Source organism: Halorientalis pallida, from assembly GCF_004118325.1.
GTDB lineage: Archaea > Halobacteriota > Halobacteria > Halobacteriales > Haloarculaceae > Halorientalis > Halorientalis pallida.
In genome coordinates, this window is record NZ_RDFA01000007.1 from 57672 (window position 1) to 115342 (window position 57671).

Below are 57671 nucleotides of genomic sequence, written 5' to 3' on the forward strand. Positions count from 1 at the left end.
TCTCGGGTGTCACGTACGACCGCCTCGAAGCCGAGCGCGCGGTTCGCTGGCCCGCACCCGACGAGACGACCGAGGGCGGGTACCGGTACCACGACGACGGGTCGTGGTCGTTCCCGACCGACTCCGGGCTCGCACACTTCCTGCCGGCCAGCTACCGCGGCGTCCCCGAACCGACCGATCCCACCTATCCGTTGCTCCTGATCACTGGCCGGCGCGCCGGGGCGTACAACACGGGGGTCCGGAACGACGACGACACGGTGCCGAACGCCCGCATCCATCCGGAGACGGCCGGCCAGTACATCGACGTGGTGGACCGGGGACAGACCGTCGTCGAATCCCGCCGGGGGTCGGTCACCGTCACGCTCACGCCCGACGACAGCATCCCGACCGGCGCTATCTGGCTGGACATCCACAACCCCGTCGTGAACGAACTGACGCTCCCGGCGGTCGACCCCGACTCCAACGAACCAAACTTCAAGCAGTGTGCGGTCCGACTGTCGCTTCCGGACCAGTCCTCGCCCGTAACTCGTGACGGAGTCGTCCGCTCCGACACCATCGGCGACGACTGACCTGCAGCGGGGCACAACCGCTTTCCAGCCCCGGGGCCAAGGGCGGCTATGACCGACCTCGCCGACCGGGAGTGGCGGTTGATCCGCGAGGAGGCCCGAGACGGGCCGATGAACATGGCTCTCGACGAGATCGCGGCCGAGACCGCCGCTCGGGGCGGCCCGCGCACGCTCAGAGTCTACCAGTGGAAACCCAGCACGCTCTCGCTGGGGTACAACCAGGACGCCGATACTGTGGACTGGGACTACTGCGATCGCGAGGGGATCACCGTCACCCGTCGGCCGACCGGCGGCGGGGGGATCTACCACGACACCCACGGCGACGTCTCCTACTCGATCGTCGCGCCGGCCGCGGAACTCCCGGGGGATCTGATGGATTGTTACGAGCTCCTCTGTACGCCGATCATGGACGCGTTCGCGGACGTGGGTGTACCGGTGACGTTCGCCGACGAAAAACGACCCGCCGTCTACCAGCCGGCGTGTTACCTCCGAAAACTCCACCCGGCTCACGACGTGGTGTCGGCGACCGACGGGCGCAAACTCAGCGGCAACGCCCAGTACCGACGGCGAGACAGCGTCATCCAGCACGGGTCGCTGACCTACGCCGGACGAGCGGATCGGCACCTCGCGGTCTTTTCGGGCCACGACGTGCCCGTCGACGAATTCGAGGAGCGAGTCGGGGCCATCGAGGACTACACCGACCGTTCCCGAACCGAGGCCGTGGAATCGCTGACGGATGCGCTCGCGGCGTGGGCCGACGCCGACGACGGCGAGTGGACCGAGGCCGAACTCGCGAGTGCGCGCGACCGTGCAGAGAAGAAGTACGCCGCCGACTCGTGGACGCGTGACCGCGAGGATCCGACCTAGCTCATCCCGAAGCTCTGGGGTTCGTCCTGTAACTCCTCGACGATCGCGTCGTGGATCTCCCCGACCGGCGGGGTGTCACGGGTCGGGTCGAGCCAGTGGTTCGAGAGCCACTTGTACCGGATCCGACGGTCGGTATCGACGAGAAAGCAGGACCGGCGGGCGCGACTGGTGAGCTTGAACGCCCGGTAGCGGACGCCGAAGGCCTCGGCGATGTCGAGGTCCGGGTCGGCAAAGAGCGGGAACCCGAGGTCGAGATAGTCGATGAATCGCTTGTGGAGGGCGGCCCCGGATTTGCTGACGCCGACGACCTGTACCTGATCGCCAGTGGCGAACCAGTCGAAATCGCGGAACTCACACCACTCGTCGATGCAGTCCGGACTGAAATCGGCCGTGTAGAAGTTGACCAGGACCGGCTTGTCCCCGAGCAGGTCCGACAGTGTCGTCGTCCGCTCGGTCCCGTCTGGATCGACCAACTGGCCCGAAAAATCCGAAACGCGCTCGCCGACGGTGAGTCCCGTCGAATCTGTCATTCACGCCAGTACGGTCGACGTCGATAATATCCTTCGCCCGGTTTCGAGACGTGTAGTACCGGTCGTAGGATAGGGGGCCGTGAACTGGAAGCGACCACATCAGTCACTCGCGACTCTCGCCCGCAGACGAAATATACTGTGATTGTTATCATTCTCCGTTCCAATATTATCGAATGATAATCTACTCCATACGCTTTTGAGTGTACCTTCTACAATTTAGGATAATGATATTGGAATTGCCGGTCTACAATCAAACCGCGAGGAAGACGGGACTGCACCGTGATGTTACCACGGGGGCGACTGACCCATGAGCGGTGAACAACCGTCGGGGGAAGACGAGCAGTCCGCAAACGTGGACGGGTCCCAGACGGACAGTGACGAGTCGGCGGCCACCTCCGAGACCACGGTCGATCGGCGAACGGCACTCAAGGCCGGCGCGCTGACGGCTGTGGCTGGTCTTGGGGCTAGCGGATTCCTACTCAGCGGTGACGACTCCGGCGGTGACGTCCAGTACGGCTACGGTGGAACTCCCGTGGAAACGACGCAGACGACCGTCAGACAGACGCGGACGTCACGGAGTGCGCCGACTGGTCCGACACCGACGGCGACGCCGAGGACGAGGACCGACGAGGAGACCACGGCTGCGACACGTCGCACCACGACGACCTCACAGACCACCACGACCGAGCAGACGGAAACGTCCTCCACGACCGACACTCCCGCGACGACGACCGAACCCACCGAGACCGAGACGGAAAGCAGCGGTGGGTTTGTCGGTGGCGGCGGTGGTGGCGGCGGCGGTGGTGGCGGCGGTAACTCCGGAGGCGGTGGAAATTCGGGCGGTGGATCGACCACGACCACGCCAACTACGACGACCACGGATACTGCGACCACGACGACCGACGGAACGACGACGGTTACGACCACGACGGAATTGAGTACGGACGAGTACGGCGTCCAAGGATACGGCGAATACGGTTACGGTGGCGTCGCGCCCAACTGATCGAGTCGGTCGATCAGCTATTCTGGTGTAGCCGAGACGTCGATGGGCGAGTCGCTCGTCCCGATAGAGTTGTCGAAATAGCCAATACTATCGACACAACAATCTCTCGTGTGAACGTCGCGTTCGTCTCGAATGTCGTCTATCCCTTCGTCAAGGGTGGGGCAGAAAAGCGAATCTACGAGATTGGCCGTCGGCTCGCCACCGATGGCCACGAGATAACGGTGTACGGCCGCCACTTCTGGGACGGACCGGCGACGATGGAGTACGAGGGCATGACACTCCGGGCGGTCGCGCCGAGCGCGGACCTCTACGAAGGTGAACGCCGTTCGATCACGGAAGCGATCGATTTCTCCGTCCGTCTCCTCCCGGAACTGCAGCCGGCACTCTCCGAGCGCGAACACGACCTCGTCGTCGCGTCGGTGTTCCCGTACTTTCCCGTGCTCTCGTCGAAACTCGCCGGCCTGGGGAAGGGGGTACCGCTGGTGACGACCTGGCACGAAGTCTGGCGGTCGTACTGGTCCGAGTACCTCGGACGCCTGGCTCCGTTCGGCCGGGGCGTCGAGTTCGCGACTGCCCGTACGCCACAGCATCCGATCGCGATCTCGGAAGTGACCGCGTCGCGACTCGCGGAGCTCGGCCCACCTCGCGAGGAAATCGAGATCGTCCCCAACGGGATCGACGTCGATCGGATTAGATCCGCTCCAGTGCCGGACGACGGGTACGACGTTCTGTTTGCCGGTCGGTTGATCGAGCACAAGAACGTGGACGTGTTGCTCGACGCGTTCGACGCGGTCGGACCGGATCACGACGCGACGCTCGGTATTGTTGGAGACGGGCCGGAGTCTGACGCACTCCGGACTCACGCCCGGTCGCTGGACTGCTCGGACCGAATCGACTTTCTCGGCTTTCTCGACGACTACGACGATGTCCTCGGACAGATGCTGGCAGCGGACGTGTTCGTCTCTCCATCGACGCGGGAAGGGTTCGGTATCACGTTCGTCGAGGCGATGGCGGCCGACTGTACCGTCATCGCGGCCGAGCACCCGGATTCGGCCGCGACCGACGTGATCGGCGACGGTGGATTCCTCGTCTCGCCGACGGTCGACTCGGTCGCGGACGCCCTCGACGACGCACTGGGTGGTGAGCGACCGCCCGCCGACCCCGTCGACCGAGCGCTGCGATTCGATTGGGATCAGGTCACGACACGGGCTCTGGAGGCGTACGAACGCGCCGCGTTCGGCGGGTGGTGACCCCCCTTTCGGTCGGCGACGAAAGCACGAACTTTTAGATGCCACTCCTATAACGTAAGTTACAGACCCTCCGAGAGCAACCACCCGCCACCACACATGGATCGCCGACCGTATCGCGCCCGCGGCCGTTCCCAGTCGTCCCAGCAGCCAGCCGAACGTGTCGAGGTAACCGATGGGTGAGGACGAACACCCCGACGATCCGGTCGATCCCCACGGCCCGGGAGACGAGGACGAATCCGAGGCTTCATCGGACGACCAAACCGACGTTCCTGACCCTGCGGAGCGAGCCGGTCCCGATCCGATCTCTGTCGACGACGAGACGGGTAGCGAAGCGATGGATACCGACGACACCGACTCGGGCGATGAGGACGGCGAGGCGGTACTCGGTGGTCGAATCTCGGCGGCACAGCGGCAACGGGCGGAGCGAGCACTGACCTGGATCCTAGCTATCGCCCTCGCGCTCTCGCTGGCCGGCGTCGTCTACGTCGCGCTCGTCCCGCCCCAGTCCGGGAGCACCTTCTCCGAGTTCTACCTGCTCGGTCCGGACGGCAACGCGAGCGAGTACCCGACGACCCTCGCTCCCAATCAGACCGGGACCGTCGTCGTCGGGATCTCGAATCACGAACGGAAGTCCGTCGAGTACCGGATGCGCGTGAGCTTGAACGGGACGCAGACGGCCGAACGGACCGTTAGCGTCGCCGACGGCGACACGCGGGAGTTCCGGGTGAATCTGACAGCGCCGGCCGACCCCGGACGGTATCGGGTGCGGTTCCTGCTGTACAACGAGACGAGTGCAGATCCCTCCCTCCGCACTCGCCTGTGGATCCAGGTCCGAAACGAGAGCGTGGTTGGCAACGAGACGACACCCGGCAACGCGACTGCGCCGAACGGGTCGACAGACAACGCTACGACGCCGACCGACCGGTCCGACACCTCGCCGACACCTTCGACACTGACACCGGACGGCACGACGGGGACGGTGACGCCGGGGGACTCCTCTGGAACGCAGACAGCGGGTCCGAGTCAGGCCCCGACAGCGACGCGGACTGCCACGTCGACGCCACCGCCGGTTGACACGTCGACGCCGGACGGTTCCGCCAGTGTGACGACCGCTTCCAGCGGGTAGCTCGGTCTCGTGTCGTCGAGCGGAAGGTACCCCCGGTGACTCAGTCGTCGATCGCAGCCCGGTAGACGGCTTCCGTCTCTTTCGCAGATTGCTCCCAGGTGAACGTCTGGGCGCGCTCGCGGGCTTCCGTCGCCAGCGTCCGGCGTGCCGGTTCGTCGTCGAGGAGCCGCTCGATTTCGGTCACGTGCGTATCGAGATCCGTCGGATCACAGAGCACTGCCGCGTCGCCGGCGACTTCGGGGACGGAGTAGACGTCCGACGTGACGATGGCGGTGCCGGCGGCCATGGCCTCCAGAACTGGGAGGCCGAACCCCTCGTGCCGCGTCGGGAAGTAGAACACGTCGGCGGCGTGATAGAGGTCGACGAGGTCCGACTCGGGGACGAACCCCGGCGTTTCGACGTTCGTTGCGGTCGCCGGGATGCGCTCGTTCCAGCCACCGCCGGCGACGACCATCCGAGCGTCGAGGCGCTGGGCTACTTCGATCACGGCCTCGGGGTTCTTTCGCGGTGCCGCAAGGCTGACGTGGAGCACGAAGGGGTCGTCCGATTCGGTGTAGGGGCTCCGGTAGGTGTCGTCGACACCGTGGTGGACGACCGGGATCGGCGTCGCGTCGACGTGGCGTTCGAGGCGACTCCGGACGCTCTCGGAGATAGCGATGAGTGCATCGGCGCGCTCGAACAGCCACCGCTGGAGATAGTGATTGAGTTGGTACAACCGCGGGCGGACGGTGAGCGACGGATCGCCGGAGAAGTACAGGTCGTCCGTCGAGATGACCAGCGGCGTCTCCGAGCGGATGATCCGGATGAGTTTCGGGAACTCGAACTGGCGAATCGTCTCGCCCGTCAGGAAGTTGACCTCGAACAGGTGGACCACGTCGGCGTCGCGCCAGTCGTCGACGGCGATCACGTCCCGCTCGCCGAGGGCCGGTGCCAGTTCGCCCATGTACATGTGTTCGGATCCCCCAGCAGCGGTGAGGGTGAAAAAGTGGACGCGGATCGGATCGGTCACCGCCGGGCCACCTCCTCGTAGATGTCGTTGAAACGGGTTGCAATTCCACGCCAGGAGTACTCCGCAGCGCGGTCACGTGCTGCGTCGGCCATCGCTTCGCTGTCCGATGCCGACAACAGTTCGTCGATCCCGTCGACCAGACCCGACGGGTCGTTCGGTCGGACGACGTACCCCTGTTTCCCCTCGTCGACCAACCGTGATATACCGCCCACGTCGGTCGCGACGACGGGCGTACCGGCGGCCATCGCTTCGGTGACGGTCATCCCGAACCCTTCCTCTCGGGAGGGCAGGACGAACGCGTCGGCGGCGGCGTACAGTGCCGGGAGGTCCTCGCCGGGGACGAATCCGGGGAGCGACACGGCCTCGGCGACGCCGTTCTCCCGTGCAAGCTCTCGGATATCCGTAGTGTACTCCCCGTCGAGGTCGTCCTCGCCGGCGACGATCACTCGGAGGTCGTCGTAGCCCGCCTCGATCAACTGACTCGCCGCCCGGATGAGATCGTCGACGCCCTTTCGGGGCATGACGGTCCCGACGAACAACAGGGTCGGGCCGTCGCCGATACCGTAGCTGTCGCGGATGGCCCGCGTTCGTGCGTCGTCGACGTCGCCGAACCGCTCGACGTCGACGCCGTTGGGGACGACCGACAGCCGGTCGCGAGACACGCCGCGATCAGCGAACACGTCGGCGATGTCGGGATTGAGGACCGTCGTGTGTGCGACCCTGTTCGCCAGGTAGGTGTCGGGCGAGACGAAATCGAGCACGGCTGGAGCGCCCAGCCCGCCGTCTTCCCCCTCGACCTCGCCACCGTCGGCGGCCGGGGCGGCCTGGCCCTGCTGGTCGTCGGCCAGTGCGTTCATCCGCAACTCGCCGAGGTGGGCCGTGTAGACAGTCTTCTCGCGCAAAGAGGGGGCGACGGTCACCAGCACGTTCGCCGCGAACGGGAGGTGGACGTGCACGATGTCCGGATCGAGTTCGCGGACGCGCGAGAGTGCGACGCGGGCGAAGTTGGTCCGGTCACAGACGAGTCTGCCGAGTTTCATCGGTGACTCGACGGCTTCGTAGGGGACACGCTCCCAGGGTTCGTCGGCTCCGGTCCGGAGGTCGAACCGCTCGAACACGACGCCGTCGTGTTCGGCGCGTGCGTCGAGACCGCGCCACTTTCGCTCCAGTACTGTCACGTCGTGATTTCGTGCCGTCTCACGGGCGACGTTCCAGATGACGTTCGGCACCGAGCCACGGCCGTCGTAGACCTTCTCGTGGCCGTCGTAGACGTGGACGACGTTCATGCGTTCCCCCCGCCGGAAGCGCCTGTCCGTCGGTCACGCAGGCCCCAGTAGACGGTCACGAACGCGAGGAAACTCACCACGCCCGCCCCCTTGATGAAGCCGTAGGTGTTGTGTCCCGGTCGCGGGGCAGTCGTTCGCAGTGTGACGATCGGTCCCTCCCACCAGACCCCGAGCGGTCCCGCACCGAAGACGGTCCGGACGGGATACTGGAGTCCGATACCGGTCTCCACGAACGGGAACAACAGCGGGACCGGACCCCCGTCGACGAAGTCGAGGACGAGGTGGCTGGCGATCAACGCGACGACGACTGGACTGATCGCCAGTCGACCGCGGTACCAGTACTCGGCTCCCAGCACGGCGAGTGAGATCGGGACGATCGTCACGAGCGAGTGGGTGAGTCCGGGTACTCCGAGGAACTTGTCGAAGTCACCGAGCAGGCCGAAGCCCCCGAGTGCGACCGCGGCCGGCGACTCGAACACTTCGGGCCACCAGACGGCCGCGACCGTGATCGGCAGGAACAGATGGGTCAGAAAGTCCATACTGGTCCCCCCGGCGTCTCGACCCCTTCCTGCATGTCCACGATTACTCGTCGTTCAGGTAGCCGAGTGACTTCAGACGGTCTTTGACCTCGTCCTCGTCGACCTCCTCGAAGTCGTCGTCCTCGGTCTCCTGTTCGACCCGATAGAGCACTTCCTCCATCACGAACGATACGTACTCTTCGGGCGAGTCGAACTCGGTCCGAGGCAACCGATCCTCCACCCGTTCGACGATCCGGGCGGGGAGGTCGAGTTGCTGGGTCTGCTCCTGACTCATTGCTCTGAGTTCTCGTCGGAAATGAACTTTCAGCGCATATAATGATTTCTTTCCCGACAGTCTTTCCGAACCGAGTGCCGAGACTAACGGGTGCGAATCGCCGCCATCACTCCGTTCGACCGGACTGTACTGTCTGGTCGCTCTCACGGATTGCCGCATACTTGATGACCGGTTGTCGGACGGTCTGTCATTGTCGTTCCTGTGGTAATTATCAGTCGGATCATAACTTACTTTAGCAACTATTGTGTTATAATTGAATGACGAGGGTGACAACGGTGGGCCGATATCCGAAAGCGGTTAGAGCAGCTAGTATCAAATGTATCGACTGTAACGCGCCGGTAGTCGAAACCATCGAGCAGGCATACGTCTGTGCCGAATGCGGGGAATCGCCGATCCGTGCGCGTGTCGGGACCGACGGCGGCGAGGCTTCGGAGTAATGGCGACGGACTCGGACAGCGGGATCGACGGGTCCGGTCCCGCATCTGGGGTGGGCGAGTCTGTCAGTGGGTCACTCGACAACGGAACCCGTGTGGACCACTCCGGTGACGAGCTGTTGGTCCAGCGCGACAGCGACCAGGAGCCGAGCCTGACGATCGTCATGCCGACCCTCAACGAGGAAGAGGGGATCACGGAGTGTATGGAACGGGCGAAGACGGCCATCGCCGAACTCGGCGTGGTCGCGGAGATCATCGTCAGCGACAGTTCGACCGATCGCACGCCGGAGATCGCCCGCGACCTGGGTGCGATCGTGGTCGAACCGGACGAGGGCGGCTACGGCAACGCGTACAAGTACGCGTTCGAGCGCGCCCGCGGCGAGTACGTCGCCATCGGCGACGCCGACACGACCTACGACTTCGAGGAGTTGCCCAAACTGGTCAAGCTCGCGAACCAGGACGACGTCGACATCGCCATGGGGAGCCGCCTCGACGGCGAGATCAAGTCCGGCGCGATGCCGCCGCTCCACCAGTACGTCGGCAACCCGCTCCTGACGGCGTTCCTGAACACGTTCTACGACGCCGGTGTCAGCGACGCACACAGCGGTCTCCGCGTGCTGGACGCCGACGCGCTGGATCGGCTGGATCTGGAGACGACCGGCATGGAGTTCGCCAGCGAGATGATCATGGACGCGGCCGCTAAGGACATGACCATCGCCGAGGAGCCGATCACCTACCACGAGCGCGAGGGCGAGGCGACCCTCGACAGCTTCCAGGACGGGTGGCGCCACGTCAAGTTCATGCTCGTGAACGCGCCGGGCTACCTGTTCTCGCTGCCGGCCGCGTCGCTCACAGTGTTGGGACTCTCGATCATGAGCCTGTCGCTGTTCGGCGCCCAACTCGGGAGCGTGAACTTCGGCACCCAGACGATGATCGGCGGGAGCCTGATCACGATCGTCGGCTATCAGGTGGGTAGTCTGGCGATGTTCAGCTCGATTGCGACGAACCCGATCCGCGAGCCGGCCGATCCGATCACCCACTGGATCCGAAACCGGTTCAAACTCGAACACGGGGCCTCGCTAGGGGTCGTGCTGTTCGCCGTGGGTACGCTCGGATTGAGCTACGCTGCTGTCGCCTGGAGCATAGACGGGTACGCGTTCGTCCCGTCAGCCTCGGTGAACCTGCTGGCCTCGACCGTGACGCTGCTCGGGGTCCAGACCGTCTTCTGTTCCTTCTTCCTGAGCATGCTCGCGACCGCCGAGGGACGCTAACATCCCGATTCGACGGCCGCGTTCGTTCTCACGGCAACCCGTTTCCTGAGCGCCAGTTCGACCTGTCGGTTTTGACTTACGGTTCGCGCAGCCGATGGCGCACGAACCGGGCGGTGTCTGACAGACCGACCATCCCATCGAGGACCCACAGCACTGCTGCGAAGACGACGATCGCGAGGAAGATGGTCGCTTTCGGCACCGGTAGCGTCGGGCGAGCGAGGCCGATCGGCCGTTTGACGACGACCGGCCAGAACAGGAAGGCCGTGTCGACGTAGGGCAGCCCCCCGAACACCTCGCCGAACATATCGACGAGGAGGTGCGAGAGATAGCCGACTGCAAACGCACCACTCAGGTCGGTCCTGTCGACGCGACGTGCGAGCACGAACCCGGCGGTGAGGATCACCGCCGTGGTGAACAGTGAGTGGGCGAAGGTGCGACCGTATCCCAGCACACCGACCAAGGTCAAGGGCTTGTCTATCAGGTCCGGCCCGAGGCTCCCGACGAGAGCCGCGACGACTGTCGCCACCGTGAGCCGACGCCCGCGAACGCGTTGGAGGATTGAATAGAGAAGGTAGCCGGTCGCCAGGTGTTTGACCAGTGCCCAGGCCACGTTCTCGAACGTATAGGTGAAGAGGATGGCTCCGCTCGCCGACTGGGACAGCACCCACGACAGCTGATCGAGCGGTGGCATCTCGACTAAGATTACTCTGCCACGGATACAAAAACGACCTGTGTCCCGAGAATCTCGCCCCCGGAACCGCGGAACAGATTCACTCGCGGACGACGACGAACACGACGAGCAGACCGAGCGCGACGACGCCGTAGGCCGCCACGCTCAGGTCTGCGAGCCCGGGCCCTGCTGGGTCAGCAGATGTTGCAACCAACGACCGGTCATCACTTGATGCCGCTGGCGTTAGTTCGCTCGGGTCGGCAGGTATTAAAGACTCGGGAGCTGTTGCTGTGGGCTCACTTATGTTCGCCGCTACGGTTCTGTTTGCTTGGTGACCACCGGTCCCATTCTCCAGTGTGTCTGCACCCTGACTTGGTTTCGTAATCGTCGCTGTATCCGAGACAGCCGAGCCGTCCTGTCGGTACACGATGTCCGATTGTCGGACGTTGGTCGGCTTGGCTTCCGATATGTTGTAGTACGGGACTGCAACTAGAGTCTTCGACCCGTTCCACTCCTTTCTTACAGGAACCCTTATGTCATCATGCCTGCCAGGTGTGAGTTTTCCGCTTATCCCGACGACGGCACCGGACGAACTGCCGTTTCTGAGTGCGAGGTAACCACCGTGTGAGAGTCTTACTGAAGAGATGCTGATAGCGTCGGTTTGGATCTGTTGTTTGTCAAACGAAACTGACGCACGCAGGGCATCGCCGACAATGCCGACGGTGTCCTCATTTGGGATGTCCGTCATGTTAAGCCGAAACGTTATATTCTGGCTCACATCATTAAAATCGAACGTCGATTCAAATGTCTGCTCAGGGGTGACTTCGGCAGTTGTCCGCTTCAGAAACGGATCAGCCCCCTTACTTTTTGCCTGAATCTCGAGCTCAGTCCCGGGAGCTACGGAGGTACTCCCTTTGATTGACTGATCAAACTCACTCTGAACGGTGATCATGTTGCTTTTGTACTGGAAGTCAACAACTCTTTTAACTGCCTCAAATGTCGTCTCAGATGTCTTATCAGCTTCAACCAGTGATCCGCTTTTTAATAGCGTCAGTTCTGCGCTGAACTGGTCACCCGCCACCAAGGTATTTTTATTTTTGGCCTGTCCGTCATGGAAAATCAGTTTATTAGTCCGCCCTAGCAGATACACTACCTCGTTTTTTTCGTCACTGAACAATTCAAGTCTGTCTCTGCGAATCGTCTCGCGGAGGTCCAAAATCTTGGCTGTCTGGTTGTTTTTTGGATTTTGCTGTCTAATTGTGAGTGAAAATGCTGACGCGTTGTGTGCGAGCAGTTGCTGAAGTGGATCGTCTCCTGTTGACAAAACACCTGAGAGTCCGCTCTTATAAATACCTATGACGAGTACATCTCCCACTGCAATAGCTTCGCGATCATACTCATCCATGACTGCACTCCTGACATCTGATGCGGTGTAATATTCGTCAAACTCTTGTTGAGGAGCGGTCTGAGTCCAAACTCTCGTGTTGGACAATGGTTTGATTTCGAGGGAAGATTTATCAGTTTGCTTTCCATCAACGCTTATTCTCAGCGTGTAGGTTCCCGGATCAACCGAATTGAGGAGTGGAGTCGACTGGTTCAACTGCCCTGACAGAATCTTATCGTCGGAACTGACCGTCGAAGCGGCACTGACAGCAGTTCCTCTGATTCCCGCTTCGTACTGATTCCCGTAGCGGCCCAGCGTGAACGTGTTCAGTCTGAGCCTAATAATATCATCCTCTCTACCATTCCGAATCGTGAACGACCCGCTGTAGCCGCCACTGTTGGAAGCGATGTGTACTTTCATTCGAGTCGACACCCTTGTTCGGATCGGAATCTTGGCCACGCCACCGCGAGTGACCTTGATTTTCCCGCCCACGAAAGTTGGCGACGCACTAGTGACTGACTCTGGCGAACTATTGTTTGGCGATATTACGCGTACCGTTGCTGTTGCCGCCTCCCTAGTACCCTTGACTGTAAACTCAAACTCGTAAGTCCCCGCCTGGATACTTGAGAAGTCGACATTGATACTCGGCGTTTTCTCAATTACCCGGAACTCTACCCTGCCGCCCTCGTTTATAAAAGCATCTTTCTGTTCAGCAAGCAGTTCCCGGATCGTTTCGGCGTCCAATCCATCTGCCGTAACAGTGACGTTATGCCTGCCCTCGCTCCGGCTAAGCTCCAACACCGTTGTGTTCTGTGCGGCGACTCCGGGACTGAATGTTGCCTTCAGTGGTGCCGGTCCGTCAGGTGTTGGGCTGGATGTTGGTTCGTCAGGTGTTGGGCTGGATGTTGGTTCGTCAGGTGTTGGGCTGGATGTTGGTTCGTCAGGTGTTGGGCTGGATGTTGGTTCGTCAGGTGTTGGGCTGGATGTTGGTTCGTCAGGTGTTGGGCTGGATGTTGGTTCGTCAGGTGTTGCGGTGGCGGTCACCTCGTCGTTGGCTGCCGTCGTCGATCCGACGGTTCCTGCCGTCCCTGCGACGGTGGCTATCACTAAGAGTGCCAGCAAACAGAGCCCGCGTAGTTTGTCACTTCTGACCCCCATTGCCGTGTCTCGGCACCGAACTTGCGTCCCCACCCAAGCCGTGCCAGATTCGTGTTTACTGTAATTCGTGTAACTCCTTAGTATATTCGGTCCGTGTATACTCCGACATCCCTGACGCGATCACAAGTCGAATTTGGGGCTCCAGGTGGATTCCGACACGTATGTGGCGACAGGTTCTCTCCGGATCAGTACGTCAACCGCTTTCGTAGCAGTTCACCGTCCAGTTGAACCCCGGCTAACCGGTCGGCGATCAACTCCCCTGCACCCCCGTAGTCGTAGGGATTCTCGCAGTCGGCTACCCGGTCTCGAACCTTCTCGTCGGTGAGACAGCGCTCGATAGCCGTCTCGATGGCGTCGGCGTCGTGTTCGACCGAGAGCGTGTTGGCTGCCCGTTCTCGGCCCGCCTGTCGCGGGCCTACGTCGACGACAGGGAGTTTAAACAGGGGTGCTTCGATGATCCCGCTGGAGGAGTTGCCGACCATCGCGTCTGCGATATTCATGCAACCCAGAAAGTCCGCTCGCGGCATCGAGCGAAACGTGCGGAACCCGTCGGTCGCGTCGTGGGACTCGATGGCCCCGACGATTCGCTGTCCGCCAGCGTCCGAGTTAGGGTAGACGAGGACGATCTGTGCATCCACCGCGTCGAGTGCGTCCAGCGTCGCGCGCATCTGTTGGCCGGCCGCCCCGGGTTCGGTCGTGATCGGATGCTGGACGGCGAGCACTACCGGTTCGTCGGGTTCGAGGTCGTACCGATCCATGATCGTATCCGGGTCGGTATAACGTTCCTCGCGGATCGCGTCGAGTCCGGGCGCGCCGACGGTCGTGATCCGCCAGGGTTCCTCGCCGAGCTTTTCGATTCGCTCGGCGCTTCGCTCCGAGACCGGGAAGTGGAGGTGAGCGAACTTCGTCAGCGCGTGGCGAATGCTGTCGTCGATGATCGCTCCCCGCATGGCGTCGCCGCCGTGAATATGGGCGACAGGGATATTCATGTGTGCGGCGGCGACGCCGCCGGCGAAAGCTTCGTCGCGATCTCCGAGGACGAGGACTACATCGGGATCGAGATCGTCGAGCGCGCCCGCGATCCCCGTAAGGCCGACGCCGAGCGACTGGGCCATCGCGGTCCCGGAGTCCCCGGACAACTGCATGTGGACGCGCCGATCCACGTCGAACCCGTCGGCCGTGATCTCCTCGACGGTGTACCCGTGTTCCGGCGAGAGGTGCATCCCCGTGGCGATCAGCGAAAGCGAGAGGTCCTCGCGATCCCGGATCGCTTCCATGGCTGGCTTGAGGAGGCCGTACTCTGCGCGCGTGCCCGTGACGACGGTGATGGTACGAGCCGTCATCTCAAACCTCGCTCGCGTATTCACGCAGGAGCGCGAAGGCTTCGGCAGCCTCGAACCCTGCTTCTGTCCCGCGTGTCCTCGCTCGTGCGCGGACGGCCCGCTCGGAGCGTGGATGCGGGTAAGGCCGCCGTTCCATATCGTAGGCGTCGAAGGCCCCGACTTTCGTGTCGAGGTGGTCGGTCACGTCGACGTACACCGTCGGCGCGAACCGGTCGCCGGCGGCCCACTCGGTGCCGGAGGGAGTCTCGTAGGCGAGGATGCGCTCGACGCCGGCGCCCGGTCTGACCGCCACCATCGTCGACTCGGCGACGGCGACGTGATCCTGGTTGACATCGTCTTGTGTGTGCGTGTAAACCACGTCAGGCCCGATCGACTCGACGCAGTCCTCGATCACGGCGTTGACCTCGACGTGTGGCGTCGAATCGAGGCGCATGTCCGGCAGTTCGCCGAAGTGGAGCGTCTCGACCCCGAGCCGCTCGCCGCACTCTTCGGCGGCGTCGACTTTCTCCTCGACGAGTTCGAGATCGTCGTACTGGGCCGTCACACCCTCGGTGACTATCAGGACGTGGACCTCGTGGCCGGCCGCGGCGTGCTTGGCGAGGGTTCCGCCCGCACCGAGGACTTCGTCGTCGGGGTGTGCTGCGACGCACAGGACAGTCCGGCCGGTCATTCGAGATCGGCCTCCGTGATTGGATCGTCTCGGTCGAGCGCTGTCGTGGTTCGCCGTCCGAGTACGTCGTCGACTTCGCTCGGCTGAATGCCGGCCTCGGGACGTTTGACGGCCAGATCCTCCCGGGTCAGTACCCTTCCAGCGTCTATCGACCGTGCAGCGTGGAGGCTTTTGCGTATGGGGAAGACGTTCTCTCTCTCGCTCTCTGTGGGTCGTTTCTCGGGGTTCCCGCGAGCGAGTGCGGCCTGTCGCGCCAGCGTGACTGCACGGTCGAACTCGTCGGGTTCGAGCGAGGCGTGATGATCTGGGCCGGGCAGTGATCGATCGAGCGTGAGGTGCTTCTCGACGATTAGTGCTCCCGCCGCCGTCGCGAACGCGGGCATCCCGACCAGCGTCGTGTGGTCGGAGTAGCCAACCGGTACATCGAACGCATCGGCCATCTGCTCCATCGCCCGAAGGTTGACTTCGTCTACGTCTGCGGGGTATGCAGTGGTGCAGTGGAGCAACGCCACGTCCGCGTCCGGATCCGCTTCTCGAACCACGTCGAGTGCAGCCCGAATCTCGTCTATCCGTCCCATGCCCGTGCTGACGATCATCGGTCGCCCCAATTCGGCGACGTGGCGGAGGAGTGGGTGGTTGGTCAACTCACCAGAACCGAGTTTGATCGCCGGCACGGACAGCGAATCGAGCAAGTCGGCACTCTCCGGGTCGAAGGGCGTCGACAGGAAGGTGATTCCCTGCTCGCGGCAGTATTCTTGGAGTTCGAGGTGATCTTCGCGAGTGAGTTCGTACCGTTCGAGCAGATCGGACTGGGATTCTACGTCTGTGGTGTCGTCCTGGTACGCCGCTGTCGGTGCCGATTGGGCGACGAGTCGGTCGGCCGTGAACGTCTGGAACTTCACTGCATCTGCACCGCTATCGGCCGCCGCGTCGATCAACTTCCTCGCGCGGGCGATGTCCCCGTTGTGGTTGACTCCCCCCTCCGCGATGAGGTATACGGAGCCGGCGTCGATCGACCCCGGTCCGATGGTGAAGCTCGTCTCTGATGCCCCCATTCTCTTTGTTTACCTGCAACGTGCCAGCACAGTAGTCGTTTCGTTGTCGAAAAAAGCCGTGACCGGTCTTTCCCTCGCTACGTCACGATCGCTCCGACAACTGAGCGGCTCGTAGCCGGATCCTCTCAGACAGCTTATTTATGTTGGGGGATATAATATTCAGAAGTGTGATCCTGCGTCCTCTCTCTGCTGATTCGCCGTCTGCGTCGATCGTCATTCCGACACTCCCGTCTCGGGACCATAGCTCGGTCGTCGAGTCGCTTCGGAGGCAAACCGTCGAGAACTTCGAGGTCATCCTGGTGAATTCGGACGAGTTGGACGTGTGTGAAGCACGTAATGCGGGGATTGTAGAGGCCGACTCTGACATCATTCTGTTTACCGATGACGATTGTTACGCACCGGCAACCTGGGTCGAGACTGCACTCTCCAGATTCGAAAACGACGATATCGTCCTCCTGGAGGGGACCGTCGACGTTCATTCGCCGGGCCCACGTCATTACATCGGAGCGAATCTGGGGGTCGATCGTGATGCAGCCAGACGGATCGGTGGATTCGACTCCCGGTTCGCCGGGTGGCGAGACGACACCGAATTCGGGTATCGGATGGAATCGGCGCTCGGATTGGACGCCATCCAGTACGACCCTGACTGGGAGATGCTCCATCCGGGCGAGTTCGGTTCACGACGGAAACTCCTGAACGAGATGCGATTCAAACTCCTCTATCCGCGGCGAATGCACGATCTCATCACGACGCCTGACGAACCGCTGAGAGAACTGTACGTTTCGACACGGCGGGAGTGGTATCGGATCTGTGGACGTCTGTACGAAACCCTCCTGTACTCGAGACCTGAACCCTTGTAACACACTCAAGATGCGGCCGGCTCAATCTAAGGCTGACTGCAAAAACGGTTGCATTCCTGTTTCGTATGTTTCGTCGATCGTCTTCCGGATAGCTGTCAACATCGGCCACCCGTTCGATCGTTGATTTTGAATCATCGATATGGTTTCTTCAACTGCTTCCGGTCGTGCGTTCCCCTTCAGTGAACTATATTCTGCGAGCACGTTGGTGAGTCCAACCTTGTTGGCCAGTGCGTGTGCCATGTGAATCGGAGTTGAATCCGCGAACCGGCGAGGAAGTCCCCTGTATGCAGTCGAGTACTCCGATTCGAAGGCCCGTATGCCTCCTCCACCGAACGTTTCAGTCAGTCCTCGTCCACGGGAATCTTCCTCGAGTAGTATCGATGGCCGCCTGTATCGAAGGTGGGCAAGATGGCCGTGATATCGGTACCCGACGTGGAGATCTGTCCTCTTGTACAGCGATAGATTGTCGGTCTCGTGGCTCGCATAGTGGATTTCCCATCCTGCTTTCTTTGCGGCAGCACATATCTCTCGATCTCGCTCCAACGGCGCGGCGTGCAGAGAAACGATCCGTCTTGCGTCGGGAAACTCGTTGGTGAGTTCGCGCAGAAGGCTCTTTGCCTGCTCGACGTACTGCCACGAATGGGGAGTGGTAAACACTACCTGTTCGACACTCTGTGGGCGGTGAAATTCGTCTCCTAACCGCTCGAGGGCATACCATGCCGGATCGCCCGTGAGGACGGTATCGTACCCGTTTTGCTCGAGTACCTCACCGACCCACGCATCACGGACGGGGATCGTCTCGTCGGGGCACGCCGGGACGACACGGTCGATAAACGACCGTGTCTCCGAACCGAACACCTGTCTCCGGAGTTCGACCCGGTCTCCCGGAAAAAACGAATAGCAAGAGGCGATCGGGATAATCGGGGGCTCTACTGTTGTGAGATCTTCGGCGATCCGATACTGAGACGGTCTTATCTGGCGTTGCTCTATCTCGAAACCGAACAGCAGAATTGCATCGGCTTCGTTTATATCGTCGAGCCTCGATGTGAAGTCTTCCCGTTTGAAATAAACCTCGAACTCACGGAGGCCGTGAATGTCTTCGATCAACTCTATCGTGACCTCCACAAGTAACTGATCGCCAACGTTGCCGCTCGCATGCCGGGGACAGGGAGAGAGGCCGACCAACATGTTCCCTTTCTATCTGGTGGAAAAAGTGCAACCGTCAAATAGGTTCGCTACCCACGCTCGGATCCGATGCATATGGTGACGTCTCTACCACGAATACCAGGGTCTCCCCTATTTCCCGTCCGACAGCGTGATATCCAAATCGAGGTCGTGTGCTGTCTGGATGTCTCTGACTGCTTCGACGAAATTCCGGTGTGGATTGGGAGCGAAGAACGCCGCAGAATCGACTCGTGGCTGCTGTCGTTCGGTAAGTGTGGTAGCCAGTTCTTCCGGGCTGCTGACTAGCTGCGCGTATCCTGTCGTAACAAGGTCTTCGAGCTCTTCGACACCGGGGAGGTCGTACAGATACGTCGTGAGTCCAAACCCGAGCCCCTCGTATACCGCCGTCGAATAGACGCCGACCTGGGCGTACGCGTCGGCGAAGAGTTCGTATAGGTCCGGGCCCGATTTGCCGACGACTCGGAGGTCGGACTCTCTCAACCAAGGGTAGTCCGCTTGCCACCGACCATACTCGCCCGGATGGAGCTTGTAGACGATATTTGAGTCGTCGATGGATGGGTGGCGGCTCAGTTCCAGTGCCGCTTTCGAGAGTTTCTCGCCGACGTTTCCCTGTGAGATAAACACGACATCGTCCCCAGTAGTCGTATTCGAGAATCGTTCCCGTTGCCGGTCGAAGTGACCGTACCCGATTGCCCGAATCTTGTCGTCTTGGATCGGCAAATCGACCCTGTCGTTCCAGTACTCTCCGAAAGAAAAGAAATAATCTGGAAACGTCTCTTTCGTCCTGAAGCCGGGAAACCCATACTCGTACTGCGCAAGGATACCGTGCTGGAGTTCGACGACCGGGATGTCGAGTTCGTTACACACTTCGACGAACGTCTCTTTCTGGAAGCTGACGACGACGAAGACCATCGCCGGATCGATCCGTTCGAGGAGTTTTCGATACGACGACCGTGTCGATGCCCGGAGTGCGAGACGAAACGATGCACGTTCGGAAATGTCGACCGACACGTCGAATTCCTCGTTGAACCGCTCACTGAGGGCTTCGAGTGCTGTCCGTTGAGGTTTCGGAATGTCACCACTCGCGATCCCGAGTGAACGCTTGATCGTGCTCATATATTCGATTCGGTCGAGATATCGGAATCTTTCGGTTTGGACGGGACGCAGGTGTCCGTTCAAATGAGGCTCTTCGAGGTGGAGATAGTCGAAATCGAGTCGCTCGTACAGTGGATCACAGAACAGGTCCCAGTAGTGACCCTCTTCGAGTTGTTTGCGTCGCTCGAACCCCCAGAACAGGAAGTCGTGTGAGTCAGCGCGGTAGGGATTACGATAGACGGCGTTTCTCGCGAGCAGATATCCACCCTTCAGCAAATTCGAAATAGATTTTTCGACTTTCTGGACCTCCTGACCCCACTCGCCAGTCTGTTGGAGTATCTCGCGAAAGACCGGTAACCGAACTCGCTCCCAGACTGGAACGCCATCCACCGTTATCGAGAATGGGTCCAGCTCCGATTCGATCCGGAGAAAGCGATCGTACAACTCCGAGTAGCCCATTCTGTTTGCCGATATCTTGTAGGTCCCTTTCTAATAAATTCATAGATACTATCGAATTCGTTCAATAGCGGCGCCTACCACCTTACCTGGACTCGCTACGTCTTGGCGAACAGTCGTATTTCTACACGGAAAACAGAGAGTGGCAGATTCAAGAAATTTATGCCACGTGCTAATGTACGGGTTTCTGATGGACGAAACGGGTCGGGAGTGGACATCACGCCGTCGGCTTCTCCAACTCGGCGGTGTGGGGATGGCAGCGATCGGAGGCTGTCTCGCACGATTCGGTGGGTTCAATGACGGCGACTATCGTTTCGAGACCTCGGATATCTTCGTCTCCGGCGAGGACGGATACACGCGATATCGGATCCCAGCACTGCAGGTGACGGAGCGCGGGACGCTCCTTGCATTCTGTGAAGGACGACGCGGCGAAGGAAATGATCGCTCACCGACCGACCTGCTACTCAAACGGTCAGAGGACGGTGGAGCGACCTGGACCGATCAGCTGGTGGTGTACTCCGAAGGAGACAAGACAATCAGCAACCCTACACCGGTCGTCGACCAGTCATCGGGAAGGATCTATCTTCCGCTGTGCCGTGAGTACCGCGACGTGCTGATGACTCGGAGTGCCGACGACGGTAGGACGTGGGATGAGCCACGAGAAATCACGTCTTCGGTAAAACGAGATGGTTGGAAGTACTACGCCACCGGCCCAGGTGTAGGCATCCAACTACGGAGAGAGCCATACAGTGGCCGGCTCGTTATACCAGCGACCCACTGGAACCACTTCTGGGAAGGCGAGATCCCCGACGACAACGTCATGTACGACCACATTATCTACAGCGACGACGGCGGGACGACGTGGGAACTCGGCGGAACAGTTGGGGAACACGTCGATGAGCCCCAAGCTGTCGAATTGACCGACGGCCGGATCATGATGAATATGCGATCGACACCTGGCTCCGATGTGGCGGCCTCGCCGGACGGGAATTATAGGGCGGTGGCGACGAGCGCGGACGGTGGGGGTTCCTGGTCAGATATCAGCTACGACGAGACGCTCGTAACACCGACCTGCCAGGGTAGTTTCGTCAGGTATTCCTGGCCCGACGAGGGCAGAAGCCGAATCCTGTTCGCAAACCCTGGACACGAAGACAGTCGTGTCGACTTGACGATTCGACTCAGTTACGACGCGGGTGAATCCTGGGAATACTCAAAAGTTCTCTATGGGAGTCGAGCCGCATATTCTTCCCTCGCAGTCCTCCCTGACGGATCCGTCGGCTGTCTGTTCGAGCGGGGCACGGCGTTCAGTTCCACCTACGAGCATCTGACGTTCTGCCGGTTCACCATCGAGTGGTTGACTGACGGGGCTGATACGCCACGGGCGAATTGATCCTCATTTCAGGTACCCGAGTCGCGTGAGTTTCTGACCCACTTCCTCGTCAATCTCTTTCGTCTTGAGGTTCGCCGGATCCGGTTCGTGTGTTCGTTCGTCGATCGCCGTCGTCTCTGCCCACGGGACTTCTCGAAGACACCTCAGTGGCATGTGCATCGGATGACCATATATGCCCCACTCGCCGAGCGCGTTCCCGTGGTCCGACGTGATCACCGCTCGCTCTGCGTCGTAGTTTTTCAGAAGGACCGCAACGTCGTCGAGAACCCGGTGGAGATTCTCCCTGTACGCTCGCCACGCACCGTCTCTATCGATCTCCCCGAGACGTAGTCGTTCCCACACGTCATCCGGGTTGTTGTCCCACGCTCGGTAGTCCGAGTCGCCGTTATCAGCAAAACCTGAGATATCCCAGCCACGACCATCGCTCAGTTCCAGTGCGTCGAGAAAGGGCCAGTGGGGCTGCATGTAGTGGACGATGACTCGCTCCGTCTTCTGGTCCTCCGAGCGCCCATGATCGATTGCGCGATCGGTGAGTGGCCGTGGTAGCAGCGTCCCGTGCTCGCTGTCCCACTGATGCCGCCAGACTTCGTCGAGTGCGGCTAATCGACCCTCGTCGACCGCTTCTGAAGAGAATGGATTCCCACAGACATATCTGGTTTGGCTCTGTTCGCCTGCGAAGTCCTCGACGAACGTTTTGCTCATCCACTCACGCGTCATCGAGTCTACGGACCACCGAGAACCGACAGCTGGTTCTATCGGTCTCCTATCGATGGCCTCCCGAAACAGGTCGAGCCGACACGCGTCGATCACGATCAGGAGATCCCACTCTTCTTCGAATATGTTCCGTCCGTCACGACCGAACCGAGATAGTTGATGGAGTCCCTTGCGATAGGCTGCCTTCGCAAAATCCCGAACTATCGCAGCATTCATCTATCATTGCTTAGAACTTATCGATACAAAGGTATTACGTGGTCGTGAATCTGTCAGCCGTAGGAAAAACGCGATCTGTTTCGAAGCGTGAACGACGATGTGAACCGCCGCTCGCAGTGTGATCAATCAAACGCCGAACATTTTTTATGAGAGAGAAAGTAGTATCGTGGAATAAAAAGCCTTCGTTTCGGCGAACAGTATCTCTTTCTATCGTCTTTGTCATCGTCTCGGGACCGTTTCAGTGGCTGCTATCGTTCACGCCGTTCGTCGGTGGCGACCCGAGTGGCGCAGTACTCGTGATTGGTAGTTTACTCTGGGGGCCTGCGGCGGTTCTCGGTGTAATGGTGGGAGCAGTAGTTACGGATCTCGTAATCGGGGCCCTATCGATCGAAACGCTTTGTCGAGTCCCCGCTCTCGGATTGGCGTCGATTACGGCGTACACGGTCTGGGGTCGGACTCGTCCCGAAACGAAACGTGGCGATTCAACGATCCGTAGCATCGTTCGTAACTTCGCCGCCTATGCGGCCGTCGCAGTCGTTTCGCTGTCTCTCTTTGCTGCGGTACTGGGCTGGGCCCTGGAGTTGCTCTCGCTGTCCGCGTTTTCGATCGCCGCACCGACGCAGTTAGCGACCGTCCTCCCGCTTGCAGTCGTTGCATTCCCACTCTGGGCCTATCTGGAGCAACGAGTCGCTGGCAGGGATACGGTCATCGAACGGATTGCTCACCGCTCCGAACACGAATGGGGACGATACCGGTGGGGACTGTTCGTCGTGACACCCGTCGCCTGGGTCGTCGTTGGGACAGTGGTCAGCTTCGTGTTTCGTGCGACCGGACTCGTCCCGGCCGAGCGAATCGGGCGTCGGCTCACACCACTGGCCACGGTGGTTCTGGAGTTGGCCGGTCCACGTGGAACACGGATCCAACTACTCGGTGGTGGAGTCGCACTGTTGATATTCCTGTGGGTGTTCTGGGGGAAAAACGAGGCAGCCGTGTGCCAAGATGAATAAAAATCGGACACTGTGCGGGGATACGAGTCGCGTCAAGAGAGTGGTTGAATCAATAGCTTGGATTCACTCTCTGCTGACTAACTGTGCGGTGTCTTTGCGACAATGTGGAAGTTCCCGGGTTTCCGCCGACTAAGCTCACCGACTTCATACCCGTGTTGTTCGAATATATTGTACACCTCTTCGGGATCGATCCCACGTTCAACTCCTTGAAGTCCGGGCTCATGTATCTCTACGATCCACAGGGGGCCGGAGCGGAGCAACTCAGGACTACGTTGTAGTACCTCCACCTCCCATCCTTCGACATCTAACAAGACAACATCCGGGCAGGAAAACTCGTCAAGTGAAATCTCTGTTCCGACGGTTCCCTGTACAACTTCGACGTTCTCGTACTGGTTCCGGTGAGCTGATTCCCTAATTTGCACCGCCCGTTGCTTTTCGGCTTCAAAAGCAACCACATTATCGACCACTGGCGCAAGCGCAAGTGAATGGTATCCCCATCCACCTCCAACCTCCCAAAATTCCATACTGGGATCGACATATGTGACGAGTTTTTTGATTACTTCGGGCTCATACTGGCCCCGTATCTGTGCCCGATCGGTCGGTCCTTTCCCCTCCAACCAGATTATAAACGGAGGACTGGTCGTGTTCTCTATTTCGACATTGTAATATCCGCTGGGCCAAGGCGACCCTGCCACGTATCTATCGAGCATCCACTCATATGTACGGAAAGCCGCCGATTCCATTGGTGTATTTTTGAGTAATTTCTTCCCTGCCTCCCTGACGATATTCAATTGTTCCACCCATTAGGTAGAATTTCCCATTTCATATTAGTATTTACCCCGATACGAAAACGATTGACTGGTCGCTGGTCCATATTGCAGTGAAACAGTGATCCGATGAACCACATAACTTGTAACTTCCCTCTTGCCTACGCTAACAGAGTGACGCGGAAATTATTAGTTTATTAGTTTGCATGTGTACTTGTGGAACTCACACGGCGGGACGCGCTGCTCGCTTTGAGTGCGATGGGGATTGCGGCCGGGGGTGTCGCCCAACAACTGGGCGATCGCGGTACCGTCTCGGCGGAAGTCACCGACGGAACGGTTGCAGTTGCAGAGGTGGTTTTCCCGTCCAGCGTCTCCGGAAATCGGGAGTTCGTCGAGACGTACCTCGACGGCCGGACCGAAGGTGACGGGTATTCCCTCGAGGAGATTGCATCGCTGCTAGACACGATCGACAGGGAAGCCAAGCGTTCGACTGGGCGCTCGTTCACCGATCTGACGCCCTCGAAACGCGACGACGTGCTCAGGGAGATCGGCGCAGCGAAAGCCTATCCCGACCCGGACGGAACCGTCCCCCAGCGAATCCGGTACTATCTCGTCAACGACCTCCTGTACGCGCTGTACAGTTCACCCACCGGTGGGGAACTCGTCGGCAACGAGAATCCCGTCGGCCATCCGGGTGGACGCGAGGCGTATCAAGAGGGGCCGGACGATGAGTGACGCGGCGAATGTCGTCGACCGGACGCCGTCCGAACGCGTCGACGTCTGTATCGTCGGTGCCGGGCCCGCTGGGGCGCTAATGGCCGACAAACTTGCGGCAGGCGGACACGACGTGGTCGTACTCGAAGCCGGCAAGCGCTTCGACTTCGAGAGTCGGCTACGTCGCATGAAACGTTCGATTCGACCGGCGTACGACGACCTCGATGTCTGGGACATGGGCGGTCCTCGTGACGACTTCAACTCCTCCGGTGAGATCTTCTACCCGCTGAATCACAAGCGGGTGAAGGGTATCGGTGGGTCGACCCTGCATTGGGGTGGGCGGGTCGCCCGCTTGCCGGAGAAAGACTTCGAGATGCAGTCTCGCTACGGCCTCGCCAGCGACTGGCCGATCAACTACGACGACCTCCAGCCGTACTACGCCAGGGCGGAGCGGGAGTTGGGCGTCGCCGGAGTCGACGACAATCCGTTCGCGCCACCTCGGGAGCAACCTTTCCCGATGGAGGCGTTTCCCCGGAGCTACTCCGATTCGCTGTTCGAACAGGCCTGCGAGAAACTGGATATCACGACACACTCGGTTCCGCAGGCTCGAAACAGCGAACCCTACCAGGACAGGAGCGCGTGTGTCGGCTACGGGACCTGTCAGCCAGTGTGCCCGTCCGGTGCGAAATACAGTGCCGATGTCCATGTTCGGAAGGCGGAAAGCGAGGGGGCACGCGTCATCGATCAGGCAGCGGTCCAGCGACTCGAACACGACGACTCGGGTGAGACCGTTACGGCCGCTGTCTACAGGACGCCTGACGGGGAGACCCATCGGCAAACCGCCCGTCAGTTCGTGCTCGCAGCTGGTGGCATCGAAATTCCGCGGCTCCTGCTGCTCTCGGAGTCTCCGAGTCACCCGGACGGACTCGCGAACTCAAGTGGGACAGTCGGGAAGTTCTTCATGGAATCGCCGTACATCCATCTCATCGGACAACTTGACCGCCGGACGCGTCAGAATCTGATTGGTCTCGGGACGATGGAGTCCCACCAGTTCTACACCCCCGAAGAGGCCGAACCCGGAAGTTTCAAGATCGAATTCGGCCTCGGCGCTGGACCGACACCCGCACAGCTCGCACTGGAACAGCGAACTCCGCTCGAAGGCATGCTGGATACGATGCGTAATCCGACATCCGTTGGACAGTGGTCAGAAAACGCACGGAACCTCGGCGGGATCGAGTGGGGTGACGATCTGCTGGCGAATATTCGAGAGCAGTACGGGAACTACTTCTCGATCTCTGCCGAAATCGAGGTGTTACCACGGGTCGAAAATCGCGTCACACTCGATCGGTCGACGACAGACGCATACGGGAAGCCCATCCCGGACGTTTCGTGGAACCGCGACCCCCACGCCGAACGAACGATCGAACGTGCCTTCGAGGTCCTGGAGTCGATCGTGGACAATCTCGATGCCGACGTCAGGGAGAAACACCGATCGGTCCTCTGGAACGGCGTCGGCCACCACTCCGGGACGACGCGGATGGGGACCGATCCAGGGAACAGTGTCGTCGACCCGCAACTCCGGACACACGATTTGACAAACCTGTATCTCGTCTCGAGCAGTGTGTTCGTGACCAGCGGTGCGATGCAACCGACGCTTACCATCGCCGCACTGGCGTTGCGCGCAGCCGACCATCTCGCCTCGAAACTCTAAGATAATCGACTGTAATAAGTGAGTCCCACATAAAGAGCGAAACGAACTCGATGGGTACCGATGGGACGGGAGCACGAGTCGCGATTCTGTTCAAAAACGAGTTACATCCGGTCCACGCCGGGTTCGCGGATGCCATCGGAGCGGATCGCGTGCAGTTACCGGTCACTGACCACGACCTGCTGACCGGTTCCGTCGTCGAAGACGTGCTGGGCGTCGCACGACGGATTCCATCGATGTCCACAGAGTACGACGTGTACCTCAGCGAAGACGTGGCGGGACTGTACGCTGCCTCGTATCTCACGGCGCGGACGGACGGATTGAACATCCATCTGGCGGCGGACCATCGGACGTTCGGACTCGACGGGTACGATATCGGGCCGTGGAGCCCGCATTCGGTGGCGAAATGGATCGACCGCACCGTCGACATTACGATCATTCATAGGTTGCTTCGACACAGTGTGGACGGTGCCATCGCCGTCTCGGGTCTCGTCGCTCAGAACGTCTCGCGTATCGCACCCGACGTTCCGGTTCGTGTCGTCCATCCGTACGTCAAACCGGACCTCTTCGATCGACTCGGGGAGATGGAGCCCTCCTTGGACGGCAAGGACGCGGTGTTCGTCGGCAAGAACCGAACTCACAAAGGGGTGGATCTGCTCTGCCGTGCGTGGCCGAGGATCCGTGCGGAACATCCCGACGCGACGCTGGAACTCGTCGGGAGTGAACACGTCGAACGCAACGTGCCGGGCGTCACCGTTACCGGCTACGTGGACGACATCGGTGAGGCCTATCGGGACGCGTCGCTGTACGTCCACCCGGCTCGGTTCGAAGCGTTCGGCGTCGCGGTTCTCGAGGCGATGCGTGCGGGTGTTCCGGCGATCGGGACGACTAACTGCGGTGTGACGCCGCACCTGTCCGCGGTCGATTCCTCACTTCGGTGTGAACCGTCTCCCGACGCGATCGCCGAATCGGTCGCCGAGTACTTCGATCGAGATCTCGACGAACGTCGTTCCATCTCCGAAGTGGCCCGTGAGACGACGACCAAGTTCGACTGTCAGCGAAGCAAACGTACTTTCGAAGAACAGTTCACTCGTCTGCTCGCCGAAATCGATGGTCTGTGAGAGCGCGCGTGCAGAACCACTCACCGGATATCGTCAGTGGAGGCTTCCGAAGCGGCTCTTGGCTCCCGTTAGCAAACGTTACTCACGTCGAAGAGTATATGTTACTCTCATATGAAAGTATGTAGTAAGGAAGTAGTCGGTTTCCAGAACTCGGAACGTGACCTCTGGATGACTACGATACCGCGCAGTACACAGGGATGAACATGGGTTCGATACGGAACTGGCTCGGGGGGACCGTCACCGAGGTTAGAGAGCACGGGGTCGGCGGACTGGATTCACTCTGGCGACAACCGTACTACAAGTTCCTCCACCAGGTCGACCGGGTTCGCGACCCAGGCGTCTCTATCTACGACCTCGACTGGGATCTGTTGATCGTTCTCGACGCGTGTCGGTACGATCTGTTCTGTGAAGTCGCGGACGACTACGATTTCGTGCCCAGTACGGATAGTATTCGCTCGCTCGATTCGATGACGCCGGCCTGGATGGAACGGACGTTCGTCGAAGAACGATATCGCGATATGGCCGAAACGTACTATCTCTGTGGCAACCCGTTCTCTCAAAAGAAGCTCGATGCAGAGGACTTCGAGGAACTCGACGAGATCTGGAAGTACGCCTGGAACGACGAGCACGATACGGTGACACCCGATACACTCACTGACAGATGTATCAATATCGGGCGCGAGCAAGACACCGATCGCTTGTTGGTCCATTACATGCAGCCACACTGGCCGTTCGTTCCCGCTATGAATCTCACGAACCAGGGCGGGATGGAACTCGACGAGTTCGGGACATACAACAAAGACGAGGTCTGGGAACGATTACGTCGTGGTGAGGTTTCGGCGGAAGACGTCTGGGAAGGATACCGGGACAACCTGACGTACGCGCTGGACAGCGTCGAGGTACTGTTGGAGAACATCGACGCAGAGAAGGTGATAATCACGTCCGACCACGGCAACGCCTTCGGCGAATACGGGGTGTACGGCCATCCGATGCACATGCCGTTGTCGAGTCTTCGGTCCGTTCCGTACGTGGAGACGACGGCGACGGACGAAGGGACTCGAGAGCCCGAAAAAATGCAGGTTTCTCGACGATCGAGTGATGTCGAGGGGCAATTGAGAGCTCTGGGGTACCAATGATGACAGATCGGAGTGAGGGTCGATCGAACACTCAGTCAGGACAGCAACATCCACTGATTCCAACCGTGCCTGTAGCCGTCGAACTGCCTTGGTCAATTTAGATGAGGGCTATACAATGAGTGATGATGTTGCGTGGGTTTTCCCGGCCTTTGGCCACTCGGTAAACGACGAAGGTGGCGATTTTGGTCACCCGTCCCACCGTGGGTTCCAGCGAGCAATCGAGGCCGAACCGGTGTTGTTTCCCGATGCCGACTTTTCACCGGTCGCCGGGACTTTCCTCGAACCGTATCTTGCTGCCCGGAAACTCGACATTCTGCAGTACGATACGTTCGTGCTGGAAAACGCCGACGCAGTGTATGCCACACCGTTTATCAGGGACCAATATCCCGACGCCACGATACTCCTCCTGGCTGCACACCGGATGTTTGGGCTCGAAAGCTACGACTTCAGTGACGACGACTTTCCGACCAGTATTCTCCGGCCGGCAGAACGGTACCTCGACTCGAAAATCGTTCGCCGACTCATTAGGAAACACGTAGATGGCGTTCTCACGATCTCGGAGTTCGTCTCGGAGTACGTTTCCGAGTTCGTCGGCGACACCCCTCGAAGAACGGTGTATCCGTACGTGCAACCGGAGTTCGCTTCGGAACTCGACGCTCTGGAGACGGACGTGGATGGCTGTCACGCCGTCACAGTCTGTGAAGCGAGAGATCACAAGGGCGTGGATATGCTCGTCCGTGCGTGGCCGTCGGTCCGTGACCGTTTCCCCGATGCGACGCTGGACGTGATCGGCGACGGCCATCCCGACCGCTATGGTGACGTGCCGGGGATTTCGGTTCGTGGATTCGTCGAAGACCTCGCCGACGAGTACCGACGGGCCGACCTCTACGTGCATCCGGCCAGAGCCGATGCGTTCGGTGTGACGGTTATCGAAGCGATGCGTGCGGGAACGCCTGCGATCGTGACTGATACTACGGGATCAAGAGATGTCGTTTCCGAGATCGCCGACGAATTATCTGTCGAACCGTCCGAGAACAGTCTCTCTCAGGGCATCTGTTGGTACTTCGAACGTTCAGTCGGGAATCGGCGTGAGCTAGCTGAGCGAGCGAAACGAGCTTCAACATCGTTTACCGAAGGTGAGCAACTGGATTGTTTCGGAGAAAAATATGATAATCTCACAACGGTTATATGAACCATAACTGTAACTGGAGGTAAGACTGTATGATCAAAGACCTGAAAGAGAAGTGGTCCCGGTTACAGCTGCCACTTGAGAACTGGGGCTGGCGGGGGTATCCGATGGTCGCTTCGATGTGGTTCCACAGGTGGTACAACCAGGATATCTCGGAGACAAGTATCTGGGACCGCGACTGGGACCTGCTGGTGGTGCTTGACGCCTGTCGCGTCGACTGGATGAACGCCGTTGAATCTGAATATTCGTTCGTCGACGGTGTCGACTCGGTCTGGTCTGTCGGTAGTCACTCCGAGGAGTGGCTAAAGGACACGTTCGCCGATGGTCCGGATCACGAACTAGAGCGAACCGCCTACGTTTCCGCGAACCATTTCGTTGACAAACATATTAGCCCGGAACGTCTGGCCGCTTTCGACAACGTAAATAACTATCTCGGAGCCGACTCCGACCACGTCGTGGCACCGGCCCATATGGTAACGGATCGTGCTGTCGACGTTGCACGATCGAGTTCCTTCGACCGACTTGTGGTCCACTACATGCAACCGCACAAGCCGTTTTTCGAGCAGGTGGGTGACAGACGCGACGTAGAACCAGTGGAGTGGTCCATCGGGCGAGAGTTGTATCACAACTACTTCAGAGGGGATATCACCAGTGACCAACTCAGTGATGGATTCGTCGACAATCTCCGGTACGCGCTGGACGAGGTGTACACACTATTGGAAAATGTCGACGCTGAAAAGGCAGTTATCACTGCCGACCACGGACAGGCGCTCGGTGAGCGGTTCCTCTGGGATCACAGTCCGGGAGTCAGGCATCCCGTGGTTCGTCGAGTCCCGTGGGTTGAGACAACTGCGGTCGACCGTGAGACTCTTAAACCCACGAGTTACGAGCAGTCGACTGATGACGAAAATACCGTAGAAGAGCGGCTTGAACATCTCGGTTATCGTTGACAATGCATCTTATTTATTGACAACTTTTTGCATCCGATATGTCGAATTGCCTATCGACGTAATCGAAGTCGGGTGAGTTTGATAGCGAATAACTTCAACTGCTGCTTTACACCCCCGAATTCAAGCTGACTATAGGCATCAATGTCATACAGTTTACGATAGACAGTCGGGTTGATAACATACTTAAGTTCGTTTATTCGGTGGTAGTGAAGAACACGTGTATCAGATGGGGTCCAAAGACGCTGCGGGAGCAAGAAATTATAAGATTCAGGGAGTGAAAGCGTGTTGAAATCAGTCGAGAGGATAGATAACGCCATCTGGTCCAAGAAAAATTCATCAGGAAAGTCCTTGTGGAGGCTCTCTGACAAATTAGCATACTTTTCAAAAAAACGAGTCTGTTCTTGAGAATACTGCACCACCGTTCCAGTAGGGGATTATCGGTTCCTTGTCGACCGTCGACCGCATCGTTTCCTCTGGATAAGTCGTATTGGTGGATTCGTATGCTTGTCGGAGTGTTTCCTCGTCGAGGCCGACACGTTGGTAGTGAAAGTCAGCAGGCTTGACCGCGAGTTCCGCGTCAGTCTCTGTGAACCTGTCTAACTCTTTCAGAACCACTGTGTCCGTGTCAAGAAGGGCAACCCATTCATTGGGACCTGCTTGGTCAACCGCGACCAGTCCAGTCGCATGAGCTGCACTTAGCGGGTAGTCCGGTATAGTTGGGGGCTCGTGGTAGAGCGTTGATAGAGATTCAATTTCACGCTGTTTGCAGTCGGAGAGTTCGACCCACTCATCAAGTGGACAGTTTACAACGATTTCGTCACGGGTTGCCGATGTATATTTGTGGAGAGAGCGGAGTTGGCAGATCGCCATATCGGCGAGATCCCCATCGCCCGCTGTAATCCCGTAAATCACGTCTTGAAAGTAAATATAGTTGGCATTTTATTCTTTACTATGGGGCGCTCGGAACATTCGTTGAAGTCACGTCGGTTGAGCCATTGACCGGCCACGCACTCTCATCGTCGGGCACGCGGTTTGCGACGCATTAGTTGTTGCCTCCGTTGTGTCCTTCGCCCAATGACACGTCCGTGTTCCGGGATGAGACCTTGGTGCGTGTAACGGTTACGCCAGTCGTCTTTGATTCTGAGATGGGGGTGCCGTGCGCGACCATTCTCACCTGCTGTTTCAGCGTAGATAGTGTCTGATCACTAGGATTTCAACAGAGCCATATCTCCTAATTCACGTGCCACCGGTTTCAAAGCAGGATTTTCATAGATCACTCTATAGCACTCTATAACGCTTGTCCGACTATTTGTAGTGCTGTTTTAACGAGATCAAGTAACGCCACTCACCGCCCTTTCAACCTCATTTCCTCAAACTTTCACGGAGAAATCCTGTCGCTGTCTTCCATATTCAATAAAACGGATTCAACAAGCTTCTAATATAATTGTCGCAAATTTGACCATATATTTAACAAACCGGAGTGCGATTACACGAAGAAGATGGTTGAAAAAACGCCGAACCACGGACTTAATATTTACAGCGAGGGAGACACTGATTGGACTCACTCGCCGGATATGCGGGCTATTGAGAAACGTCTTGTTATCCGCGATCAAGAATCGAACCTCAGTAATTATACGGCACACGAAGGGGCAATCTTTATAGCAGAAGATACCGGGGCAGTCTACGATGCTAAGCAATCATCGTGGACACGTGCATCACGGGAATTCGAATCTATCGAAGTGAGTGATGCAACTATAACAAAGTCGTTGACCTATCCTGATGGATCAACGACGACAGATAGCCCTCGGGGAACCGGGACAGAGTCATTCAAAGAAACAGTCGCAGGAATCGTCTATATTGATCAAAGTGGGGATTACGTTGCGGAGTCGTTCGTTACAAATAATGGCCCTTTTAGTGGTACCGATGCAGGCGCTGTGATTCAGTCTCTCCATGATGATATTCTCAACAACGGGGCGACTACAATCACAGGCACCGATGTAATCGGAAAGATCATCTTCGGCACTGGCACCTACACGTTCGACACGCAGGCAACGATTACTGCCGATGGGGTCAAACTTCACGGACAGGCGGACTACGAATGGAATAAGGAAGGCACAACAATGTTCCAGCCTTCCTCTGATTTCCCGACGAATCCAGTCCAGGGAATGATACGGGTCGAAGGAAACGCATGTTCAATTGAAAATATCACGTTTGGATTTGCGGACCGGGACGTATACGGAATCCATATCTGGGATTCCGATCGACATACACTCAGAGGGATAACCAACGAAAGTATTGGGCCAAACGGTGAGGGTCTTCGCGTGTCAGGAAGTTATCAGTCAACGATGCGAGACTGTCAGTTTCGACAGGCCCACTTCAGGATCAACCAAGTCACCAATAAGAACCCGAACAACACGATTATCGACAATTGCATGTTCCAGCACTCGAACTCTGGAGTAGCACCGCTCAAATATGCAGGGAACGGAAATGAGGTCCGCGGGTGCCGAATTAATCAGGGAGACGAATTTCCTGCCGACCCAGGAGTAGCTGGAATCGCTTCGTCTCCCTCTGGGCCGTCGAAAAATTGGGTATTTACCGACTGCAAAATCTTCGGCAGTAACAGTGGCGGGAATATGATTGAGGGGCGAAGTTTGTTCTTTAATGGCTGCACCTTTGGTGGGGGCGGAGACGCGATATTCGATAATCTACAAGGAACAAACGTAGTTGGCTGTATATTTAACATTAACCACGAAGTACTCAAGTTTGACGGTAGTGACAATCAATTCAACAGAGCAGTATTTACGGGGAATAACGTGAATGCATGTAATAGCAGTGGTAATGCTGCCTTCGATACGGTAAGTGGAAATGGTAATAACGATCAGGTGGTTATTTCTGGCAACGTATTCCGTGGTGGTGGCAACTACGATCTTGATCTTGACCCTAAGGCATTACGGAGTGGCCAAATTACCGGAAACTACTGTATGAATGGGATCAATGAAAATTGGGGCGGGAACTACAACGTGAAAGTTACAGAAAACTGGGGCCATAATCCGGTTGGATATCAGGGTCGGAGTCAACCATCTCTGCCCTCTGGAACAAATGATGGTACAGGTAACTTCTACGGCCAACCCGCAACGGTGACTCATGATGGCGGGAAGGGAATCAAGATTACAGATGGGGACGGGAACGACTACACTTTGGATTCTACTCCGTCAACATTCGCTGTACCTCGGTTTGGGACGATAACGTTCACACAGAGTGTGCCCTCTGCGTGGGATTGGTGGTGGCACTAAATTTCCTGTTGATAGACTTTTAAATAGCGGATTTGTCTCTGCCTCCAATCTTTTTGAAGGCCTTTTCGTCCATAGGCTATAATTCAAAACTAAACTAGTATTATTTAAATCAGACTTGTCTAACTTTCTTATGAGTCACTCTACACACCGTCAACTTGTAGTAGGATGGTTGAGAGATATTACTTGCCCATGACGATAGATCAAGATTCTCATCCCAATATTGTAATGGTGACTATTGACAGTCTGCGTGCAGACCACTGTGGTTTCATGGGTTATGAAAAAAACACGACCCCAATGTTAGACCGCATGGCGAATGAGGGGATGGTATTTTCAAATGCATATGCCCCAGGTTCTCGGACACCTCACTCATTACCCAGTATGTTCACAGGAGAGTACCCAGATTCTGTATTGGGTCATGTCAACGGAATGGATGACACTCAGGAAGACATATCTGGTCACATTGACAGACACGTGACGATTCAAGACCAACTCTCGGATCTCGGTTACGAAACTGCTGGATTCACGCCCAACCCTTGGACATCGGAATATTTCGGTTTCGGACGAGGTTTTGATCATTACCAGGACTTTATGGACGAGGATAGGTCAGAAAAGATCTGGGAACGGATGATTGCCGGTAGGGGATCAAAGACGATCGCTGGGGTCCGTCTTTTGATGAGCTGGCTACAGCGGGCTAATACATTCAAAGCGTGGGAGCACTTTTATGATAATATTACGCAATGGATAAGTGAGGCAAACGAGCCGTATTTTGTCTGGGTATTCCTCCTTGATGTCCATTTCCCGTACCTTCCAGACCAGAAAGCGACTTCGCAGTCCCGGTGGCGGACGTATGAGGCAAACCTCAGACTATATCTTGAAAGTCAGCAAACGCCATACAGTAATCGGGTTCACGATCAACTTGTGACTGCTTACGATGATTCAATCCGGTATACTGATCGGTTCTTAGAACGGATTGCATCAGATGTACAGGACGCTGTTATTGTAACGACCGCCGATCACGGTGAGGCATTTGGGGAGCACGGCACCTACGGGCACCATGATCAACTATATAAACAAAACGTACATGTCCCTCTTGTGATATGGGGTAACGGCCCAGGAGAGACCGTTTCGGCACCGTTTTCATTGCGCTTGTTGCCAGAGCTTTTGAATACAATTGCAATAGGTGGTGACGTGGCAACGGTAGCAAAGGACACTGCAGGTAGTATCGCTAGCGGCGGTGACAAACTAAGAATTAGCGGGAAAAACTGGCGGTTCATTCAACGATCTGATGGAGATGATGAAGTACGACTTACGACAGACGATGGAGCACGGGTAGACGATCTTGAGACTATTAATCTCTGTCGTCGTCTTCTTGATGGCTGGATGGAACACCATTCAGAGTGTGGCCGTATTAAGAATGCAATCTACGATATAGAACATCATGAAATATAATATCGGCACTGTTTATTTCTGCTTCCCGGCGAGTGTTCATCCGTCAAGCGCTTGATTCGGTCGTTGGTGGTTGTCAATGGTATCTAGGGCAGAGTAACAACTGTTTCGCGCTCTGGCGACTACTCTGCCACAATGAGTGAAAGCGGTTGATCTACATCGCGACTGACTTGAATAATTCCTTTATTGTGGTTCCTGATCTGGTAATTGAGTCGACCCTCAACTCATGATGAGCCAAAGCAGTCAGACAGCCGCCAGCGACGACAAGAAACACTCTATCGCCGACATTGCGCTTCTCGTTGATCGGTGCGTATGCCGCGGGGTCAGTCCTGTAACAGTTAAACACGTCAACGTCAAAGAATTACCGGCGACGATCTGGCCAGATTTCAGCTTCACCTCATCGAACCACTCTCAACTAGGTCTCGTTGAGGGGGTCTGCGAGTTGGATGGGCACCTTGCTACGACATCCTACCTCTCAAACTCGCTTCGCTGGACAGTGCCAAACGGAGAAAGGAATATACTGTTTTAATAGTTAGTACGGACGGTTAAAATATGTCAATACATATTTTCTAATCCAATATCCGAATTGCCTGGCGGAATATGCTCAAATCGTACCCCATGTGATCTTCGAACCGAGACAACAACTCCTCATCCTCAGGCTCTATAGCAACTGTGGTGATTAATGGGACATACGCGACTCCGATCAGAATGATAACTAGTTCTGTAGGGAAGCCAATTATAGAAAAAGAGAAATATCCGATGAATGAGAGTAGCAAGACAACAACAATGGGCGAAAAAACTGAACGGGTAAATGGATGTATATCATGGCGCTTATACAGCACTGAAACGCCAAGTGAATCACCAATTATAGTACTTATCGTCATCCCAACTGCAGCTCCAACGATCCCGAGGACAGGGACCAATAGTATGTTAATTACTATATTTATCACACTTTCCACAGCCACAATCACTGAGATAATTTGATTGTCGCCAAGCGAAACCAGCGCCGACCCGTTTAGTCCCATCACAACAGCGAACAGATTACCAATTAGGAGTACACGAAGGGCAGTTGCACCATCAATATATTTTTCACCAAAAAATATGCCAATAACCAAAGACGGTGCAAAAAAGAGGACAACAACCAAAGGCAGTACCACGATCGTCATTACCTTTGTAATCACTTGATAAGTTCGTCTCATCTCTACATTCTGATTCTTCTTATTCAGACGAGTAAGCATTGGGGGTAACAGGAATCCAATTGATCCCAATACAGCTGTCACAATATTTCCCAACTGAAGCGCAATATTATATACACCGACCGCGGACGAGTCTATAAAATATCCTATCATATATATGTCGACATTGGAATTGATAAATCCCATTCCCTGAGCAGCGATCAACGGCACAGAGAATGTGAGCACTGAACGGTACATTGAGGCTGGCGTTCCACTAAACGAAGGAAGTGTCTTTTTAGCGAGATATAATGCCAGCAGCGAGGCTACTATCACAGCGGATATTTGCCCTGCAACGGCCCCGAATGCACTGAATCCTGCAATAACAAAGCCCGAGATGAATAGTAGCCTTACAAAGGGCTGAAATAACTGGTTTACATATGCATGCACTCTTGCATTGCGTGAACCGCGGGCTAATGAAACCGAAACACTCCTGAAGACAATAAACGGGATCCCGAATGCTGACACTCTAAAAAGAGGTATTAGGGACGCATCACTGAAAATTTGCCTTGCAACGAATGGTGCAGAAAAATACACAAAGATAAAACTAGTAAGACTAGATATGGCAGCGATGACGATACCTGCTCGGATGACACCTTGTGCTTTCTCAGCAGAATCTTCATAATGAGGTAATTCTCGCGTGAGTCCCTCATCCAGTCCTAATTTTGCAATAAGACCAGCGATGTTAACCACTGCAAGCGTGAGAACTACTTCTCCATACGCAGCCTCAGTAAGCAATTGTGCCATCACTATTTGTGTCAGAAAACCAAATCCTAATGAAATAAATTTACTCGCAGAAATAATCGCTCCTCCGGATACAACGGTTGCTAGAGCGTCTGAAGTTGATTGCTTACTATCATCTGACCCGGTTTCCTCACTCATGATATATTGTATATTTAACCATATATCCAGCCCATCTAACTCTTATTTTGACATATATATTCTAGAATCTCCCGAGACATATATTCTGTTTGTCGTTTTTGTCAGACCGTTCATATCCAGCTGACGCCAATCATACTTGCCTTTGACGAGTACGCCACCAGTGTCCATATTATACGGCCGGATCGCAATGTATGATGTGTTCTTCGTTCCATTGCGGATCTCCCAGATATCATTGTACACTTTCGTAGGTACCTTATCAAGCTGCCGTGTAATTGGGCCCCGCCAGTAGTCTATTTGTGCATTTAATAGGAAATCACCATATATCGGTCGACTAGGGGCCTTATTCTCAAGAATCCAAACGTGCATCTGGACTTTACAGTCCGTGCATGCCCCGGCCTGCGAGCGCTCGATGGGATCCTCACTGTTCAAAAGTCGCTCCGTACTCACCGGGTTTGTCGGGGCGTAATCTTTGGTAACCAGTTCGGCGACAACGCCTGTGTTTAATAGGAGAAACACGGCGAGCAGGATACCTAGGCCGCTTACGGCAACTCGCCCAGCACTGATTACAGACTGCAAATTGACACTGGCAACTTCGGCCCAGTCGGCACTAACTGGAAGTCGGTCCTTAAACGCAGATACCCCCTGCGAGAGCCCATTTAGAATGGCTCCAGCACCGAAAGTCATAAATAGTGCCGAGAATGCGAACACGATCATCATTACTCGGGCTGTATTGAACCCGGAGCTGAACGGAAGGAATGCGATGGCGAGTATCGTAAAAAACCCGCCCCCGAGAGCGAGGAACTCATCCGAGACGACTTTTTTATTCCGAATAACCCGCTTCCAGGCAAGGATGAGGATACCCAGCGCCATTAGTACACCGAACAATAGGTATAGCTGCCGACTCCAAGCAATAGAAATTGACCCATAATCTTTCGTCAGCGATCGGGCTGCGTCTCCGCTGGCGGTACTTCCGGATGTGATCTTTGCAATTCCATTTGCAATGTGATTTGGGAGAGTCTTGAATTTCCCACCTAGACCAGTATAAAGGTACCAGGCGAGCGTAAACGCTGAGTAGAAGACGATGAACGGCCACTGGAGTAATCGCCCTCGGTCTACCCGACTTTGACCAGATAACGACGATCTCACGCCGCCGTCGCTCATTGTTTTTTCTGCATCCGGCCGTGACTGGTTTCGTCCGGGCCACAGTCTGTCGGCGACGCGTGTCGCCAGTAACAGCATTGCTGAGATAATGAATGCGACCATTACCACCCAAGAGGTACCGTAGTGCGAGACAGAGATGCCGGCGGCAAATACAAGCGACAGTGGCTGTCGATACTCTTCGGCCATCAAGTCGTCGCTCGCGGCCAGCCCGGTCAGTGCAAGGAAGAAGACAGGCGTGGCCACGCGCCCACCACCCGGGTATAGCGTGTAGAATGGAAAGGAGAACATGAACAGGCAGGCCCCGATCAGCGCTTTCTGGGCGTTAGTTCGCCACCGGAACATGGCGAACAGCCACACTGGGAGCAAAGCAACAATAAATGGGTTGACAAGATCCCATTGAACTCCCATAGGAATATCTCCTAGCAACGCATAAGCTGGGTACAATACGCCGTTTGGAAGCAGGGAACCCAGTTCAATTCCTCCTCCTTGGTAATTCGGGATCCAGCGACCTTGTTCAATGGTGATGCTAATGAGCTGGTGGCCACCGCTGAAGGGCCACAGCCCGTCGTTGTATACCAGCGCGATGGCCAACATCCAGACTGCAAGTCCGTACCATCGTCTGGAGGAAGTCCAAGTGAGCAAGACCAGCGGAGTGACTGCCACCACTATTAGGGTGGTCATGAGGGGGATATTGGACCCCCCTCCCGTCTGGTAAGCGGTCCCGAGGACACTCCCGAATGGGATCAAAAGAAGCCCGAGCGGCAGAGGATTGACGAGAGCCCCAATGGGAACGTCTATTGAAAACTCGGATTCAGCGCGATAGACGGAGACCCAGAGGGCTGCCACGACGCTCCCGAGCGAGAGGGAAAGGGGCACCGGTCGGAGTGGTTCGGTCACACCGAGGCCCGGGAACAGCAGGCTGATGACGCCGCCGACGATCATCGTCGTGATCAGACTTGTTCCCACGACGTACCCTGTGACAGTTGCCAACTCGTAGTCTAACCCCAGCAGAGTAACGATGAGTAACCCGGGGACTATTGTTAAATAAACGACCGCAAAAAGCGGCCGTGCCATCCAGAGGTCGACTCCCGTGGCCACTTCACAGAAGACAGTCAGGAAGACGAGCGCCTGCAGTCCCGCGGCCGCAGCAAGCACCTGCCGTCGACCGATCCGGACTGTTTCTGGTAACATGTCTCCGTTTAATTAGCGTCTATCTATTACATCTGTGACCGATTTACCGACTCGTGCCGTATATCTCTGACAGCTCGGCCGCCCGCTGATCCCACCCCCAGGCAGGCGCTAGCTCGTTGGCTGCCTCGCTCATCGAATCGCGGCGCGACTTGTCGCTCAGCACCTCCGTCACCTGGGAACTGAAGGCCTCTCCAGGCTCGATCACCGCTGCCGCACCGGCCTGCTGAAGCTCCTCACCGATCGACGGTCCAGCCGAAATTACCATCGGCAGTCCAAGAGCCGCGTAATAAAACAGCTTCACCGGTGACGATGCCTTCTGGAGGGACGACTCCGTCTGTGGATTGATCGCGACGGCCGCGCGAGCCAGCAACGGGAACGCCTCCTCGTCCGGAAGCCGGCCCCGAACCTCGAGACTCTCCAGTCCGCGTTCGGTTTTCCCGATTTCGAGTGCCTCGCGTTTCGCGCCGTCACCGATCACGATCATCTCCGATACCTCGGGTGACGCGGCGATGTCGAATATCGCCTCGGTGTCGAGTTTCGGGTGGAGCGTCCCGAGAAATACGACGCGACCCTCGACGGTTTCGTCGGTCCGATAGGGCTCGACAGTCTCCGTTGCGTACCCGTTCGGGATGACTTCGATCTCGTCAGGATCGATATCCCACGTCTCGCTCACCAGGGTCCGCATGTTCTCCGAGACGACCACGATGTTCGAGGCGGAGTCGATCGCCCGTTTCTCGATGTTGTAAATCGCTCGCTGGATCGCCGACCCGAACGGGAGGTCACCGTATCGTGACGAAGAGTGGGCCAAGTCGTGCATGTCGAGGACGTAGTCTCGATGCCCCCAGAGCTCTGCAATGCCGCCCAGCGTGGAGTGTTCGAGCTGGACGCTGGCGTCTTCACGTTCCGCAATGGCCTTCGCCCGGCGGGCGATCAGGGACGCACGGATCGGCTCGTCCAGAATGCTCGAATTCGGCGTCGAGACGAACGACGTTTCGATCTCACCTAATCCATCGGATAACTCCTCGTCCGGTTCCGGAACGACGAGTGTCACATCGAACCCTCGGTCGGCGAGTCCGGTCGCGAACGCAGTCACGCGGTTCGTCCCGCCACTCGGCTGGCTCACGTCACCTCCGTGTGCGATGACAAGATTGTCAGTCATACCTGCTCTCTCTCGATGATCTGTCCGACAGCGGAGTTGACCGTTCGCCGTTCGTGGAGGTCTACCTCTGACTGGTCAACGAACGGTGATCTGTTCTCCAACCTGCCCGCCGATACCGATTCCAGTTCGTAGCCGTCGGCCGTGTGAACTGCGACCGACTCGCCGTCCCGTGTACGACACACCTCGAATGCCGAAGCCAGCTCGGCGACCGGTTCGTCCTCAGCAATCGAACCCAACAGGCCCGGCAGGTTCCGTAGCGAGAACGGTTCGGATATCTCGGTGTCCTCCACGCCGTCGACTACCAGCGGCACGTGCACGTTCTCGGGATACAGGTACGGCTCGTGACCGTAGGACCCGTGCTCGCCGAACGCCTCGCCGTGATCGCCGTGAATCACGATGGCCGGGTCGTCCTCGGCGAGATCCCGACGCAACCGCTCCAGAAACGCATCGGAGTACCGAATCGAGTCGTCGTAGGCGGTCACCAACTTCTCGTGCATCGAATCGGAAAACGGCGTCTCGTGGCTCTGTCGCCAGAACTCGAAGTTCGCGTGGAACTCCGAGAGTCTCGACTGCGAGCGGTACTCGTCGCTGGACATGTACGGGTTGTGGGCATCCATCAGGAACACCCACAGGAAGTACGGTTCCTCGGCGTCGCGTATCCACTCGATGGCGTCGTCGTAGTAGGACTCCCAGGGCTTGAACACCTCCTCACGCTGCCACATGTTCATGAACACGCGGGCCATCGACGAGAGGCCGCTGTCTTCGAGAAAGCCCTGGAACACCTTCTGGTAGAGTGCGCCCCGATTGGCCTCGTCCATGAAGTCCTCGAAGTGGTCGAACCCCTGGTCGAAACCGAAGTGTCGCGAGGTGAACGGGTTGGGCGTGAACGCGCCCGTCTCGTACCCGAGCCGCGAGAGCTTCTCCGGGAGAGTGTCGCGAGCCTCCATGTGGTGGCGGATGCGCTCGCGGCGAGCGGTGAGTTCGGAGTCTGCGTCGGTCTCCCGATCGACGGGATACTGGCCGGTGAAGATCGCCGGCATCGATTCGGGTGTGGCCGGGCCGGGTGCGATGGCGTTCTCGAACACGGTCCCCGACTCGGCCATCCGGTCCATGGTCGGCGTCGTGTCCTTCTCGTAGCCCACGAACCCGCAGTGGTCGGCCCGCAAACTGTCGATCGTCACGAGGACGATGTTCGGCCTGTGCTCGCTCATACGTCCTCACCTCCCAGCTCCGCCACCGCCGACCGTATCGACCGTTTCTCCTGTTCGGTCCGGACGTGGTGGTCGACCGTCCCCCGAAACGCCTCGGCCGTCTCGGGATGCTCGGCGCTCAGATCACGCTGTTCGTCCGGGTCGGCCGCGAGGTCGTACAGTTCCTCCCGATCGGGTTCGGTGATGAACTTCTCGGATTCGGTCCGGATCGCGACCCGCCGCTCGCCTTCGGCGAACACCTTCGAGGAGACCCACGGCCGCTCGGACTCCGCGAACAGACTCGACGCGGTGTAGGGGTGGGACGCCCCACCCAACTCCGCGATGGTCGGCGCCAACTGGCGCAACGCCACGGGACGCTCGACGGGTTCGGACCGATCGACGCTGCCGCCGACCACGAGCGGCACGTGAACCAGATCCTCGTAGAGGTCGGCCTGATGGCCGTATCGGTCGTGCTTCCCGAACTCCTCGCCGTGGTCGGCGTGGACCAGATAGACTGGATCGTCGTCGGCGAGGTCCGTCTGCAACTGCTGCAAAAAGGCATCGCCATACTTGATCGAGTCGTCGTAGAGATTCACCAGACGCTCGCGTTCCCCGGCGTCGAAATCCGGTGTCCACCCGCCGGTGAACATCTCGTAGTACTGGCGGAACGCGCGATACTTGTCCATGCGAGAACTCCACTGCTGGTACTCGGCTGGCGGCATCCACGGGTGGTGGGGTTCCAGCAGGAGTACCCACAGGAAGTACGGCTCTTCGGCCTGTTCGCGCCAGGCCAGTATCTCGTCGTAGAAGTCCGCCCACGGGCGAAGGATCTCGTCTTTGGTCGCGACGTTCTTGAAGAGTCGCGCGTACGTCGCGAGCCCGCCACCTTCGATGGACCGCTGGAACACCCGGTTCCAGGCCCGCTCCAGGACGCCGTCGTCTTCCGCCAGGAAGTCCTCGAACCAGTCGAAGCCGTCGTCGAACCCGAAGTAACTCGACGCCGGCGGGTTCGGCGAGAGCGCCCCCGTACTGTAACCCGCGTCCGAAAGGACCTCCGCGATGGTGGGACGAGAGGTGACCTGTTCGCGCTGCTGTGTATTGAATCCGATCTCCGGACTCGCGAGCGAGTGGTGCCCGGTCATCACGCTGGTCATCGACGCGATGGTCGGGACGCCGGAGGCGACGGCGTTCTCGAACACAGCGCCCTCTTCGGCCATGCGATCGAGAGTCGGCGTCGTGTCCCGGTCGTAGCCCATGAACCCGCAGTGGTCGGCACGGAGACTGTCGTAGGTGACCAGAACGATGTTGGGCTGGTCGGTCATGTCGACATCCCCACGACTGTTCGGTCGGTTTCTGTGTCCGTCCCACACCACCAATCCCTGTCGACGTACCCCTTGTTCATGAGCTACCGATCGGTCCCACCCGAATCGTATATCTTAGCATTCTGGTGGTTACGTATATCCGTTTTGATATTGTGGCAATAGTTTCGACCGGTTCCAGTCGCCAGTATCTCTGCCATCGGCACTGACTGCTCGCTCGTGACGTAATCCGACTGTTTATTGTCGTGGGCTATACACCAGTCGTTGTAGGGCACAGGTGTACGTTGGCTAAATGCGTCTAGATTCACGTTCTCTCTCCGATAGCGTCGGCGAGTGGCTGGTTCGACGGGGTGTGACCCTCGCGAACATTGCCCTTCTCGTGCCGATCCTCGGGATCGTCCTCAGCGAGACGCTGTTTTTCGCCGGATACACGACATCTGCACTCCGGTCACATTTCATTACGCTCCTGTACGCGGTGATCGTCCCGATGTGGTTCGGGGACGAAACAGAGGCGTACGCGGGACTCGCGCTCGTGTCGGCGCTGCGCTGTGTCAGCCTCGGGATGCCGGTGTTCTTCGAGATTACGCTGTACTGGCTCCCACTGGTGTATGCGCCGTTCCTCCCGGGACTGTTCGTGCTGAAACGCTCGTCCGAGTTCGTGGAGATTCCGCTGGATATCAGGACTGGGCTCCTGTTGCTCCCGGTCGCTGTTCCAGTGGGATTCGTCCTCGCCGAGATCGAGTATCGCGTTCTCAGACCCGAGACGCTCCTACCGGCGTGGTCCCCGCTCTTCCTCGGGATCCTCGTCGTGATTGCAGTATTCGTCGTGGCGCTCGCCGAGGAGTTCATCTTCCGTGGCGTCCTGCAACGGGGGCTCTCGGAGCGATACGGGTGGTTGGCGGGCGTCTTTCTCGCGAGCGTCGTGTTCGCGATGACCCGGTCCGGCTACGGGTTCGTTCCCGAACTCGTCGTCGCGTTCGGTATCGGCGTGTTACTCGGAATCGGCTACGAACTGACCGACAGTCTCCTGCTCGTCACGTTCGTTCACGGCAGTCTCAACGTCGTCCTGTTCGGCGTGTTGCCGATTTTCGGTCCGTTCCTCCTCTGAACACAGCGGAGTCAGCTCGTTACGATCTGTATGGACTCGTAGACGACGACGCCACCGAACGTGGCCAGCAGCGGTACCGAAACGCTGATGACGATCTGTCGCAGCCGTGGGTCGGCGTTCTCGCGCGCGCTGACGACGTTCAGATAGCCCAGCAGTACCACGAGAACGACTGCAATCAAAGCGCCCCCCGCACCGAGACCAGTCGGCGTCAGCAGTGTCGTCATCCCGCCCTCCCCAGCCACGATCTCGGCGGACGTACTACTGGCACCGATCGAGAAAGAGACGACGTGGTTCGTCACTGGGTGGTCGTAGCACTCGAAGCTACATTAGCCTGTGTCTTCACACGACATTTCAGCGGCGATAGGTCTTTGTCTGCGGCAGGGTAACGACGGGCAATGGCTGCCACGGTCACGGTCGTCGTGACCACGTATTACCGGAACGAAATGCTCGAACGCGCCATCGAGAGTGTTCTCGATATCGAGTATCCGAAGGTGGAACTGATCGTGGTCGACGGAAGCGGCGAGGGCCACGCCCGACCAGTCATCGAACGCTACGATGTGGATCAGTATATCCCCCAACCCGCCGACTGTGGCCCACACGCCGCCCGGAGTGTCGGGGCGAGCGTCGCGAGCGGCCAGTACGTCCAGTTTCTGGACGACGACGATTCCCTCTCCCCGGAGACGTTCCGCGTTCGGGTTCCACTGCTCGAATCGAACGACGATCTCGGCGTGGTCTACAGTGGCGTCGAACTGTACGACGGCGAGATCGAGTACCCGGACTCCGACGTTCGTGGGGACGTACTCGAACCGGCCCTCCGCTGGTCGACTGGCCCCTGTATGCCCTCGACGATGTTGATCGACCGTGCGGTCCTCGACGAGTTCCTTCCGTTCCCGAACCTCCACGCCGCCGACGATCTGGGATTCAATATCGAACTCGCTCGTCGTACCGAGTTCGACTTCGTCGATGACCCGCTCACCCACCACGACGACAGATCCTCTCTGGGCGACTCACTCGAGAACGCCCGTGCCCGTCGAAACGTCCTCGACCGGTATGGCGACCTGTACGACCAGTATCCACTCGCAGAGCGGGCCGCGCAGGCAACCTACTGGCGTGTGCTCGGAATCCGACTGCTCCGCGAGAAGGGGTGGTCGTCCGAAGCGATCATCGCGTTTGCGCAGGCACTGTACCACACCAACGACAGAACGCTGAAAGACGTCGGTAATTTGCTCACGGCGATTGGCGGGTGGCGAACGAGACAGGTCCTCGAGCGAGCATTCGACGATTTACTCTAGTCAGGAAGATTCTCGACGGCTTTCGGCGTATCCGCTTCCAGATCGAACTGACTGAAGAACCCGAACTGGACCCATCTCGTGTGGGAGTCGACGTACCGCTGTAACTCCGGCTGGAAGCTCCCGCTTCTCCCTTCACCTTCCGGTCCAGTTCGTTCGTACACGGCGAGCGTCAGTTCGATGTACCGCTTCGAATGGGCTTCTTTGACCAACTCCGGTTCCTCGATGTCGGGATCTTTCGGGATGTCTGGTAAGTACGCGGCGACGATTCCTGTCTCGAAGAACCACTCCCAGTCGACCTCGAAGTGTATCTCACGATCCTGTAGCGCACCACCAAGCACTGGATCGTAGTTCTTGGTGAGTGGACTCGAACTCACGACCCCGTCCACCGAGTTCGCCATCGCGGCTTTGATCAGGTTATCACTCTCCCAGTCGTACGTCGGCGGTTTCTTGATGTCGTCTTCGCCACCCGCGAAGAGATCGATCTGCATGTAGACCTTCTTGCAGAAGTACACGTGACTGACAGCGTGATTTCCTGGGTTCTCGAACTCGAAGTGGTTCTGTGCCTCGTCGACCTCGACGACCTCACTGGAGCCGTTGAATTTCACCTCCATCTTGTTCATGTAGTACGGCGACGTGTCGGCCTCGAAGCTGAGAACCTCGCCGTTCCCTTTACGTTCCGTGACGGTGAACTCTACGAGCGGGTCGCTGTCGTCGACAGCGTCCAGAGCGTCCCCGCGACTTTCGTGCTCCTGTAACTCGAACCGCTCGTCGTCTTTCACTTCGTATTTGGCGTGCAATACCTGCCCTTTCGGACAGGACGGCCTCCAGCTGTAGCTACCCCCGCCGTATCCCAGTACCCCCATACCGATCTCTGTCAGGCCTGCGCCGCCGACGACTGCCCCACCACCGACGCCGATACCCTGCAAGGCCTGTCGACGACTGATTTCCGCTCCGGATTCTCCGTCTTCGGATGAACTCTTACCCATAACCCCACTCTATATACATCTTATATTACTAACTGTTAATTGTTCTGTTTGGGGCGAGATTGAAACGAAAATCACGGCGGAGCACCAGCGAGGCGTGCTAAATTACAGGGTCGGCTATAGCCATATTCATATTCGATACTTGTTGTGTCGGGAATGGCATATACTAACCGACCAACCGAGACGTCCGCCCCCGTCCCTTCGGGCTATCTGGTGGGGTTGGTCGACGAATTCCCACGCTCCTACAGACACCGATACGAGCGCTCCAAAACCACGGCACAGCGCTCGATCTCGTCTATCGGTAAGCCACCATTGGTCTATCTGATCATCTCTCCATCGTTTCCAAGTTTCATTTCCGATAATTTTGGGCATGGATTTATACGTGCTCAGTATGATGTTCGGCTATGACCGACCGATCGGGCGTGCTCCAGTACAGCTACGACGTCGTTCGAATCCTCCTTTTGCTCGTGGTGTACGTTGCCTTGCTCTCGGTCAAGACGGTAGTCCGCCTGACTGGGCAACGCCTGCATCGGATTCGGGAAGCAGGGGTCCGCTTCGCCCGTCGTTCCCTCTCGCGTCCGAAGTCTTCCTCACGTCCCTGAGTGGGCCCTGACGAGTTGGCCTCGAACCGAGAGCTCCCGATAGTTGGCTACGGTCTTCGCTGCATACTCTGGATCGGTCGCGTCATTTGTTCGCTCCGTAATATTTAAATCTAACAATACCATCAGTTTTCACGAATGAGTCCCGGTGGGAGGGTCCTCATTACAGGTGGGTGTGGGTCGATTGGGTCAGCGGTGGTCGCTCACCTCCTCGAACAGGACGACACAACGCAAATCACGGTGTTCGACAACGACGAACAGGGGCTGTTCGCGCTCGAACAGCGAACCAGTGACGTCTTCCCCGAACTCGAATTCGAGTTGGGGGACGTTCGCGACGAGCACCGCCTCGAGGCGGCGATGCGGGGGGCAGACTACGTCGTTCACACCGCTGGGGTAAAGCAGGTGCCACAGTGTGAGTCTCACCCGTACGAGGCGATTCGGACGAACGCCGACGGTACGTGGAACGTCCTCCAGACGGCACGACGAGTCGGCGTCGAGTCGGTACTCACACTGAGTACCGACAAGGCAGTGACCCCGACGTCGACGATGGGTGCGAGCAAGATGCTCGCCGAGCGGATCACACACGCGGCCGCGGATCGGACCGGACCGGACGGGCCGCGGTTGGGCTGTGTCCGTCTCGGTAACGTCGTGGACTCGGCTGGCTCGGTGGTGCCACTGTTTCGCGAACGGATCGAGTCCGGGGGGCCGGTTCCGGTCACCGACCCGGAGATGACCCGATTCGCCATGTCGAAAACCCGGGCGGCGTCGTTCATCGCCGACCGTGTGGCCGACCAGCCGGGTGGGCGGATCCACGTCCCGAGGATCGAGCGATTCCGGTTGGGCGATCTCGCCGAGGCCATGGTCGACCAGTATGCGCCCGCTGGGACGCCGCCCGAGCGAGTCGAGATCGAAGAGATCGGTCGCCGTCCCGGCGAACGCGCCCACGAGCATCTCGTCGGGCCGACAGAAGTCGCCCGAACCATCGAAAACGACGACGGATACAGCGTCCTCCCGCCGTCCGAGATGGCCGACGGTACTGCGGGCCCCGCTACCGACACCGACCTCCCGCCGGACGGGTATCGGTCGGACATGGAGCCGTTTCTGAACCAGGACGAGATCATCGGCCTCGTCGAGACAGGCGTGTTCGACGCGTCACACCCGACATCCGAAAACGACGCCCTCGCAGTGATCGGAACCGATGACTGAAACCGGAGCGAACGACGAGCCGATCCCACTGTTTCGGATCGACTGGGACGAGACCGAACTCAAGAACGCCGTCGAGTCGATCACGCGCGGTGGCTACTGGGCAAACGGGCCGTTCGTCGACCAGTTCGAGGAGTTGCTGGCAGCGTATTTCGACGTCGAGCACGCCGTCGTGTTCAACTCCGGGACGAGTGCGCTCGTCTCCAGTCTGGACGCGGCCGGTGCCGGACCCGGCGACGAGGTGATCGTCCCGTCGTTCACCTTCATCGCGACCGCCAACGCGGTCAAAGCGGTCGGTGCGACACCGGTGTTCGCCGATATCGAACCGGCGTACTACGGGCTCGACCCGGATGCAGTCCGCGACGCCATTACCGACGAGACAGCGGCCATCGTGCCCGTCCACTACGCGGGCCACCCGTGTCGGATCGGCGAACTCCAGGAGATCGCTGCGGCCCACGACCTGCACCTGATCGAGGACGCGGCCGAAGCTCAGGGCGCGCGCTACGAGAGCCAGCCGGTTGGCACGCTCGGCGACGCCGGTGTCTTGAGCTTCTGTCAGAACAAGATCATCACCACTGGCGAGGGCGGCGCGGTCGTCACCGACGACGACGGGATCGCGAAGCGGCTTCGCCTGCGTCGCTCGCACGGCCGCGCCTCGGGCGAGTACTTCGACAGCGCCGAAACTGGCGAGTACGTCGCCATGGGCTACAACTTCCGCATGCCGGACATCGCCGCGGCCCTCGGCGTCGCACAGATGGAACGAATCGAAGATATCATCGAGCGTCGGCGCGCCATCGCTGCCGATCTCACGGAACGCATCGCCGGGATCGAGGGCGTTCACCCGCCAGTGGAAGCAGAGGATGCGCGCCACGTCTACCAGCTATACACCGTCGCGTTCGACGAGGTGATCGACCGGGACGCCGTGATCGAGTATCTCGCGGAACGCGATATCGCCTCGAAGGTCTACTTCGAGCCCATCCACCTGAGCCGGTTCTATCGGGCGGAACACGGCTCCGAACCCGGGATGCTCCCGACGACCGAGGCGATGTCCGAGCGAGTGCTCTCGCTGCCGATGCACGCGAACCTTCCACCGGCGCATCGCCAGCGCATCGCCGCGGAACTGGCGGCGGCCGTCGAGAACTGCAGGGCATGATCGATCAGTCTTCACAGGCGGGCACACGACAGCGGTCCTGTCGCGACCACGAGAGGTGGTGCTGATGCAGGCGATCACGTACCACTACGTGCGCCCGGAGACGGGCGAACCACCTGCGGGATACTACCACCTCCCGCTGGAGGGGTTCAGGGCACAGTTGGACTATCTCGAAGACACACACACGCTGCTCTCGAAGTCGACGTTTTTCGAGTGCCTTCGGGGAGACCGTCGACCGCCCGCCGACGGCGTCGTACTCACCTTCGACGACGGGCTACTCGACCACTATCGCTGGGTCCTGCCGGAACTGGACGAACGGGACCTCTGGGGCCTCTTCTTCGTAGCGACCGATCCTCTGGTCGACGGTCGCCGACTGCCCGTCCATCGTGTCCACACGCTGGTGTCGTGCTATTCCGGGACCGAGCTGCTGGACGCGTTGCTCGACATACTCCGCGACCACGACCAGCTGTCCGTCCCCGAGCAGTCGGCCGAAGGTATGTACGCGGACCGGGATACCGGCGAGAGCATCCGGAGGTTCAAGCGCCTCTGCAATCAGGACATCCCCTACGAACACCTGCCCGATGTGCTCGAGGCACTCGAATATCGGTTCCCTGAAGACAGATCGGTCGAAGCCGCCGACCTGTATCTCTCGCCCGACCAGCTCCGGGAACTGGACGCGTCCGGCATGGTCGTCGGCGCACATTCGGTGTCCCATCCCGTACTCTCTCGACTCTCACTGCCCGACCAGCGAACCGAGATTCGAAACTCCCGGCGACGTCTCGGAGAACTGTTGGATACCGAGGTCGATTTCTTCGCGTACCCATACGGCGGAACCAGTTCGTACTCCGCGCGTACGCGGGAACTCGTTCACGAGGCCGGTTTCGAGTGGGCGTTCACGACACAACCAGGGACGATAACGACGACCGATATGGCGAACAGTCCGTTGACCCTCCCTCGCCGGGACTGCACTGGTATCGAACACGGTGAGACGGCTGCGTCGCTTCCCGATCAGACGTAATCTGTGCTCTCGATGGCCCGTGCCGCCGAGACCCCGGTCGAGTGGCGTCGTCGAATGCCACTCGTTGTCATCAAGGCGTAAATTCCGGTCGGTCCGTACAGATCGGCTACTGCAACTCTTCGACGAGGGCAGCGACCGCGTCCTCGACGAGTTCGCTCCCCAGCCGTCCCTGTCAAAAGTCGATATCTTCGTGGTCGATCGATTGAACGCCCCATGGGACGATTCGACTCTCCTCGGGCGTCCCACCACGCAGCCAACTCTCTTCAGGGATCTCGACCAGCCCGTCCATCCAGGATTTCGTCGTCAACGTCAGCGCGATATACTGCTCGCCGTGAAACGGTCGGTCGTCGTGATTCGAGAGAACGAGCCACGGCCGAGCGGCTTGCTCACCTTTGAACCGGTCGTCACCGTAGACGACGTCGCCCCGCTCGAAAATCGGGGTTGCTCTCACGTCAGTCACTGCTGGTTCTCTACGCTCGGATGTGGCTCACTGGGGGCGTGTTCGCGCCACGACTCCTTCTCCTCTGTACCGAGTTAGTCGTTGAACTGGGCGGTCGCCCGTTCGTAGCCACTGTATCCATTGAGCCGATCGGTGTCATCGGTTACCGCCCAGTACGTTGCCTTGTGTTCGACCAAGGCACGGTCCTTCAGCCGCGAGAGCGCGGTGCTGACTGCGCCCTCGTCGAGATCTATCCGGGATGCAATTTCGCGTGCCTTGAACGCACGATCGTCGTGGGCAGCGAGAAACCCGAGTACCTGATCCGGGACCGATAGGTCTTCGAGTTCTTGTTCGCTCGTGTTCTCGAAGGTGTCTCGGTCGATGGACATCGTTGATTGGAGATACGCCACCCACTGTAAAGAGTGTTAACTCTGAAAGCAACGAAAATACCGAAAGAAACGAGACTACGCCATTCAGAGAGCAGATGTCCCAACGGATTCCACAACCATGCACTGAGACGATTAGCCCCTACTCCGATTGTCGATTTGATATAACGAAACGAACTTTACAACTGGCGATACGACGTGAACCAGGGATGTTCGATCTCGACGAAACCGTCGCACTCGTCACGGGTGGGGCCGGACTGATCGGCGAAGCCGTCTCCGAAGCGCTCGTCGAGCAGGGTGCGACCGTGGTGATCGCAGACCGACCCGACAGCGACGGAGAGGCCCTCGCGTCGTCGCTCGGTGAGGCTGCGACGTTCGCCGCGGCCGATGTGACCGACGAAGACGACGTACTCTCGCTCACCGAAACCGTGGTAGACCGGTTCGGACGAATCGACGCGCTGGTCAACTGCGCGTACCCTCGCAACGCGAACTACGGCCGGCGGTACGAGGACGTCGACTACGCCGACTGGTCAGAGAACGTCCTCGCGAACCTCGGGGGCTACTACCTCACTTCGAGGGCAGCCGCCGAGGTCATGCGGGACCAACCCGACGGGGGGAGCATCGTCAACCTCGGCTCGATCTACGGCGTCCAGGCCCCCGACTTCTCGCTGTACGATGGACTCGACACGACCAGTCCGGTCGAGTACGCAGCCATCAAGGGTGGCGTCATCAACCTGACCCGGTACCTGTCCTCGTATCTCGGCGAGTACGGCATTCGGGCCAACACCGTCAGTCCCGGCGGCGTGACCGACGACCACGACCCCGAGTTCGTCGAACGCTACGAATCCCGTACGGTACTGGATCGGATGGCCGAACCCGAGGATGTCGCCGGCGCGGTCGTCTACCTGACCTCGGACGCCGCGAGCTATGTCACCGGGCACAACCTCGTCGTCGACGGCGGTTGGACGATTCGGTAATCTCGCACGCTTCGCGGCAACGCGAAACGACATACCGATCGAATGACTTACCTCAGATATGATCGACGGTGAGCACGTCGTGGCCGTAGTTCCGGCCCGCGGCGGAAGCAAGGGGGTTCCCCGGAAGAACGTCAGGAAACTGGGGGAGAAACCACTGGTCGCCTGGCCCATCGATGTCGCCCACGCGACGGGCTCGATCGACCGGACGATCGTCTCCACCGACGACGACGAGATCGCGACTGTCGCACGCGAGTACGGGAGCGACGTCTTCGAGCGCCCCGACCGGCTGGCACGGGACGATTCACTGGTCGTCGAGACGATCCGCCACACTGTGGACCGACTCGGCGACGAGGGTGCCGATGCCGACTACGTCGTGATGCTCGAACCGACGACACCGTTCCGGGGACCGGACGATATCGAGCGGTGTCTCGATCTCCTGACGAGTCCCGATCGGTCGCTCGACTCCGTGGCGACGTTCACCGACGCCGACCTGAATCCACACCGCACGTGGCGCCTCGAAGACGAGAGGCCGGAACCGTTTCTACCCGACGGCACGCCGTGGCAGCCTCGGCAGGCACTCCCCGACGCGTACCAGTTGAACGGTGCGGTGTACGCCTTCGCCGTCGAGGCCGTGACAGAGGATGGTCCGTCGCTCCTGTTCGGAAACGCCGGCGCGGTCGTGATGCCACCCGAGCGTTCACTCGACATCGACACGGAACTGGACTTCGCGGTCGCCGAGACACTCATCGAGGAGGGCCATGTCTGAACTCGACGTCGGCATGATCGGCGTCAGCGAAGGGAACGGCCATCCCTACTCGTTCGCGTCGATCGTCAACGGCTATTCGGACGACGGATTCCAGGTGAGCGAGTGGGGTGTCATCCACGACTACCTTCGTGAGAAAGATCCCTCCGAATTCGGATTCGACGGCGTCGCGGTAACTCACGCCTGGACCCAGGACGAGGCCGAGACCGAGTGTCTCTGTGCGGCCGCGCAGATCCCTAACGCAGTTGATGATCGCGAAACTCTCTTCGACGAGGTCGATGCGGTCGTCGTCGCCCGGGACGACTACGAGACACACCTCGACATGGCGCTTCCCTTCCTGGAGCGAGGGGTTCCGACGTTCGTGGATAAACCTCTCGCGGTCGATCCCGACGAACTGGCAACCTTCCGGCCGTATCTCGAAGACGGCCTGTGCATGTCCTGTTCCGGGATGTACTTGGCTCGCGAGCTCGACGAACCGCGGGCGAACCTCGACCCGTACGGGTCCGTCGAACTCGTCACGGGGACGATCATCAAGGATTGGTCGAAATACGGCGTCCACCTGTTGGATGCCATCTTCGGCGTGCTCGACGAGCGTCCCGAAGCCGTCAGTGCTACCGAAACGGCGACGGGACGGACTGCGGCGACCATCTCGACGACCGGCGACACGACCGTCCAGATCAACACTATCGGCGACGCGCCGATCACGTTCGACGTCGATATCTACGGAAGCGAGCGGGTAGTACACCACGCGCTCCGGGACAACTTCCACGCATTCCGGCGGACGCTGTGGCACTTCTTCGAGATGGTCCGGACGGGCGAGCCACAGATCCCGGTCGAGCACACGCTGGACGTACTCCGGACGATCATCGCGGGTCAACAGTCAATGGACGTGGGTGAGACGATTCCGGTCCACGAGGTGTCGGTCTGAGGGCCCTGTCGAGGAATAGGAAAGACCATCGAAATTTAATGCTGCCCTGTACGTTTGGCGTGTATGGATGTCGTGTTTCTCGGCGCGAACAACGCGGGGTTCGCTATCTACGACTGGCTCTGTGAACGCGATGACGTGACCGTTCACGCTCTCCTGACGCGGCCCGGACAACTCTCGCTGATCGAGACAGTCGAACCCGAGTTGGTCGTTGCGGCCGGCTTCGATCACGTCGTGCCACCCGAAATCCTCGACGTACCGGAACGGGGTTGTCTCAACGTTCATCCAGGACTGCTCCCGCACGCGCGCGGGTACAACCCGAACGTCTGGAGCATCGTCGAGGGCCTACCGGCCGGGGTGACGATTCACTGGATGGACGAGGGTATCGACACGGGTGATATCGTCGCGACCCGGGAGGTTCCGGTCTCGTTCGAGGATACCGGCAAGGACCTCTACGAACGACTGGAGACGGCGTGTTACGACCTGTTCGTGGAGACGTGGTCGGACATCCGGGACGGAGATGTCGACGCCATCGAACAGCGCGATACCGAAGCAACCTACCACGAAAAAGCCGAGTTCACCGACCTGTGTGAACTCGACCCGGACGAAACCTGCACTGTTCGGGAACTGCTCGACCGTCTCCGGGCACTCACGTTCCCGCCGTTCGACAACGCCTACGTCGACATCGATGGGGAACGATACTACGTCGACGTGTCGATCACGCCGGCCGCGGAAGTCAACGAGCCGGACGGCGTGGGGTTGCTCGACGCGTACTAACTCCGACACTGCCTGGAATCGGGTGTAGCTGTTTCTGCCGACCGGATACCCACCGGACCACTTCTTATTAGGATATCGACAACCGATACGTACTGAAGATCAATGTCAGAGACGATCTGGGAACTGTTCGATATGGAAGGCCGTGTTGCGATCGTCACTGGCGGCTACGGACAACTCGGCTCGCAGATGAGCGATGCGCTGGCCGAGGCGGGTGCGCACGTCGTCGTTGCTGCCCGGACGTACGAGAGGTGTGCCGAGAAAGCCAGGGAACTGTCGGAGAAACATAACGAGGCGATGGCTGTCGAAGTCGACGTCACCGACGAGGACGACGTCCAGGAGATGGTTGACGACGTCGTCGAACGGTTCGGGACGATCGACGTCCTGGTCAACAACGCCTACGACGCATACGGGTACGGCACCGACTTCGAGGACCTCACACTGGAAGACTGGGAGCGGACCTTTGAAGGCGTAGTGACCCAGTCGTTTCTCTGTACCCAGGCGGCTCTTCCGGCTATTCGGGACGGCGACCACGGCACGATCATCAACATCGGGAGTCACTACGGCGTAGTCGCCCCGGATCACCGTATCTACGGTGAGACCGACATGAACAACCCCCCAACTTACGGTGCGGCGAAAGCCGGCCTCATCCAGTTCACCCGATGGCTAGCGTCATATCTTGCGGACGAGGGAATCCGTGTGAACTCGATCAGCCCGGGCGGGTTCTACCGGGAGGAGATGGAAGAGAGTGAGGAGATCCGGGAAGTATTTCTCCCGGAATACCGCCACCGCACACCGCTCGACCGGATGGGTGACGAGACCGATATGAAGGGACTCATCGCCTACCTCGCTTCCGATGCAGGCAAGTGGATGACCGGTCAGAATATCGTCCTCGCGGGTGGCTGGACGGTCTGGTAACGGATATCAAGACTCGGTCGCCGGGTCGCACACTGGCGTGAACATGTCTCCGACTGTGACCCACTCCCGATCCAGTAGCTTTCCGGCCGATGTCTCTGTCCCATCGCCGATCTGTAGCTGTGTCAATTCTATCCTGCCTTCCCAGGTACCCACACGGAGCACGTCGCCGTCGCGGCCGCGGATCTCTCCGGGTTCGGTAAAGACGCGCTCGCCGGTCGGTGGATTCGCCTCCCAGACAGTCACGCGACGCCCCTTGAGGTAGCTGTAGGCACCTGGATACGGGTGAGACTGTCCACGAATCCAGTTGTAAACTGCCATCGACGAGCGTCGCCAGTCGATTAGGCCGTGCTCTGGAACCCGCTTTGGCCACCAGGTAGCGCGCGCATCGTCCTGTGGAATGCGTGGCACTTCACCGGTCTCGAACCGTGGATAATACTCTCGAATCAGTTCTCTGCCAGCGTCGACGACCGTCGCGTAGAGGCTGGCCGCGTCGTCGTCGAGTTCGATGTCGATCGGCCGTTGGCCAACGAGGTCGCCCGCGTCGGCTTCCTCGACGAGGTGAAACAGCGACAGCGCCGTCGTGTCCAGTCCCTTGATCAGATTCCAGGCGATCGGTGCCCGACCGCGGCCGCGAGGGAGGGGTGCGGGATGCATCCCCAGTGCGGCGACGCTCGGGATATCGAGGACTCGCCGTTCGACGAGGCGCGACCAGCCGACGACGAACAACAACTCGGGGTCGTATGCGGCAATCGTCTCCACGACGGGGTCGGTATTGACCGATTCTACTTCGTGGTAGTCCGCGCCCACGGTTGCAGCAACGGAACTGAAATCGGTCTGATCCGCGATGTCGCCATCCGTGGGGCGCGTAAAAACTGCACGGATATCGGCTCCGAGGGCGTCGAGTTCCTCGAGGCAGGCGTGCCCGAGATCGTTGTGACTGACGAAGACGACGTCCATTGGCTTGGCACAGTGACGCAATCGCTATAGCCGTTGTGGGCCCTCCGGCGGTGGAACACCAGCTACCCTGTGGATGGCCCGGGGCTTATGCAAATCCAGACGCTACCGAAAGTGAACGATCTTTGCCCGACACCAACCAAGACGATATCGATTGGTTGCCGGAAATCGAACGGCGGCACGCCCTGGGACTCTCTGTAGCTGTGGTATCGGCCGCTGGACTGTACAATCTCACCACGGAGCCTAGTGGCTACGGAGAGGGTGGGTACGGAGAAGATGGCTACGGGTGACGCGCCCACGGTTCCTGCCTGACGGTTCAGACATATTCGGTCGATACCACAATTTTCTTACTAACTTCCAGTAAAC

51 protein-coding genes and 2 pseudogenes (1 of these 53 only partly in view) are annotated in these 57671 nt (G+C 58.5%); 28 read left to right on the forward strand and 25 right to left on the reverse strand.

Annotation, left to right across the window (positions count from 1 at the left end; all coding sequences use genetic code 11):
- Positions 1-569, forward strand: partial view of an assimilatory nitrate reductase NasA gene (gene nasA / locus EAF64_RS17355; protein WP_129070247.1) — the 3' portion only. Its footprint begins 1528 nt before the window's first position; 569 of the gene's 2097 nt are visible here — the last part of the coding sequence; its start codon lies off the left edge, out of view; the stop codon is at positions 567-569.
- 48 nt (positions 570-617) lie between these two features.
- Positions 618-1433: a lipoate--protein ligase family protein gene (locus EAF64_RS17360; RefSeq protein ID WP_129070248.1), complete on the forward strand. Its 816-nt coding sequence runs from the start codon at positions 618-620 to the stop codon at positions 1431-1433.
- Here EAF64_RS17360 and EAF64_RS17365 read toward each other — a convergent pair.
- On the reverse strand, positions 1430-1963 hold the full coding sequence (locus EAF64_RS17365) for a peroxiredoxin family protein (protein ID WP_129070249.1): 534 nt from the start codon (positions 1961-1963) through the stop codon (positions 1430-1432). The two genes, EAF64_RS17360 and EAF64_RS17365, sit on opposite strands and share 4 nt — an antisense overlap.
- Before the next feature lie 307 nt (positions 1964-2270).
- Here EAF64_RS17365 and EAF64_RS21150 point away from each other — a divergent pair, with 307 nt between their 5' ends.
- The 3 genes from EAF64_RS21150 (at position 2271) to EAF64_RS17380 (ending at position 5342) form a co-directional block, all read left to right on the forward strand.
- The gene (locus EAF64_RS21150) at positions 2271-2966 is read left to right on the forward strand and encodes a hypothetical protein (RefSeq protein ID WP_193767742.1); all 696 of its coding nucleotides are present in this window, start codon (positions 2271-2273) and stop codon (positions 2964-2966) included.
- Positions 2967-3076: 110 nt separating this feature from the next.
- Positions 3077-4216 carry a glycosyltransferase family 4 protein gene (locus EAF64_RS17375; protein ID WP_129070250.1) on the forward strand — a complete coding sequence of 380 codons (1140 nt, stop codon included), beginning with the start codon at positions 3077-3079 and terminating at the stop codon, positions 4214-4216.
- A gap of 172 nt (positions 4217-4388) precedes the next feature.
- Positions 4389-5342 (forward strand): DUF1616 domain-containing protein, encoded by a 954-nt coding sequence (locus EAF64_RS17380; RefSeq protein ID WP_129070251.1) that lies wholly within the window; start codon positions 4389-4391, stop codon positions 5340-5342.
- Between the two features lie 40 nt (positions 5343-5382).
- On the opposite strand, the gene EAF64_RS17385 is transcribed toward EAF64_RS17380, so the two are convergent.
- Genes EAF64_RS17385 through EAF64_RS17400 form a run of 4 tightly spaced genes read right to left on the reverse strand, consistent with a single transcriptional unit; the run spans position 5383 to position 8450 of the window.
- Positions 5383-6351 (reverse strand): glycosyltransferase family 4 protein, encoded by a 969-nt coding sequence (locus tag EAF64_RS17385; RefSeq protein WP_129070252.1) that lies wholly within the window; start codon positions 6349-6351, stop codon positions 5383-5385.
- A complete protein-coding gene (locus EAF64_RS17390; RefSeq protein WP_129070253.1) occupies positions 6348-7637 on the reverse strand; it encodes a glycosyltransferase family 4 protein in 1290 nt (429 codons plus the stop codon). The genes EAF64_RS17385 and EAF64_RS17390 overlap by 4 nt, the downstream gene beginning before the upstream one ends.
- On the reverse strand, positions 7634-8176 hold the full coding sequence (locus tag EAF64_RS17395) for a metal-dependent hydrolase (protein WP_129070254.1): 543 nt from the start codon (positions 8174-8176) through the stop codon (positions 7634-7636). The genes EAF64_RS17390 and EAF64_RS17395 overlap by 4 nt, the downstream gene beginning before the upstream one ends.
- A 43-nt stretch (positions 8177-8219) precedes the next feature.
- The gene (locus EAF64_RS17400; RefSeq protein ID WP_129070255.1) at positions 8220-8450 is read right to left on the reverse strand and encodes a hypothetical protein; all 231 of its coding nucleotides are present in this window, start codon (positions 8448-8450) and stop codon (positions 8220-8222) included.
- A gap of 436 nt (positions 8451-8886) precedes the next feature.
- Here EAF64_RS17400 and EAF64_RS17410 point away from each other — a divergent pair, with 436 nt between their 5' ends.
- Positions 8887-10155, forward strand: coding sequence for a glycosyltransferase family 2 protein (locus EAF64_RS17410; protein ID WP_129070257.1), 1269 nt, complete (start codon positions 8887-8889; stop codon positions 10153-10155).
- Positions 10156-10231: 76 nt separating this feature from the next.
- Here the strand turns inward: EAF64_RS17410 and EAF64_RS17415 are convergent, their stop codons facing one another.
- From EAF64_RS17415 to neuB, 5 genes are all read right to left on the reverse strand, one after another.
- Complete coding sequence (locus EAF64_RS17415) at positions 10232-10846, reverse strand: metal-dependent hydrolase (RefSeq protein WP_129070258.1); 615 nt, start codon at positions 10844-10846, stop codon at positions 10232-10234.
- A gap of 79 nt (positions 10847-10925) precedes the next feature.
- Positions 10926-13367, reverse strand: coding sequence for a BGTF surface domain-containing protein (locus tag EAF64_RS17420; protein WP_129070259.1), 2442 nt, complete (start codon positions 13365-13367; stop codon positions 10926-10928).
- A 185-nt stretch (positions 13368-13552) separates the two neighbouring features.
- On the reverse strand, positions 13553-14710 hold the full coding sequence (neuC, locus tag EAF64_RS17425; RefSeq protein WP_129070260.1) for a UDP-N-acetylglucosamine 2-epimerase: 1158 nt from the start codon (positions 14708-14710) through the stop codon (positions 13553-13555).
- A gap of 1 nt (position 14711) precedes the next feature.
- Positions 14712-15380: a PIG-L deacetylase family protein gene (locus EAF64_RS17430; RefSeq protein WP_129070261.1), complete on the reverse strand. Its 669-nt coding sequence runs from the start codon at positions 15378-15380 to the stop codon at positions 14712-14714.
- Positions 15377-16435 carry an N-acetylneuraminate synthase gene (neuB, locus tag EAF64_RS17435; RefSeq protein WP_129070262.1) on the reverse strand — a complete coding sequence of 353 codons (1059 nt, stop codon included), beginning with the start codon at positions 16433-16435 and terminating at the stop codon, positions 15377-15379. Before neuB ends, EAF64_RS17430 begins: the two co-directional genes overlap by 4 nt.
- Before the next feature lie 167 nt (positions 16436-16602).
- On the opposite strand from neuB, the gene EAF64_RS17440 reads away from it, so the two are divergent.
- On the forward strand, positions 16603-17295 hold the full coding sequence (locus EAF64_RS17440) for a glycosyltransferase family 2 protein (RefSeq protein WP_193767743.1): 693 nt from the start codon (positions 16603-16605) through the stop codon (positions 17293-17295).
- Between the two features lie 21 nt (positions 17296-17316).
- Here EAF64_RS17440 and EAF64_RS17445 read toward each other — a convergent pair whose 3' ends face one another.
- Both EAF64_RS17445 and EAF64_RS17450 read right to left on the reverse strand, forming a co-directional pair.
- Positions 17317-18483, reverse strand: a complete 1167-nt coding sequence (locus EAF64_RS17445; RefSeq protein ID WP_129070264.1) for a polysaccharide pyruvyl transferase family protein — start codon at positions 18481-18483, stop codon at positions 17317-17319.
- A 108-nt stretch (positions 18484-18591) separates the two neighbouring features.
- Positions 18592-20034, reverse strand: a complete 1443-nt coding sequence (locus EAF64_RS17450) for a hypothetical protein (protein WP_153188282.1) — start codon at positions 20032-20034, stop codon at positions 18592-18594.
- Positions 20035-20221: 187 nt separating this feature from the next.
- Between EAF64_RS17450 and EAF64_RS17455 the strand changes: the two genes are divergently transcribed.
- Positions 20222-21421: a sialidase family protein gene (locus EAF64_RS17455; RefSeq protein WP_193767744.1), complete on the forward strand. Its 1200-nt coding sequence runs from the start codon at positions 20222-20224 to the stop codon at positions 21419-21421.
- A gap of 3 nt (positions 21422-21424) precedes the next feature.
- On the opposite strand, the gene EAF64_RS17460 is transcribed toward EAF64_RS17455, so the two are convergent.
- Positions 21425-22231 (reverse strand): hypothetical protein, encoded by an 807-nt coding sequence (locus tag EAF64_RS17460; protein WP_129070267.1) that lies wholly within the window; start codon positions 22229-22231, stop codon positions 21425-21427.
- 266 nt (positions 22232-22497) lie between these two features.
- On the opposite strand from EAF64_RS17460, the gene EAF64_RS17465 reads away from it, so the two are divergent.
- Complete coding sequence (locus tag EAF64_RS17465) at positions 22498-23358, forward strand: hypothetical protein (protein WP_129070268.1); 861 nt, start codon at positions 22498-22500, stop codon at positions 23356-23358.
- Between the two features lie 77 nt (positions 23359-23435).
- Here EAF64_RS17465 and EAF64_RS17470 read toward each other — a convergent pair whose 3' ends face one another.
- The gene (locus EAF64_RS17470) at positions 23436-24158 is read right to left on the reverse strand and encodes an FkbM family methyltransferase (protein WP_129070269.1); all 723 of its coding nucleotides are present in this window, start codon (positions 24156-24158) and stop codon (positions 23436-23438) included.
- Between the two features lie 183 nt (positions 24159-24341).
- Between EAF64_RS17470 and EAF64_RS17475 the strand changes: the two genes are divergently transcribed.
- The 6 genes from EAF64_RS17475 to EAF64_RS17500 all read left to right on the forward strand — a co-directional run bounded on the left by EAF64_RS17475 (position 24342) and on the right by EAF64_RS17500 (position 30943).
- Entirely contained in the window at positions 24342-24860 is a 519-nt protein-coding gene (locus EAF64_RS17475; RefSeq protein ID WP_129070270.1) for a gluconate 2-dehydrogenase subunit 3 family protein, read from the forward strand.
- Complete coding sequence (locus tag EAF64_RS17480) at positions 24853-26550, forward strand: GMC family oxidoreductase (RefSeq protein ID WP_129070271.1); 1698 nt, start codon at positions 24853-24855, stop codon at positions 26548-26550. The genes EAF64_RS17475 and EAF64_RS17480 overlap by 8 nt, the downstream gene beginning before the upstream one ends.
- Before the next feature lie 50 nt (positions 26551-26600).
- The gene (locus tag EAF64_RS17485; RefSeq protein ID WP_129070272.1) at positions 26601-27668 is read left to right on the forward strand and encodes a glycosyltransferase family 4 protein; all 1068 of its coding nucleotides are present in this window, start codon (positions 26601-26603) and stop codon (positions 27666-27668) included.
- A 482-nt stretch (positions 27669-28150) separates the two neighbouring features.
- Positions 28151-28804, forward strand: coding sequence for an LTA synthase family protein (locus tag EAF64_RS17490; protein WP_227739038.1), 654 nt, complete (start codon positions 28151-28153; stop codon positions 28802-28804).
- Positions 28805-28919: 115 nt separating this feature from the next.
- The gene (locus EAF64_RS17495) at positions 28920-29996 is read left to right on the forward strand and encodes a glycosyltransferase (RefSeq protein ID WP_129070274.1); all 1077 of its coding nucleotides are present in this window, start codon (positions 28920-28922) and stop codon (positions 29994-29996) included.
- Positions 29997-30025: 29 nt separating this feature from the next.
- Positions 30026-30943 carry a hypothetical protein gene (locus EAF64_RS17500; RefSeq protein ID WP_129070275.1) on the forward strand — a complete coding sequence of 306 codons (918 nt, stop codon included), beginning with the start codon at positions 30026-30028 and terminating at the stop codon, positions 30941-30943.
- A 381-nt stretch (positions 30944-31324) separates the two neighbouring features.
- Here the strand turns inward: EAF64_RS17500 and EAF64_RS17505 are convergent, their stop codons facing one another.
- Entirely contained in the window at positions 31325-31855 is a 531-nt protein-coding gene (locus EAF64_RS17505) for a hypothetical protein (protein ID WP_129070276.1), read from the reverse strand.
- Between the two features lie 587 nt (positions 31856-32442).
- Between EAF64_RS17505 and EAF64_RS17510 the strand changes: the two genes are divergently transcribed.
- Together EAF64_RS17510 and EAF64_RS17515 are read left to right on the forward strand one after the other, a co-directional pair.
- Entirely contained in the window at positions 32443-34236 is a 1794-nt protein-coding gene (locus EAF64_RS17510) for a hypothetical protein (RefSeq protein WP_129070277.1), read from the forward strand.
- 189 nt (positions 34237-34425) lie between these two features.
- On the forward strand, positions 34426-35685 hold the full coding sequence (locus EAF64_RS17515; protein ID WP_193767745.1) for a sulfatase: 1260 nt from the start codon (positions 34426-34428) through the stop codon (positions 35683-35685).
- A gap of 566 nt (positions 35686-36251) precedes the next feature.
- Here the strand turns inward: EAF64_RS17515 and EAF64_RS17520 are convergent.
- From EAF64_RS17520 to EAF64_RS17540, 5 genes are read right to left on the reverse strand one after another with little or no spacing between them, the layout of a single operon-like run.
- Positions 36252-37796 (reverse strand): flippase, encoded by a 1545-nt coding sequence (locus EAF64_RS17520; protein ID WP_129070279.1) that lies wholly within the window; start codon positions 37794-37796, stop codon positions 36252-36254.
- 42 nt (positions 37797-37838) lie between these two features.
- Positions 37839-40148, reverse strand: a complete 2310-nt coding sequence (locus EAF64_RS17525) for a DUF2206 domain-containing protein (protein WP_129070280.1) — start codon at positions 40146-40148, stop codon at positions 37839-37841.
- Between the two features lie 43 nt (positions 40149-40191).
- Positions 40192-41307: a glycosyltransferase gene (locus EAF64_RS17530; protein ID WP_129070281.1), complete on the reverse strand. Its 1116-nt coding sequence runs from the start codon at positions 41305-41307 to the stop codon at positions 40192-40194.
- Positions 41304-42518, reverse strand: a complete 1215-nt coding sequence (locus tag EAF64_RS17535) for a sulfatase (protein ID WP_129070282.1) — start codon at positions 42516-42518, stop codon at positions 41304-41306. Before EAF64_RS17535 ends, EAF64_RS17530 begins: the two co-directional genes overlap by 4 nt.
- Positions 42515-43819, reverse strand: coding sequence for a sulfatase (locus EAF64_RS17540; protein ID WP_129070283.1), 1305 nt, complete (start codon positions 43817-43819; stop codon positions 42515-42517). Before EAF64_RS17540 ends, EAF64_RS17535 begins: the two co-directional genes overlap by 4 nt.
- A 349-nt stretch (positions 43820-44168) precedes the next feature.
- Between EAF64_RS17540 and EAF64_RS17545 the strand changes: the two genes are divergently transcribed.
- On the forward strand, positions 44169-44924 hold the full coding sequence (locus EAF64_RS17545) for a CPBP family intramembrane glutamic endopeptidase (RefSeq protein ID WP_193767746.1): 756 nt from the start codon (positions 44169-44171) through the stop codon (positions 44922-44924).
- An 11-nt stretch (positions 44925-44935) separates the two neighbouring features.
- On the opposite strand, the gene EAF64_RS17550 is transcribed toward EAF64_RS17545, so the two are convergent.
- Positions 44936-45223: a hypothetical protein gene (locus EAF64_RS17550; RefSeq protein WP_129070285.1), complete on the reverse strand. Its 288-nt coding sequence runs from the start codon at positions 45221-45223 to the stop codon at positions 44936-44938.
- Positions 45224-45319: 96 nt separating this feature from the next.
- Here EAF64_RS17550 and EAF64_RS17555 point away from each other — a divergent pair, with 96 nt between their 5' ends.
- A complete protein-coding gene (locus EAF64_RS17555; RefSeq protein WP_129070286.1) occupies positions 45320-46216 on the forward strand; it encodes a glycosyltransferase family 2 protein in 897 nt (298 codons plus the stop codon).
- Here the strand turns inward: EAF64_RS17555 and EAF64_RS17560 are convergent.
- The gene (locus EAF64_RS17560; RefSeq protein WP_129070287.1) at positions 46213-47202 is read right to left on the reverse strand and encodes a twin-arginine translocation signal domain-containing protein; all 990 of its coding nucleotides are present in this window, start codon (positions 47200-47202) and stop codon (positions 46213-46215) included. The two genes, EAF64_RS17555 and EAF64_RS17560, sit on opposite strands and share 4 nt — an antisense overlap.
- Before the next feature lie 401 nt (positions 47203-47603).
- Between EAF64_RS17560 and EAF64_RS17565 the strand changes: the two genes are divergently transcribed.
- From EAF64_RS17565 to EAF64_RS17580, 4 genes are all read left to right on the forward strand, one after another.
- Entirely contained in the window at positions 47604-47801 is a 198-nt protein-coding gene (locus EAF64_RS17565) for a hypothetical protein (RefSeq protein ID WP_129070288.1), read from the forward strand.
- Between the two features lie 135 nt (positions 47802-47936).
- The gene (locus EAF64_RS17570) at positions 47937-49004 is read left to right on the forward strand and encodes a polysaccharide biosynthesis protein (protein WP_129070289.1); all 1068 of its coding nucleotides are present in this window, start codon (positions 47937-47939) and stop codon (positions 49002-49004) included.
- Positions 48997-50154 (forward strand): DegT/DnrJ/EryC1/StrS family aminotransferase, encoded by a 1158-nt coding sequence (locus EAF64_RS17575; protein ID WP_129070290.1) that lies wholly within the window; start codon positions 48997-48999, stop codon positions 50152-50154. Before EAF64_RS17570 ends, EAF64_RS17575 begins: the two co-directional genes overlap by 8 nt.
- Positions 50155-50218: 64 nt before the next feature.
- The gene (locus tag EAF64_RS17580; RefSeq protein WP_129070291.1) at positions 50219-51169 is read left to right on the forward strand and encodes a polysaccharide deacetylase family protein; all 951 of its coding nucleotides are present in this window, start codon (positions 50219-50221) and stop codon (positions 51167-51169) included.
- 106 nt (positions 51170-51275) lie between these two features.
- Here EAF64_RS17580 and EAF64_RS17585 read toward each other — a convergent pair.
- Positions 51276-51629: pseudogene (locus EAF64_RS17585) on the reverse strand (type II toxin-antitoxin system PemK/MazF family toxin).
- Positions 51626-51997 (reverse strand): annotated as a pseudogene (locus tag EAF64_RS17590) (MarR family transcriptional regulator). Before EAF64_RS17590 ends, EAF64_RS17585 begins: the two co-directional pseudogenes overlap by 4 nt.
- 206 nt (positions 51998-52203) lie before the next feature.
- Between EAF64_RS17590 and EAF64_RS17595 the strand changes: the two are divergent.
- The 5 genes from EAF64_RS17595 (at position 52204) to EAF64_RS17615 (ending at position 56351) form a co-directional block, all read left to right on the forward strand.
- Entirely contained in the window at positions 52204-52971 is a 768-nt protein-coding gene (locus EAF64_RS17595; RefSeq protein ID WP_193767747.1) for an SDR family oxidoreductase, read from the forward strand.
- Between the two features lie 58 nt (positions 52972-53029).
- Positions 53030-53737: an acylneuraminate cytidylyltransferase family protein gene (locus EAF64_RS17600; RefSeq protein WP_129070293.1), complete on the forward strand. Its 708-nt coding sequence runs from the start codon at positions 53030-53032 to the stop codon at positions 53735-53737.
- Positions 53730-54662, forward strand: coding sequence for a Gfo/Idh/MocA family protein (locus EAF64_RS17605; RefSeq protein WP_129070294.1), 933 nt, complete (start codon positions 53730-53732; stop codon positions 54660-54662). Before EAF64_RS17600 ends, EAF64_RS17605 begins: the two co-directional genes overlap by 8 nt.
- Before the next feature lie 63 nt (positions 54663-54725).
- Entirely contained in the window at positions 54726-55436 is a 711-nt protein-coding gene (locus tag EAF64_RS17610) for a methionyl-tRNA formyltransferase (protein WP_129070295.1), read from the forward strand.
- Between the two features lie 102 nt (positions 55437-55538).
- Positions 55539-56351, forward strand: a complete 813-nt coding sequence (locus EAF64_RS17615; RefSeq protein ID WP_129070296.1) for an SDR family oxidoreductase — start codon at positions 55539-55541, stop codon at positions 56349-56351.
- Positions 56352-56357: 6 nt separating this feature from the next.
- Here the strand turns inward: EAF64_RS17615 and EAF64_RS17620 are convergent, their stop codons facing one another.
- Positions 56358-57308: a methionyl-tRNA formyltransferase gene (locus tag EAF64_RS17620; protein WP_129070297.1), complete on the reverse strand. Its 951-nt coding sequence runs from the start codon at positions 57306-57308 to the stop codon at positions 56358-56360.
- Between the last annotated feature and the right edge of the window lie 363 nt (positions 57309-57671).

Excerpts from the sequence above, each read along its gene's own strand:
- EAF64_RS17360 (WP_129070248.1), top strand. The coding sequence starts at position 618 with ATGACCGACCTCGCCGACCGGGAGTGGCGGTTGATCCGCGAGGAGGCC.
- EAF64_RS17365 (WP_129070249.1), bottom strand. The coding sequence starts at position 1,963 with ATGACAGATTCGACGGGACTCACCGTCGGCGAGCGCGTTTCGGATTTT.
- EAF64_RS21150 (WP_193767742.1), top strand. The coding sequence starts at position 2,271 with ATGAGCGGTGAACAACCGTCGGGGGAAGACGAGCAGTCCGCAAACGTG.
- EAF64_RS17380 (WP_129070251.1), top strand. The coding sequence starts at position 4,389 with ATGGGTGAGGACGAACACCCCGACGATCCGGTCGATCCCCACGGCCCG.
- EAF64_RS17390 (WP_129070253.1), bottom strand. The coding sequence starts at position 7,637 with ATGAACGTCGTCCACGTCTACGACGGCCACGAGAAGGTCTACGACGGC.
- EAF64_RS17395 (WP_129070254.1), bottom strand. The coding sequence starts at position 8,176 with ATGGACTTTCTGACCCATCTGTTCCTGCCGATCACGGTCGCGGCCGTC.
- EAF64_RS17400 (WP_129070255.1), bottom strand. The coding sequence starts at position 8,450 with ATGAGTCAGGAGCAGACCCAGCAACTCGACCTCCCCGCCCGGATCGTC.
- EAF64_RS17410 (WP_129070257.1), top strand. The coding sequence starts at position 8,887 with ATGGCGACGGACTCGGACAGCGGGATCGACGGGTCCGGTCCCGCATCT.
- EAF64_RS17415 (WP_129070258.1), bottom strand. The coding sequence starts at position 10,846 with ATGCCACCGCTCGATCAGCTGTCGTGGGTGCTGTCCCAGTCGGCGAGC.
- EAF64_RS17420 (WP_129070259.1), bottom strand. The coding sequence starts at position 13,367 with ATGGGGGTCAGAAGTGACAAACTACGCGGGCTCTGTTTGCTGGCACTC.
- neuC (WP_129070260.1), bottom strand. The coding sequence starts at position 14,710 with ATGACGGCTCGTACCATCACCGTCGTCACGGGCACGCGCGCAGAGTAC.
- EAF64_RS17430 (WP_129070261.1), bottom strand. The coding sequence starts at position 15,380 with ATGACCGGCCGGACTGTCCTGTGCGTCGCAGCACACCCCGACGACGAA.
- neuB (WP_129070262.1), bottom strand. The coding sequence starts at position 16,435 with ATGGGGGCATCAGAGACGAGCTTCACCATCGGACCGGGGTCGATCGAC.
- EAF64_RS17445 (WP_129070264.1), bottom strand. The coding sequence starts at position 18,483 with ATGTTGGTCGGCCTCTCTCCCTGTCCCCGGCATGCGAGCGGCAACGTT.
- EAF64_RS17450 (WP_153188282.1), bottom strand. The coding sequence starts at position 20,034 with ATGGGCTACTCGGAGTTGTACGATCGCTTTCTCCGGATCGAATCGGAG.
- EAF64_RS17455 (WP_193767744.1), top strand. The coding sequence starts at position 20,222 with ATGGACGAAACGGGTCGGGAGTGGACATCACGCCGTCGGCTTCTCCAA.
- EAF64_RS17465 (WP_129070268.1), top strand. The coding sequence starts at position 22,498 with ATGAGAGAGAAAGTAGTATCGTGGAATAAAAAGCCTTCGTTTCGGCGA.
- EAF64_RS17480 (WP_129070271.1), top strand. The coding sequence starts at position 24,853 with ATGAGTGACGCGGCGAATGTCGTCGACCGGACGCCGTCCGAACGCGTC.
- EAF64_RS17485 (WP_129070272.1), top strand. The coding sequence starts at position 26,601 with ATGGGTACCGATGGGACGGGAGCACGAGTCGCGATTCTGTTCAAAAAC.
- EAF64_RS17490 (WP_227739038.1), top strand. The coding sequence starts at position 28,151 with ATGGAACGGACGTTCGTCGAAGAACGATATCGCGATATGGCCGAAACG.
- EAF64_RS17495 (WP_129070274.1), top strand. The coding sequence starts at position 28,920 with ATGAGTGATGATGTTGCGTGGGTTTTCCCGGCCTTTGGCCACTCGGTA.
- EAF64_RS17500 (WP_129070275.1), top strand. The coding sequence starts at position 30,026 with ATGATCAAAGACCTGAAAGAGAAGTGGTCCCGGTTACAGCTGCCACTT.
- EAF64_RS17510 (WP_129070277.1), top strand. The coding sequence starts at position 32,443 with ATGGTTGAAAAAACGCCGAACCACGGACTTAATATTTACAGCGAGGGA.
- EAF64_RS17515 (WP_193767745.1), top strand. The coding sequence starts at position 34,426 with ATGACGATAGATCAAGATTCTCATCCCAATATTGTAATGGTGACTATT.
- EAF64_RS17520 (WP_129070279.1), bottom strand. The coding sequence starts at position 37,796 with ATGAGTGAGGAAACCGGGTCAGATGATAGTAAGCAATCAACTTCAGAC.
- EAF64_RS17525 (WP_129070280.1), bottom strand. The coding sequence starts at position 40,148 with ATGTTACCAGAAACAGTCCGGATCGGTCGACGGCAGGTGCTTGCTGCG.
- EAF64_RS17530 (WP_129070281.1), bottom strand. The coding sequence starts at position 41,307 with ATGACTGACAATCTTGTCATCGCACACGGAGGTGACGTGAGCCAGCCG.
- EAF64_RS17535 (WP_129070282.1), bottom strand. The coding sequence starts at position 42,518 with ATGAGCGAGCACAGGCCGAACATCGTCCTCGTGACGATCGACAGTTTG.
- EAF64_RS17540 (WP_129070283.1), bottom strand. The coding sequence starts at position 43,819 with ATGACCGACCAGCCCAACATCGTTCTGGTCACCTACGACAGTCTCCGT.
- EAF64_RS17555 (WP_129070286.1), top strand. The coding sequence starts at position 45,320 with ATGGCTGCCACGGTCACGGTCGTCGTGACCACGTATTACCGGAACGAA.
- EAF64_RS17560 (WP_129070287.1), bottom strand. The coding sequence starts at position 47,202 with ATGGGTAAGAGTTCATCCGAAGACGGAGAATCCGGAGCGGAAATCAGT.
- EAF64_RS17565 (WP_129070288.1), top strand. The coding sequence starts at position 47,604 with ATGACCGACCGATCGGGCGTGCTCCAGTACAGCTACGACGTCGTTCGA.
- EAF64_RS17570 (WP_129070289.1), top strand. The coding sequence starts at position 47,937 with ATGAGTCCCGGTGGGAGGGTCCTCATTACAGGTGGGTGTGGGTCGATT.
- EAF64_RS17575 (WP_129070290.1), top strand. The coding sequence starts at position 48,997 with ATGACTGAAACCGGAGCGAACGACGAGCCGATCCCACTGTTTCGGATC.
- EAF64_RS17580 (WP_129070291.1), top strand. The coding sequence starts at position 50,219 with ATGCAGGCGATCACGTACCACTACGTGCGCCCGGAGACGGGCGAACCA.
- EAF64_RS17595 (WP_193767747.1), top strand. The coding sequence starts at position 52,204 with ATGTTCGATCTCGACGAAACCGTCGCACTCGTCACGGGTGGGGCCGGA.
- EAF64_RS17600 (WP_129070293.1), top strand. The coding sequence starts at position 53,030 with ATGATCGACGGTGAGCACGTCGTGGCCGTAGTTCCGGCCCGCGGCGGA.
- EAF64_RS17605 (WP_129070294.1), top strand. The coding sequence starts at position 53,730 with ATGTCTGAACTCGACGTCGGCATGATCGGCGTCAGCGAAGGGAACGGC.
- EAF64_RS17610 (WP_129070295.1), top strand. The coding sequence starts at position 54,726 with ATGGATGTCGTGTTTCTCGGCGCGAACAACGCGGGGTTCGCTATCTAC.
- EAF64_RS17615 (WP_129070296.1), top strand. The coding sequence starts at position 55,539 with ATGTCAGAGACGATCTGGGAACTGTTCGATATGGAAGGCCGTGTTGCG.
- EAF64_RS17620 (WP_129070297.1), bottom strand. The coding sequence starts at position 57,308 with ATGGACGTCGTCTTCGTCAGTCACAACGATCTCGGGCACGCCTGCCTC.